50 protein-coding genes are annotated in these 57,671 nt (G+C 67.9%); 32 read left to right on the top strand and 18 right to left on the bottom strand.

Annotated features, from left to right (window positions below):
* The first annotated feature begins 65 nt into the window (after positions 1 to 65).
* Together ON062_RS01265 and ON062_RS01260 are read left to right on the top strand one after the other, a co-directional pair.
* Positions 66 to 593 carry a hypothetical protein gene (locus ON062_RS01265; protein ID WP_274645315.1) on the top strand — a complete coding sequence of 176 codons (528 nt, stop codon included), beginning with the start codon at positions 66 to 68 and terminating at the stop codon, positions 591 to 593.
* A gap of 39 nt (positions 594 to 632) precedes the next feature.
* Positions 633 to 1,121 carry a SprT-like domain-containing protein gene (locus tag ON062_RS01260; RefSeq protein WP_274645314.1) on the top strand — a complete coding sequence of 163 codons (489 nt, stop codon included), beginning with the start codon at positions 633 to 635 and terminating at the stop codon, positions 1,119 to 1,121.
* 289 nt (positions 1,122 to 1,410) lie between these two features.
* On the opposite strand, the gene ON062_RS01255 is transcribed toward ON062_RS01260, so the two are convergent.
* Positions 1,411 to 2,106: a 2-phosphosulfolactate phosphatase gene (locus ON062_RS01255; protein ID WP_274645313.1), complete on the bottom strand. Its 696-nt coding sequence runs from the start codon at positions 2,104 to 2,106 to the stop codon at positions 1,411 to 1,413.
* 73 nt (positions 2,107 to 2,179) lie between these two features.
* On the opposite strand from ON062_RS01255, the gene ON062_RS01250 reads away from it, so the two are divergent.
* On the top strand, positions 2,180 to 2,707 hold the full coding sequence (locus tag ON062_RS01250) for a hypothetical protein (protein ID WP_274645312.1): 528 nt from the start codon (positions 2,180 to 2,182) through the stop codon (positions 2,705 to 2,707).
* 457 nt (positions 2,708 to 3,164) lie between these two features.
* On the opposite strand, the gene ON062_RS01245 is transcribed toward ON062_RS01250, so the two are convergent.
* Positions 3,165 to 4,640, bottom strand: coding sequence for an ABC transporter permease (locus tag ON062_RS01245; RefSeq protein WP_274645311.1), 1,476 nt, complete (start codon positions 4,638 to 4,640; stop codon positions 3,165 to 3,167).
* Positions 4,637 to 5,461 (bottom strand): ABC transporter ATP-binding protein, encoded by an 825-nt coding sequence (locus tag ON062_RS01240; protein WP_274645310.1) that lies wholly within the window; start codon positions 5,459 to 5,461, stop codon positions 4,637 to 4,639. Before ON062_RS01240 ends, ON062_RS01245 begins: the two co-directional genes overlap by 4 nt.
* Positions 5,462 to 5,692: 231 nt before the next feature.
* Here ON062_RS01240 and ON062_RS01235 point away from each other — a divergent pair, with 231 nt between their 5' ends.
* Entirely contained in the window at positions 5,693 to 7,162 is a 1,470-nt protein-coding gene (locus ON062_RS01235; protein ID WP_274645309.1) for an HNH endonuclease signature motif containing protein, read from the top strand.
* A gap of 56 nt (positions 7,163 to 7,218) precedes the next feature.
* Here the strand turns inward: ON062_RS01235 and ON062_RS01230 are convergent, their stop codons facing one another.
* Entirely contained in the window at positions 7,219 to 7,863 is a 645-nt protein-coding gene (locus tag ON062_RS01230) for a response regulator transcription factor (RefSeq protein WP_274645308.1), read from the bottom strand.
* Complete coding sequence (locus ON062_RS01225) at positions 7,860 to 9,077, bottom strand: sensor histidine kinase (RefSeq protein WP_274645307.1); 1,218 nt, start codon at positions 9,075 to 9,077, stop codon at positions 7,860 to 7,862. The genes ON062_RS01230 and ON062_RS01225 overlap by 4 nt, the downstream gene beginning before the upstream one ends.
* Positions 9,078 to 9,294: 217 nt before the next feature.
* Here ON062_RS01225 and ON062_RS01220 point away from each other — a divergent pair, with 217 nt between their 5' ends.
* From ON062_RS01220 to ON062_RS01190, 7 genes are read left to right on the top strand one after another with little or no spacing between them, the layout of a single operon-like run.
* Positions 9,295 to 10,143, top strand: a complete 849-nt coding sequence (locus ON062_RS01220) for a nitrilase-related carbon-nitrogen hydrolase (protein WP_274645306.1) — start codon at positions 9,295 to 9,297, stop codon at positions 10,141 to 10,143.
* A 22-nt stretch (positions 10,144 to 10,165) separates the two neighbouring features.
* Positions 10,166 to 11,629, top strand: coding sequence for a dihydropyrimidinase (gene hydA, locus ON062_RS01215; RefSeq protein WP_274645305.1), 1,464 nt, complete (start codon positions 10,166 to 10,168; stop codon positions 11,627 to 11,629).
* A gap of 22 nt (positions 11,630 to 11,651) precedes the next feature.
* Positions 11,652 to 12,668, top strand: coding sequence for a TIGR03842 family LLM class F420-dependent oxidoreductase (locus ON062_RS01210; protein ID WP_274645463.1), 1,017 nt, complete (start codon positions 11,652 to 11,654; stop codon positions 12,666 to 12,668).
* Positions 12,665 to 13,567, top strand: a complete 903-nt coding sequence (locus tag ON062_RS01205; protein WP_274645304.1) for an ABC transporter permease — start codon at positions 12,665 to 12,667, stop codon at positions 13,565 to 13,567. The genes ON062_RS01210 and ON062_RS01205 overlap by 4 nt, the downstream gene beginning before the upstream one ends.
* Positions 13,564 to 14,370: an ABC transporter ATP-binding protein gene (locus ON062_RS01200; protein ID WP_274645303.1), complete on the top strand. Its 807-nt coding sequence runs from the start codon at positions 13,564 to 13,566 to the stop codon at positions 14,368 to 14,370. Before ON062_RS01205 ends, ON062_RS01200 begins: the two co-directional genes overlap by 4 nt.
* Positions 14,367 to 15,152 carry an ABC transporter permease gene (locus ON062_RS01195; protein WP_274645302.1) on the top strand — a complete coding sequence of 262 codons (786 nt, stop codon included), beginning with the start codon at positions 14,367 to 14,369 and terminating at the stop codon, positions 15,150 to 15,152. Before ON062_RS01200 ends, ON062_RS01195 begins: the two co-directional genes overlap by 4 nt.
* 58 nt (positions 15,153 to 15,210) lie before the next feature.
* Positions 15,211 to 16,392, top strand: a complete 1,182-nt coding sequence (locus tag ON062_RS01190; protein WP_274645301.1) for an ABC transporter substrate-binding protein — start codon at positions 15,211 to 15,213, stop codon at positions 16,390 to 16,392.
* A gap of 69 nt (positions 16,393 to 16,461) precedes the next feature.
* On the opposite strand, the gene ON062_RS01185 is transcribed toward ON062_RS01190, so the two are convergent.
* Positions 16,462 to 16,929 carry an Lrp/AsnC family transcriptional regulator gene (locus tag ON062_RS01185; RefSeq protein WP_274645300.1) on the bottom strand — a complete coding sequence of 156 codons (468 nt, stop codon included), beginning with the start codon at positions 16,927 to 16,929 and terminating at the stop codon, positions 16,462 to 16,464.
* A gap of 118 nt (positions 16,930 to 17,047) precedes the next feature.
* Between ON062_RS01185 and ON062_RS01180 the strand changes: the two genes are divergently transcribed.
* Positions 17,048 to 18,460 (top strand): DUF6421 family protein, encoded by a 1,413-nt coding sequence (locus tag ON062_RS01180; RefSeq protein ID WP_274645299.1) that lies wholly within the window; start codon positions 17,048 to 17,050, stop codon positions 18,458 to 18,460.
* Between the two features lie 28 nt (positions 18,461 to 18,488).
* On the opposite strand, the gene ON062_RS01175 is transcribed toward ON062_RS01180, so the two are convergent.
* Positions 18,489 to 19,871 (bottom strand): MFS transporter, encoded by a 1,383-nt coding sequence (locus ON062_RS01175; RefSeq protein WP_274645462.1) that lies wholly within the window; start codon positions 19,869 to 19,871, stop codon positions 18,489 to 18,491.
* Between the two features lie 122 nt (positions 19,872 to 19,993).
* On the opposite strand from ON062_RS01175, the gene ON062_RS01170 reads away from it, so the two are divergent.
* Positions 19,994 to 20,683, top strand: coding sequence for an SDR family oxidoreductase (locus tag ON062_RS01170; protein WP_274645298.1), 690 nt, complete (start codon positions 19,994 to 19,996; stop codon positions 20,681 to 20,683).
* 44 nt (positions 20,684 to 20,727) lie between these two features.
* Positions 20,728 to 21,795, top strand: a complete 1,068-nt coding sequence (locus tag ON062_RS01165; RefSeq protein WP_274645297.1) for a low specificity L-threonine aldolase — start codon at positions 20,728 to 20,730, stop codon at positions 21,793 to 21,795.
* A gap of 22 nt (positions 21,796 to 21,817) precedes the next feature.
* On the opposite strand, the gene ON062_RS01160 is transcribed toward ON062_RS01165, so the two are convergent.
* Together ON062_RS01160 and ON062_RS01155 are read right to left on the bottom strand one after the other, a co-directional pair.
* Positions 21,818 to 23,254: a DivIVA domain-containing protein gene (locus ON062_RS01160; RefSeq protein ID WP_274645296.1), complete on the bottom strand. Its 1,437-nt coding sequence runs from the start codon at positions 23,252 to 23,254 to the stop codon at positions 21,818 to 21,820.
* An 86-nt stretch (positions 23,255 to 23,340) separates the two neighbouring features.
* Positions 23,341 to 23,937 carry an NUDIX hydrolase family protein gene (locus ON062_RS01155; protein ID WP_274645295.1) on the bottom strand — a complete coding sequence of 199 codons (597 nt, stop codon included), beginning with the start codon at positions 23,935 to 23,937 and terminating at the stop codon, positions 23,341 to 23,343.
* A 106-nt stretch (positions 23,938 to 24,043) separates the two neighbouring features.
* On the opposite strand from ON062_RS01155, the gene ON062_RS01150 reads away from it, so the two are divergent.
* From ON062_RS01150 to ON062_RS01095, 12 genes are all read left to right on the top strand, one after another.
* Positions 24,044 to 24,670 (top strand): hypothetical protein, encoded by a 627-nt coding sequence (locus tag ON062_RS01150; protein ID WP_274645294.1) that lies wholly within the window; start codon positions 24,044 to 24,046, stop codon positions 24,668 to 24,670.
* A gap of 48 nt (positions 24,671 to 24,718) precedes the next feature.
* The gene (locus ON062_RS01145; RefSeq protein WP_274645293.1) at positions 24,719 to 25,405 is read left to right on the top strand and encodes an alpha/beta hydrolase; all 687 of its coding nucleotides are present in this window, start codon (positions 24,719 to 24,721) and stop codon (positions 25,403 to 25,405) included.
* A gap of 165 nt (positions 25,406 to 25,570) precedes the next feature.
* A complete protein-coding gene (locus ON062_RS01140; protein ID WP_274645292.1) occupies positions 25,571 to 27,193 on the top strand; it encodes an ABC-F family ATP-binding cassette domain-containing protein in 1,623 nt (540 codons plus the stop codon).
* Between the two features lie 21 nt (positions 27,194 to 27,214).
* Positions 27,215 to 31,945 (top strand): DEAD/DEAH box helicase, encoded by a 4,731-nt coding sequence (locus ON062_RS01135; protein WP_274645291.1) that lies wholly within the window; start codon positions 27,215 to 27,217, stop codon positions 31,943 to 31,945.
* Between the two features lie 29 nt (positions 31,946 to 31,974).
* Positions 31,975 to 32,778, top strand: a complete 804-nt coding sequence (locus ON062_RS01130; RefSeq protein WP_274645290.1) for a DNA-formamidopyrimidine glycosylase family protein — start codon at positions 31,975 to 31,977, stop codon at positions 32,776 to 32,778.
* Between the two features lie 665 nt (positions 32,779 to 33,443).
* Positions 33,444 to 34,616: an ABC transporter ATP-binding protein gene (locus tag ON062_RS01125; protein WP_274645289.1), complete on the top strand. Its 1,173-nt coding sequence runs from the start codon at positions 33,444 to 33,446 to the stop codon at positions 34,614 to 34,616.
* 64 nt (positions 34,617 to 34,680) lie between these two features.
* The gene (locus ON062_RS01120; protein WP_274645288.1) at positions 34,681 to 35,868 is read left to right on the top strand and encodes an extracellular solute-binding protein; all 1,188 of its coding nucleotides are present in this window, start codon (positions 34,681 to 34,683) and stop codon (positions 35,866 to 35,868) included.
* Positions 35,861 to 36,796 (top strand): ABC transporter permease, encoded by a 936-nt coding sequence (locus ON062_RS01115; protein ID WP_274645287.1) that lies wholly within the window; start codon positions 35,861 to 35,863, stop codon positions 36,794 to 36,796. The genes ON062_RS01120 and ON062_RS01115 overlap by 8 nt, the downstream gene beginning before the upstream one ends.
* On the top strand, positions 36,793 to 37,701 hold the full coding sequence (locus tag ON062_RS01110) for an ABC transporter permease (RefSeq protein ID WP_308209611.1): 909 nt from the start codon (positions 36,793 to 36,795) through the stop codon (positions 37,699 to 37,701). Before ON062_RS01115 ends, ON062_RS01110 begins: the two co-directional genes overlap by 4 nt.
* Positions 37,702 to 37,710: 9 nt before the next feature.
* Positions 37,711 to 39,366 carry an amidohydrolase gene (locus ON062_RS01105; RefSeq protein ID WP_274645286.1) on the top strand — a complete coding sequence of 552 codons (1,656 nt, stop codon included), beginning with the start codon at positions 37,711 to 37,713 and terminating at the stop codon, positions 39,364 to 39,366.
* Between the two features lie 53 nt (positions 39,367 to 39,419).
* On the top strand, positions 39,420 to 40,850 hold the full coding sequence (locus ON062_RS01100) for an FAD-binding oxidoreductase (RefSeq protein ID WP_274645285.1): 1,431 nt from the start codon (positions 39,420 to 39,422) through the stop codon (positions 40,848 to 40,850).
* The gene (locus ON062_RS01095; RefSeq protein ID WP_274645284.1) at positions 40,847 to 41,206 is read left to right on the top strand and encodes a cupin domain-containing protein; all 360 of its coding nucleotides are present in this window, start codon (positions 40,847 to 40,849) and stop codon (positions 41,204 to 41,206) included. Before ON062_RS01100 ends, ON062_RS01095 begins: the two co-directional genes overlap by 4 nt.
* A gap of 279 nt (positions 41,207 to 41,485) precedes the next feature.
* Here ON062_RS01095 and ON062_RS01090 read toward each other — a convergent pair whose 3' ends face one another.
* On the bottom strand, positions 41,486 to 43,141 hold the full coding sequence (locus ON062_RS01090) for a PucR family transcriptional regulator (protein ID WP_308209610.1): 1,656 nt from the start codon (positions 43,139 to 43,141) through the stop codon (positions 41,486 to 41,488).
* 89 nt (positions 43,142 to 43,230) lie between these two features.
* On the opposite strand from ON062_RS01090, the gene ON062_RS01085 reads away from it, so the two are divergent.
* The 4 genes from ON062_RS01085 (at position 43,231) to ON062_RS01070 (ending at position 47,568) form a co-directional block, all read left to right on the top strand.
* Complete coding sequence (locus ON062_RS01085) at positions 43,231 to 44,718, top strand: CoA-acylating methylmalonate-semialdehyde dehydrogenase (protein ID WP_274645283.1); 1,488 nt, start codon at positions 43,231 to 43,233, stop codon at positions 44,716 to 44,718.
* A gap of 28 nt (positions 44,719 to 44,746) precedes the next feature.
* Positions 44,747 to 46,105: an aspartate aminotransferase family protein gene (locus tag ON062_RS01080; protein ID WP_274645282.1), complete on the top strand. Its 1,359-nt coding sequence runs from the start codon at positions 44,747 to 44,749 to the stop codon at positions 46,103 to 46,105.
* 370 nt (positions 46,106 to 46,475) lie between these two features.
* Positions 46,476 to 46,883 (top strand): transferase, encoded by a 408-nt coding sequence (locus ON062_RS01075; protein WP_274645459.1) that lies wholly within the window; start codon positions 46,476 to 46,478, stop codon positions 46,881 to 46,883.
* 37 nt (positions 46,884 to 46,920) lie between these two features.
* A complete protein-coding gene (locus ON062_RS01070; RefSeq protein ID WP_274645281.1) occupies positions 46,921 to 47,568 on the top strand; it encodes a thermonuclease family protein in 648 nt (215 codons plus the stop codon).
* An 8-nt stretch (positions 47,569 to 47,576) separates the two neighbouring features.
* Here the strand turns inward: ON062_RS01070 and ON062_RS01065 are convergent, their stop codons facing one another.
* On the bottom strand, positions 47,577 to 47,975 hold the full coding sequence (locus tag ON062_RS01065; RefSeq protein WP_274645280.1) for a DUF1304 domain-containing protein: 399 nt from the start codon (positions 47,973 to 47,975) through the stop codon (positions 47,577 to 47,579).
* Positions 47,976 to 48,010: 35 nt separating this feature from the next.
* Between ON062_RS01065 and ON062_RS01060 the strand changes: the two genes are divergently transcribed.
* On the top strand, positions 48,011 to 48,766 hold the full coding sequence (locus ON062_RS01060) for a LysR substrate-binding domain-containing protein (RefSeq protein ID WP_274645279.1): 756 nt from the start codon (positions 48,011 to 48,013) through the stop codon (positions 48,764 to 48,766).
* Between the two features lie 218 nt (positions 48,767 to 48,984).
* Here the strand turns inward: ON062_RS01060 and ON062_RS01055 are convergent, their stop codons facing one another.
* Genes ON062_RS01055 through ON062_RS01040 form a run of 4 tightly spaced genes read right to left on the bottom strand, consistent with a single transcriptional unit; the run spans position 48,985 to position 54,305 of the window.
* On the bottom strand, positions 48,985 to 51,453 hold the full coding sequence (locus ON062_RS01055) for a CHAT domain-containing protein (RefSeq protein WP_274645278.1): 2,469 nt from the start codon (positions 51,451 to 51,453) through the stop codon (positions 48,985 to 48,987).
* A gap of 36 nt (positions 51,454 to 51,489) precedes the next feature.
* A complete protein-coding gene (locus ON062_RS01050; RefSeq protein ID WP_274645277.1) occupies positions 51,490 to 53,181 on the bottom strand; it encodes a S8 family serine peptidase in 1,692 nt (563 codons plus the stop codon).
* A 48-nt stretch (positions 53,182 to 53,229) separates the two neighbouring features.
* Positions 53,230 to 53,697: a hypothetical protein gene (locus ON062_RS01045; protein WP_274645276.1), complete on the bottom strand. Its 468-nt coding sequence runs from the start codon at positions 53,695 to 53,697 to the stop codon at positions 53,230 to 53,232.
* Positions 53,697 to 54,305 carry an RNA polymerase sigma factor gene (locus tag ON062_RS01040; RefSeq protein ID WP_274645275.1) on the bottom strand — a complete coding sequence of 203 codons (609 nt, stop codon included), beginning with the start codon at positions 54,303 to 54,305 and terminating at the stop codon, positions 53,697 to 53,699. The genes ON062_RS01045 and ON062_RS01040 overlap by 1 nt, the downstream gene beginning before the upstream one ends.
* Before the next feature lie 83 nt (positions 54,306 to 54,388).
* Here ON062_RS01040 and ON062_RS01035 point away from each other — a divergent pair, with 83 nt between their 5' ends.
* Positions 54,389 to 55,129: a GMP synthase gene (locus tag ON062_RS01035; RefSeq protein WP_274645274.1), complete on the top strand. Its 741-nt coding sequence runs from the start codon at positions 54,389 to 54,391 to the stop codon at positions 55,127 to 55,129.
* Here ON062_RS01035 and ON062_RS01030 read toward each other — a convergent pair.
* From ON062_RS01030 to ON062_RS01020, 3 genes are all read right to left on the bottom strand, one after another.
* Entirely contained in the window at positions 55,086 to 55,916 is an 831-nt protein-coding gene (locus tag ON062_RS01030; RefSeq protein ID WP_274645273.1) for a tryptophan-rich sensory protein, read from the bottom strand. The two genes, ON062_RS01035 and ON062_RS01030, sit on opposite strands and share 44 nt — an antisense overlap.
* Positions 55,917 to 55,988: 72 nt before the next feature.
* Positions 55,989 to 56,456, bottom strand: a complete 468-nt coding sequence (locus tag ON062_RS01025; RefSeq protein WP_274645272.1) for a glutaminase — start codon at positions 56,454 to 56,456, stop codon at positions 55,989 to 55,991.
* Positions 56,457 to 56,463: 7 nt separating this feature from the next.
* Entirely contained in the window at positions 56,464 to 57,666 is a 1,203-nt protein-coding gene (locus tag ON062_RS01020; RefSeq protein ID WP_274645271.1) for a cation:proton antiporter, read from the bottom strand.
* Positions 57,667 to 57,671 lie beyond the last annotated feature (5 nt).

The following is a 57,671-nucleotide window of genomic DNA, read 5'->3' as shown; positions in this document are numbered from 1 at the left end:
GCGTAGATCACTCGCCCGCGGGGCACACTGGAGGGGCGATCCACGGCGCGGCGAAGGGAGTCACGGTGAGCTTCATTCTCGGGTACGACCCCGAAACTCTGCGTGAGAAGGTCAACACGGCTCAGTGCCAAGAACGGCTCGACGAGATCGGCGAACAGCGCTCCCTGCCCGCTCTGCTCGAGCGCGTGTGGCTGCTGAAAGTACTGGGGCGCGCCGACGACGCCCTCGTCATCTCGGAGCAATCGGTGCGCGTGGCCCGCATGGCCGGCACGCGCAAGGATCTCCTGCGCGCGCGCATTCTGCACGCCACTATCCAGCAGGCCCGCGGCGCCTACGCGGCCGCCGAACAAGAACTCTCGACGTGCGCCGAAGAAGCCGAAGGGCAGGGCTGGGCTGGCATCGCCGCGTTCGCGTACCAGCACCGCGGCAAGGTGAACTTCGACGCCGGTGAACTCGAAGACGCCCGGCGCGACTTCAAGCGCGCGCTGTTTCTGCGACAGGATGCCGGAGCCTCGGACGATCAACTCGAATCGATCCTCCTCGCGATCGACACGGTCGAGCGCCGTCGCGCCGCCGAGGCCGTGGCCAGCTGACCCCGATCGAGTGTCGTAGGTTTGTTCTAACCTTCCCGCATGTCTGATCTGAACCGTGTGCGCCAGTGGGCTGAGGCGCTGATCACCACCCATCTCGACGAGTCGTGGAGCTTCGGCTTCGACAACGCCAAGCGCCGCGCCGGCCTCTGCGACTACACGCGCAAACGCATCAGCGTGTCTCGGTACTTAGCAGCGCGCTACGACGACGACACCAACCATCAGACGTTGCTGCACGAGGTGGCGCATGCCCTCGCCGGCGCCGGCGCCGGGCACGGCGTTGCCTGGAAGCGCGTCGCGCGCGACTTGGGGTACGTCGGAGGCACGACGCACCACGGAGAGACCGCCACCGAGCTCGCGCCGTGGGTGGGAGTGTGCCCCGCGGGGCACACGGCGTACCGCCACCGGCGCCCGACCCGCGCCGCATCGTGCGTGAAGTGCGCGCCGCGCTACGACGACCGGTACCTCTTCGCGTGGCACCGGCGCGAGATCACGCCCGCAACTCGCCTGGCCGCCGCGACGCCGCGCTGACGCTGCGGCGCAGCTGCGGCGCGGGGGCGCCTGAGCACAGGCGCTGGGGCGGGGGGTGCCTGAGCGCCCGCGCTGGCCCCCGCCTCACCCGCGCTACCCCACCTCACCCGCGCTACCCCACCTCTCCCGCTACCCCACCTCTCGCGCTACCCCACACCCCGTGCGCATCCTTCGCTCGCCGAGTACACGTGTAATCGCCGAGAACACCCCTTATCGGCGACGGATTTCCCGTGCACTCGACGACATCACGTGCACTCGACGCGGCGGGCGGGGTACGGGCGCTGGTGGGTCAGTGCGTGAACGTGCCGGCGCGCAAACGAGGCACCACGGCCGACTCGCCCGCAGCGAGCGCGGCGGCCAGTGCATGACCCTGCCCCGCGGCGGCGAGTTGGCGCCCGGTGCCGCTCGCACTCAACAGGTGGCGGGTCGCACCGCGCAGTGCCCGATGGGCCTCCGCTGCGGCGACGGCCTCAGGCGAGCAGTGGTCGATTCCCAGATCGCCGAGCGCCGCGATGACCGCCCCCGCGCCGAGGAAGTCTTCGACGGCGAAACGGACCGCGCCTGATTGTCCGTGCGCGAACGCTCCCGCGGCAGCCTCAAGTCCGTCGCGTTCGACCAGGGCATCGTCGAGCCCGTCGCGCTCGCCCGCGGCGATGACGGCAACGCTCGTGCGCGTTCCCCGCTCGGTCTGCACGCGCATGACCTCCCGCGCGACGGCACCGCAGTTGCGATGGGTCGCGAGCAACACAGTTCCGTCACTGCGGCCAGCGAGCGCCGCGATCGGCGCGCCATCGAACCCCGGCGCGGCGGTGGCGGCATCCGGAACCACCTCACGTCCGGACTCGAACTCGGCGATGACATGGGTCGAGAAGTTCAGCACGTCGACGACGACCACGATGTCCGCCGGCGCAAGGCGCTCGAGACCACTTAGCCCCCAGTCAAACCGCACCTGGTAGGTCGACTGGTCGAAGGCTTGATTCGGCATCCATCCAGCCTAAATCCGCCGAGACTGCGCGATGTGACCGCTTGAGCGACGATCGCGAGTGACAGACTGAAGCATGCGGATTCTCTTGAAGATGGTGATCGACTGCGATTCCGATGCCGCGTGGCGAGCGCTGCACTCCCCCCGCGCAGTGGGGGAACTCTACGGCCCGCTCGTCGACCTCACGCCGCTCGAAACCACGGGGCTGCCGACGACGTGGGCGCCCGGCGCGGACATTCCGGTGCAACTGTCGGCGCTGGGTGGCATTCCGATCGGTCGGCAGTTCATCCACATCAGCGAGCGTGAGACCGCGTCCGCGCACGGGCCGGTGCGCATCCTGCGCGACAGCGGCATACCGCTGACGGGACCGCTGGCGAGCCTCGACGTGTGGGACCACCAGATGGCGGTTTCGCCAGCGCCGGGCGACCCGACGAAGACTCTGTGGCGCGACCGCCTCGTGATCGGTGGGCCGACCGCCCTCGCACTGTGGCCCGTGCTGTGGGCCACGTGGCAATGGCGCGCGGCGCGGATTCGTGCGCTGGCGCCGACGTGGGCCCACGACCCAGCGTCCGAGCCCACCGAGGTCGACGCGGGGCACGCGTAGGCACGGGGTCGCCGAGCGGGCGCGCCGAGCAGGCGCGCTTCGCCCGCCGAGCCCGCCGGGGCCGCCGGTGCCGCCGGGGCCGCCGGGGCGCCGCGGAGAACGCTTAGGCGCCGGGCCCCGCGTCTCGGCCGCGTGCGCCGTCACAGAGCACGCCCTGCGTCGGTACCCCCGCGCCATTCATTTGCGCCATATTGTGGGCTTTCGCGCATCCCACCGGCGTGTTGCGCCATATGAACGCGGCGCCCGCACAACCCGGCCCGCTTCATTGGTCACATTGTGTGGGCTTTCGCGCATCCCACCGGCGTGTTGCGCCATATGAGCGGGACATGGAACGCGCACGACGGGTCGCGGGATGCGACGCGCGCGACGGGTCGCGGGATGCGACGCGCACGACGGGTCGCGGGGCGCGCGCGTCGCGCCCCTGCAACCCGCCCCGCTCGACGGTTCCCGCGCGCGCCTACTCCACAAGCGCCTCGACGGGAGCGACGCTCGTCGCCAAGCGCGTCGGAATGATGGTCGCCACCAGCGTGAGCACGGCCGTCGCAGCCACGATGACCACGACGGGCCACACCGGCACAGCCGGCCACACGAAGGTCGCGGGTGCGAACTCCGGCGGAATCGGCACCGAACCCAGTAGCGATTGCGCACCCGCCCAGCCGTACACGACTCCTAGTAGCAGCCCGAGCGCCGTCGCCGTGATCGTCACGTGCGCGGCTTCGAGCAGCACCATGCGCCGCACCTGCGAGCTGGCCACGCCCAACGCGCGCAGCAGGCCGAGCTCACGCCGACGCTGCACGACGCCGAGCGTGAGCAGGTTGACCAGGCCCACCCCGGCGATCACGGCAGAGATCGCGACGATGCCCATCATGATGGCCGAGAACGTGTCGATGAGTGCCTCCATCTCGGGTGGCAACTCTCCGCCTCCGGACGCTGCGAGCACCGCCTTGGATGACTCGAGCGCCACGGCGAACATGGTCACCAGCGTGACGCCCATCACCACTCCGATCGCCATGCGCGACGAACGCGCGGGGTACCGCAACGCGTTCTCGGCGGCGAGGCGAGCCGGCACGGACGCGCCGAACATCCGCCCCACCAGACGCAGCACCGGCGGCATGATCAGCGTCGCTCCCAGCGCGAGCCCGGTGAAGGAGAGGATGCCGCCGAAGAATGCGACCACGACGCCCAGCGGCGTTACCAGCCCCGCCAAGACTCCGAGAGCGATGAGCGCCCCGCCGATGATCAACAGCGCGACCGCCACGGTGTTGCGAGCCAGCTTCGCCACGAGCACCTCATGCGGCGACTCGACCGACGTGCCGAGCGCCTGGAGCGGCGTGACCGCGAGCACGGCGCGCGAGCCCACCCACGCCGACACCCACGTCGTCAGCGCGACGACTACCGCGGGGATCACCGCCTCGGGGCGCAGTGCCGAGAACTCGATGTCGCCGAGGGGGAGCATCCTCACCGCGATCGTCGCGCCGAGCGCTGAAAGGGCGACGCCCACGACAAGCCCGCACGCAGCACCGATTACGCCGACGATGAGTCCTTGACGTGCGACTTCTGTCCGTCGAGATGACGCGGATGCCCCGATCAGGCGCATCAACGCGATCCGCCGAGTACGACCCGCGATGACGGTCGAGAACGTGTTGGCGGTGACGATTGCCGCCACGTACACGGCAACGCCGATCAACAGGATGCTCAGGATCGCCAGGACCGCTGCGAGCGTCTCGCTGTCACCGACGTACGGGTTCGTCCGCAAGATCTCGGCGAGGAATGCCGTCGCCGAGAGCAACACAACGCCGAAGGTCGTCGAGATAGCGGCGACCAGCACGCTCGCACCCATGCCGCGCTCGCGCAACCATGCGGTGGATGATTCGGCCGGGGTGTGGGTCGCGCTCGCAGTGCGACGGTCTGGATGGACGGCGAGAGTGCTCATGACCGCACCACCCCGGTCGCGGTCGGCTCAGCAGCGCCCGCGTCGGCCAAGCCCACCCCGGCGGTCCCGAGCTCGGCGGCGAGCATGTAGGCCGAGATCTCCTCCGCGCTCTGCCGCGGCTTGTCGGCGACGATCCGGCCGTCTCCGAGGAACAGCACGCGGTCGGCGTGGCTGGCCGCGATCGGGTCGTGCGTCACCATCGCGATCGATTGTCCGTGCTCGCGGCTCGCCGTCGCGAGCAGCGACAGCACCTCCCGCCCCGACCGCGAGTCGAGGTTGCCGGTCGGCTCGTCGGCGAACACGAGGTCAGGTGCGGTGGCGAGAGCTCGCGCGATCGCTACGCGTTGCTGCTGACCCCCGGAGAGCTGGTGCGGTCGATGGCCCAGCCGGGCATCCAACCCCAGCGTTTCGACGAGCCCGTCGATGCGCGCTGCCTCGAGGGCGCTGGGTCGCCGCCCGTCGAGGTCGAACGGAAGCATGATGTTCCCGCGCGCGTCGAGCGTGGGGATCAGGTTGAACCCCTGAAAGACGAACCCCACGCGGCGCCGGCGCAGCACGGTGAGCTCGAGGTCGCTCAGGCCGGTGATGTCGGTGTCGCCGATCCATGCCTGACCTGAGGTGGGGGCATCGAGGCCCGCCATGATGTGCATGAGCGTGGACTTTCCCGAGCCGGAGGGCCCCATGATCGCGGTGAATTCGCCGCGCCGGATCCCGACGCTGACCCCGTCGAGTGCGCACACTTCGCTCGCGTCGCGTCCGTAAATCTTCGTCAGTCGCTGCACACGGGCGGCGAGATTCATGTCGGTTGATGTGATCTGCATGCCTCCGACGCTACGAATCGCACGCGAAGTCCCGCGTCGGCCGAGAGGCGCATCGGCATCCATCGCAAGGATGATTCGCGACGTCTCCTGGCCGGGTGAATGTCCGAGGTCCGCGAGAGGATAAGTGCAGATCGGATGCCGGTGCGGCGCAGTCACGATCGACCATCCGCATCACGGATTCTCGACAAACTTATCGAACAAATTTTCGAAACTCATGGTAGGCTTATACCCATGACCCCCACTCCCGCCGATGTCACCGCGGCGGATGCGGCCGCGGCCAAGCTCGATCCGGTGGTGGCGAAGGTCGCCGAGATTCACCGACGCATCGCTGCCCTGCAAGCAGAAGAACTGCATGCGCTTGCCGAGGCGAGTCAGATTGCACAAGAGTGGGCGGATGCTACGCCCACACAGTCCGACACCGAGCTGGCGCATCGCAGCGTCGCGGCGGAACTCTCGTCCGCGCTGCGGGTCTCCGACCGCACGGTGCAAGGGCGTCTGGGTGACGCGGAACGCCTGGTGAGCTCGTTTCGCCAGACGGTGGCGTCGCTGCATTCCGGGCGCATCTCGCTCGCGCACGCCCGAGCGATCCTCGAAGCCGGCGATCGGATCACAGGGCCCGAGATGATCGCTGAGTTCGAGAACAGCGTGCTCGACTACGCAGAGGCCGAATCCGTGTCGCGCCTGCGCGAGGTCGCGAAGATCCGTGCGCAGTGGTTTCTGGACGAGTCGATTCGCGAACGCCACGCCGCGGCCGCCAAGACCCGATCCGCACGGGCGTTCGATCTCGACGACGGCATGGCCGAGCTGCACGCGACCGGCCCGGCGGTGCTGATCCACGGGCTCGTCGCCCGCCTGACCACCATGGGAATCGCTGTCCGTGATGCGGATGCCTCAGCCCTACGCGATGCGCGCGCCGAGGTGAAGGCAGCTGAACGAGCCGCCCGCGAAGCCGACACCGAGGATGACGCCGAACGACTCGCGGCCGTGCGCGACGCGGCGCGCGACCGCGCGAAGGATCTTGCGGACGCGCGCCGCACGCTCGACGAGATCCGCTTCGATCTCCTCGCGGATCTGCTCCTCACGGCCGACCCGATGGCGCACATCGGTGACCGCGAGACCGGACTCGGTGCGATCCGAGCCACCGTCCAGGTCACGATTCCCGCGCTCACGCTGCTCGATTCACCCGTTGATGATCCGTTCGACGCGACGACACTCGCCGGGCACGGGCCGATCCACCCCGACACGGCCCGCGAACTCGCGGCACACGCGCCCGGCTGGGACCGCATCCTCACCCACCCCGTATCCGGCCGGGTTGTGGCCGTAGACAGGTATCGGCCATCAAAGAAGATGCGAAGATTCCTCACCGTTCGCGACCAGCACTGTAGGTTCCCCGGTTGCCGACAACCCGCCAGTCGAAGCGACGCCGATCACACCATCGATTGGGCCCACGGCGGCACGACGAGTGTGGGCAACCTCGCCCATTTGTGTCGGCGGCACCACACACTCAAACACCACACGCCATGGAAGGTCACGCAATCACGTGACGGCATCCTCCATTGGACGAGTCCCACCGGGCGGGTCTATCCCGACCACCCGACGAGCAGCGTGCGCTTCGCCACCGACGCCGAGTCCGATCCCGTGCCGCCGCGGCGCGTGCACGCGCACCGATTCGCTCACGCGAACGATCCCGCGCCGTTCTAATCGCTGCCCTCCTGAGGCCCAGCCGACCGGGTGCCGCCGCATCCCGACGTCGCGCGTCAGGCGAGGCCGTGATCGAACGCGAACACCACCAGTTGCACCCTGTCGCGCAGCGAGAGTTTCGTCAGGATGCGACTGATGTGCGTCTTGACGGTCGCCTCCGACAAGAACTCCCGGGCCGCGATCTCGGCGTTCGACAGTCCGCGCGCGGCCAGGCCGAAGATCTCTCGCTCACGATCGGTGAGCGCCGCCCAACTCGCCGGCACCGGGCGCGCAGTCGGCCCGGAGAAGTGCGCGAACAGATCACGAGTCGCCGACGCCGCGATCACGGCCGATCCCGCATGGACGGTGCGGATCGCCGCTAGCAAGAACTCGGGCTCGGCATCCTTCAACAGGAACCCGCTTGCTCCCTGTTGAATGGCCCGCGCAGCCGCCTCATCGAGATCGAACGTGGTGAGCATCACGATGCGCGGCGGGTCGACATCGCCCAGCAGCTCCGCCGTCGCCGCCAGCCCGTCCAGCACCGGCATCCGAATATCCATCAGCACAACGTCGGGTCGCACCTCACGCACCACCATCACGCCCTCGCGGCCGTCCGACGCTTCACCCACCACTTCGAGGTCGGGCTGCGAATCGATGAGCATGCGGATGCCCGCGCGAAAGAGCGCCTGGTCGTCGACCAACACCACCCGGATCGCATTCACGCGGCACCACCGATTGGAATTCTCGCGCGCACGGCGAAGACCTCTCCCTCAGGGCCCGCGTCGAGGCGACCGCCCGCAAGCTGCGCGCGCTCGCGCATCCCGATGATCCCGTGCCCGACCTGGTTTGCGCCGTGCGCCGAATCGGCGCGCAGCACGCCCTCGGCGGTTCGCAGCGGGTTCACCACGACCAGCGCGACGTGATCACGATGCCACGCCAGACCCACCGACACCGCGCCACCACCGTGCCGCAGCGCATTGGTGAGGGCCTCCTGCAAGACACGGTAAACCGCGAGCTGCACAGCGGCAGGCGGTTCCTGCTCGGGAGCAGGGTCGACATCCACCCGCAAATCAACACCCGCAGCGCGAACCTGCGCGTACAGCGCCTCCACGTCGGCGAGCACCGGCTGCGGCCCCGCGTCCTGCTGATGGCGTAGCTGCCCGAGCAGCACGCGCACGTCCGCAAGCGCTGCGCGCGCCGTCGAGGAAATTGTGCCGAGTGCCTCCACGGCGGCGGACCGGGCGGCGCCGGACGGCCCTGGCGACTCTGCCGCCCGCACGGCATACCGGGCACCATCGGCCTGGGCGACGATCACGGCCAACGAATGCGCGACGACGTCGTGCATGTCGCGCGCAATGCGCACGCGCTCCTGCTCGGCCATGGCATCCGCTTCGGCACGTTGTTGCGCCTCGCGCGTCGCGCGTGCACGCCTCGCGGTGCGCACCAGGGCGCCGATGGTCCAGGCCAAACCCAACGCGAAAGCCGCCGCAACGAGCACCGCGAACAGAACCGGGATGCTGCTCCAGCTCAACCCGCTCGGATTGAATCCTGGGCCGACCACCAGGTAGCCGCTGATCACCGCCGCGCCGACGAACGTGCTGGCAAACCCCAGCCAGAACACGACGCGACCTCCGTACGCCGCCGTGGCGTAGAGCACACCGAAGATCGCGACGTCAACGAAGCTCGGCGGGCGCAGCAGCGCCACTTGCACCAGAGCGCCAGCCCACACGAAACCCAGCGCCAAGCCGGGCGACACACGCCGCAATGCGAGCCCCGCGGCGAACAGCAGCGTGATCGCGACCGCACTCGCCAGCACGAGCGAAAAAGCCCACACGCCCTGCGCCACACCGATCTCGATCGGCAATGCGACGAGGGCGAAGAACACCGCCACCGACACGTCGACGACGACCTGAGAGGTCTTCAACGGGCGGAACACGCTCTCACGCTATTCCAGGGGGCCGGGGCGCGGCATCCACCCAGAGATGTATTCACTCACCCCTTGCCGCGCATCGCCGCGAGGCTTTACTGTCACGACACAGGCCGAAACCGGTGGGAAATGTCGGGCCTGAATGATCAGGGAGCAGGGAGGCTCACCCGATCCTCCCCATCGGCGGCGGCATTACAGCGCTCAGCTGAGCCAGGACGGAGACACGATGACGACGGTACGTGCGGCGATCACCCAGACGACGTGGACGGGCGACAAGGCCTCGATGCTCGACAAACACGAGCAGTTCGCGCGAGACGCGGCAGAGCAAGGCGCGCAGGTCATCTGTTTTCAGGAGCTCTTCTACGGCCCCTACTTCGGCATCACCGAAGACAAGAAGTACTACCGCTATGCGGAACCCGCCGACGGCCCCATCGTGACGCGCTTCGCCGCGCTCGCGAAGGAGCTCAACATGGTGATGATCCTCCCGATCTACGAAGAAGACATCACCGGCGTGTACTACAACACCTCAGTGATTGTGGATGCCGATGGCACCGTGCTGGGGAAGTATCGCAAGCACCACCTGCCGCATCTGGATCGCTTCTGGGAGAAGTTCTACTTCCGTCCCGGCAACCTCGGGTACCCCGTGTTCGACACCGCCGTCGGAAAGATCGGCATGTACATCTGCTACGACCGCCACTTCCCCGAAGGGTGGCGCGAGCTCGGCCTCAATGGCGCACACATGGTGTTCAACCCGAACGCCACGAAGCCCGGGCTGTCGAACCGCCTGTGGGAGGTCGAAGGCCCGTGCGCCGCCGTCGCGAACGGCTACTTCGTGCTCCAGCCGAACCGCGTGGGCCGCGAGGACAACGAGTACGGCGAACTGGCCGTCGACTTCTACGGCACCAGCCAGGTGATCGACCCGCGCGGAAACTTCGTGGGCGACCGCGGCTCGAGCACAGACGAAGAGGTCCTGATCCGCGACCTCGACATGGACATGGTGCAGCAGATGCGCGACGACTGGCAGTTCTACCGCGACCGCCGACCCGACTCGTACACCAAGATCGCGCAGCCGTGAGCCGAACCGTAGGGAACTGAACATGAGCACCACACTGATCAAGGGCGGCACCGTCGTCTCGGCCACCGGACGCGGGCCCGCGGACGTCCTCATCGACGGCGAGACCATCTCGGCGGTTCTGCAGCCGGACTCACACCTCTTCGGCACGGATGTCGCGGCATCCGTCGACACTGTCGTCGACGCCACGGGGAAGTACGTGATTCCGGGCGGCATCGATGCCCACACCCACATGCAGTTGCCGTTCGGCGGCACCAACGCGTCGGACACGTTCGAAACCGGCACCCGCGCGGCGGCCTGGGGCGGCACGACGACCATCGTCGACTTCGCCGTGCAACGCTACGGCGAGCGCGTACAGGACGGGCTCGCGCGCTGGCACGAGCTGGCCGCCGGCAACTGCGCCGTCGACTACGGCTTCCACCAGATCGTCGGCGGCGTCGACGATGACTCGCTCGCGGCGATGCGCGGGCTCGTCGACGAAGGAATCTCGAGCTTCAAGCTGTTCATGGCCTACCCGGGCGTTTTCTACTCCGACGACGCGCAGGTGCTGAAGGCCATGCAGGTCTCGCGCGACACCGGCCTCATGACGATGATGCACGCCGAGAACGGCCCCGCGATCGACGTGCTCGCGGCGCAGTTGGCCGAGCAGGGCAAGACCGCGCCGTACTACCACGGCATCGCGCGCGCGTGGCAGATGGAAGAAGAAGCCACCCACCGCGCGATCATGCTGGCGAACCTCACCGGCGCGCCGCTGTATGTCGTGCACGTGAGCGCGAAGCAGGCGGTGCAGCAGCTCGCGTGGGCGCGCGATAACGGGCAAAACGTGTTCGGCGAGACCTGCCCGCAGTACCTGTACCTGTCGCTCGAAGAGCAGCTCGGCGCACGCAGCGACGAGTGGGGCGAGTTCGAAGGGGCGAAGTGGGTGTGTTCGACGCCCCTCCGCTCGCGCGAAGAGGGGCACCAAGACCACATGTGGCAGGCGCTGCGCACCAACGACATCCAGATGGTCTCGACCGACCACTGCCCGTTCTGCATGAAGGATCAGAAAGAGCTCGGACTCACCGACTTCCGCGCGATCCCGAACGGCATCGGGTCGATCGAACACCGCATGGACCTCATGTACCAGGGGGTCGTGACCGGCAAGATCACGCTCGAGCGCTGGGTCGAGCTGACGTCGACCACACCGGCGCGCATGTTCGGCATGTACGGCAAGAAGGGCGTGATCGCTCCCGGAGCGGACGGCGACATCGTGGTGTACGACCCGAACGGGCACACCTCGATCGGCATGCCGGTCGATGACCAGGGCAACCCCACGGGCAAGACGCACCACATGAACATGGACCACTCCGCGTGGGAGGGCTTCGAGATCGACGGGCACGTCGACACGGTCATCTCGCGCGGCAAGGTCATCGTGGACGACGGCCAGTACCTTGGCGCCAAGGGCGATGGGCGCTTCATCAAGCGCGGCCTGTCGCAGTACCTGGTGTGAGGCGGCCGGTATGAACAAGCCCATGGACTTCGGTGTCGTCCTGCAGACCAATCCGCCCGCCGCGCGCACCGTGCAGCTGGCCCAGCTGGCAGAAGCACACGGCTTCAGTCACGTGTGGACGTTCGACTCGCACCTGCTGTGGCAAGAGCCGTACGTCATTCACTCGGCCATCCTGAACGCAACCAAGCGCATCGTCGTCGGGCCCTTCGTGACGAATCCCGCGACCCGCGATTGGACGGTCACTGCGTCGGTGTTCGCGACGCTCAACGAGATGTACGGCAATCGCACGATCTGCGGCATCGGCCGCGGCGACTCGGCCGTGCGCGTCACCAACGGCAAGCCGGTGACGATGGCCGAGCTGCGGGAGTCGATCCACGTTATCCGCGAGCTCGGCAACTCTCGCCCTGTCGAATACAAGGGAGCGACGCTGCAGTTCCCGTGGAGTCGCGGCTCCGAGCTCGACGTGTGGGTCGCCGCGTACGGTCCGATGGCGCTGAAGCTCACCGGCGAAGTCGGTGACGGCTTCATCCTCCAGCTCGCCGACGTCGACATCGCCGCGTGGATGATCAAGACGGTTCGGGATGCCGCAGCGGCGGCCGGCCGTGACCCGGACGAGATCGCGTTTTGCGTCGCAGCGCCCATGTACATCGGCGATGACATCGAGCACATGCGCGAGCAGTGCCGGTGGTTCGGCGGAATGGTGGGCAACCACGTCGCCGACATCGTCGCCAAGTACGGCACCCACGGTGACGTGCCGCAAGCTCTGACCGACTACATCTCTGGGCGCACCGGGTACGACTACAACAGTCACGGTCGGGCCGAGAACGACCACGTCGACTTCGTTCCCGACGAGATCGTCGACCGCTTCTGCATCCTCGGGACGGCGGAAGAGCACATCGCCAAACTCGAGCAGCTGCGCGAGCTCGGCGTGACGCAGTTCGCCGGTTACCTCCAGCACGACAACAAAGAGGAAACCATGCGGGTGTACGGCGAGAAGGTCATCCCCGCACTCTCGCAGCATGTCACGGCCAAGGCATGACAGCCCGCTCACGAAGGGCTTCGGCATGGGCGTGGGGCGCGCTGGGCGTCGTCACGGTCATCGTGCTGTGGGAGCTATACAAGTTCCTGGGGCCCGACGACGGGGTCGTGATCGGCGGCTCGGCCGACGATCCGCAGTCGGGTCTGCGCATCCTCCCCCGCACTCACGACCGCGCCATGCCGCACGTATGGACGATGTGGGGGCGGCTGTTCGAGCCCACCGGCGGTACCGACACCCCGCCGCTGTGGCTCGCGGTCTCCGAAGCCGCACTCCTCACCCTGGGGATCGCAGCGGTGGGGTGGCTCATCGGCGTGGCCGTGGGTTTCGCGCTCGCCCTCGTGATGCAGCGCTTCCGCCTCGCGGAGTGGGGACTGCTCCCCTGGATCGTCGTCTCGCAGACGGTGCCACTCATCGCCTTCGCCCCCGTCGTCGCCAGCATCGGCACCCAGATCGATCGGGGTGGCTTCCCGTGGCCGCAATGGCTGTCGGTTGCCGTCATCGCCTCGTATCTGGCGTTCTTCCCCGTCGCGATCGGGGCCCTGCGCGGACTGTCTTCGCCCGAAGCGATCCACGTCGATCTGATGCGCAGCTACGACGCGGGATATCGAGCGACGCTTAGATCGCTGCGGCTCCCGGCATCCGTCCCCTACCTCTTGCCGGCGCTGCGGTTGGCCGCAGCGAACGCGGTGGTGGGCGTGGTCGTCGCAGAAGTCTCGATCGGCATGCGCGGAGGCCTCGGGCGCATGCTGATTCAGTTCGCCGGTCAAGCATCGTCTGACCCCGCGATTCCGTGGGCCCCCATCTTCGGCGCGGTCCTTCTCGGGCTGATCGCCGCTGGCTCCGTCGCGTTGCTCGGCGCGAGCCTCACCCCGTACCGCAGAGGAGAAGCGACCGCATGAACGACTCCCCCCTGACCGCGCTGGCCGTGCGCGCCGTCGGCGTCGAAAAGCAGTTCGCCACCAAGGGCGGGACGGTGAACGCGCTCGCAGGTGTCGACCTCGAGGTGGTCGCGGGCGAGTTCGTCTCGCTCATCGGGCCGTCGGGATGCGGCAAGTCCACGCTCATGCGGTTGATTGCCGATCTCGATCAGCCGACCGGCGGCGAGATCGAAGTGTTCGGCAAGACGGCCGCGCGCGCCCGACAAGACCAGGACTACGGCATCGCGTTCCAGCAGGCGGGGCTCTTGCCCTGGCGCACGGTTGAGGCGAACATCGCGCTTCCTCTCGAATTGCACGGCATCGCGAAGAAAGAGCGCGCCGCGCGCGTGGCCGAGCTCGCGGCGATGGTCGGCCTGTCGGATTTCACGTCGCACTACCCGGATCAGCTCTCGGGCGGAATGCAGCAGCGCGTCGCCATTGCGCGCGCGCTTGCCGAAGACGCCAAGCTCCTGCTGATGGACGAGCCGTTCGGCGCGCTCGACGAGATGACACGCGAGCGCATGCAGACCGAGCTTGCGCGCATCGCGTCGGAGACCGGCGCGGCCGTGGTGTTCGTCACGCACTCCATTCCCGAAGCGGTATTCCTCTCGGAGCGCGTCGTGGTGATGTCGGCACGGCCCGGGCGCATCTCTCAGATCGTCGATGTGCCCCTCGGCGATGCCCGCACCGAGCAGCTGCGCGAAGCCCCCGAGTTCTTCGACCGCGTCACCGCGGTGCGCGAGGCGCTTCACGGCGCACCCGTCGAACGGGCGAACGAACGATGAGCAGCGCGACGGTGCCGTTGCGCACACGCGACCAGGCGATGCGGATCATCGCTCCCATCGCCGTAGGCGTGATCGTCCTTGTGACATGGCAGCTGCTCGTCGACGTCGCCCACGTGACACCTCGCATGTTGCCCAGCCCGACGGCGATCGTCGAGGCGCTCACCACACACACCGCGATCATCGTCGAAGACGCCTGGATCACCGGTGGCAACGCGTTCGTCGGACTGGTGTGCGGCAGCATCCTCGCCATCATCGCCGCGGGAATCGCGGCATGGGCTCGACCGATCGACCTCATGGCGGCCCCGGTCGTCGCGGCGATCGCCGTCGTCCCGATCGTCGCCCTCACACCCTTGTTCAACACGATGTTCGGCGCGTCGAGCCAGTTCGGTCGTCAGGCGATCGCCGGAATCGCGGCCTTCGTGCCGGTCTACCTCAACATGCTGCGCGGGCTGCGACAGGCCCGCCCGGTGCAGCGGGACCTGTTCCGCGCGTACGCCGCCGGTGGCGGGCAAACTTTTCGCAAGCTGACGCTGCCGACGGCGCTGCCGTATCTAGCCGTCGGCGTGCGCATCGCCAGTTCGCTCGCCGTGATCTCGGCGCTCGTCGCCGAGTACTTCGGCGGCCCCGCCGACGGCATCGGGACGGCGATCGCCACCATGGCCAAGAGCGGCAACGCCGCACTCGCGTGGGCCTATGTCTTCGCCGGCATCGTGATCGGCCTCATCTTCTTCCTCGCCAGCTCGCTGTTCGAGCGCCTGACGGCCAGGAGGATGCCGGGCTAGCCCGGAAGCAGGAGAGCAGTACCCCTTGCACCACCACACCATCTGGAAGGGAAACACTATGCGACACAGCACTCGACGCGGCCTTCTGCTTGCGTCCGCGGCCACCGCCGCCGTCCTCACCCTCGCAGGCTGCAGCGGGTCGTCCTCTGAACCCGCACCCGACACCGACTCGGACGACTTCGAGCCACTGACCGAGATCTCGCTGCAACTGCAGTGGCTGCCGCAGGCCCAGTTCGCCGGCTACTACGCGGCGCAGGAGCTCGGCTACTTCGAGGAAGAGGGGTTCGACTCAGTCGAGATCCTCCCCTCCGGCGGCGACATCGTGCCCCAGGACGCCCTCATCTCAGGCGACGTCGACTTCGCCGTCGCGTGGGTACCGAAAGTGCTCGGCACGATCGAAGCAACCGGGGTCGAGCTCACCAACATCGCCCAGATCTTCGAGCGTTCGGGCACGTTGCAGGTCGCGTGGGCCGACTCGGGCATCACCTCGGTCGCCGATTTCGAGGGCAAGCGCATCGGTTCGTGGGGCTTCGGCAACGAGTGGGAGATCTTCGCGGCGATGGCCGACGAAGGGCTCGACTCGACGAGCGTCTCGATCACGACGCAGGACTTCTCCATGAACGCGTTGCTGGACGGGGATGTGGATGCCGCGCAGGCCATGACCTACAACGAGCTTGCCCAGGTACTCGAAACGGTGAACCCCGACACCGGCGAGCTGTACACGATGGACGACCTGTCGATCGTGTCCTACCAGGACACCGTCGGCGCGATGCTGCAGGACGCGATCTGGGCCGACACCGAACGGCTGGCGAGCGACCCGGCGTACGCGGACGCGGCCGAACGCTTCCTCAAGGCTGTCGTGAAGGGCTGGGTGTACGCCCGCGACAACGCCGAAGATGCGGCAGCCCTGGTGTGGGATGTCGCCTCGAACGCCGAAGCCGCGTTCCCGGTCGGGCCCACGCACCAGCTGTGGCAGACCAATGAGACGAACAAACTCATCTGGCCGTCCACCGCTGGGATCGGCATCATCGACGCCGCAGCCTGGGACCAGACCGTCGCCGGTGCTCTCGCTGCGACCAACCAGGACGGGCTCAACCTGATCACGGCAGAGCCTCCGGCATCCGCCTACGACAACACGTACATCGAGGCGGCGCTCGAGGCGCTCGAGGCCGAAGGGATCGACGTCACCGGCGCCGACTTCACCCCGCTCGAGGTCACCCTCACCGAGGGCGGTCAGTAGCCGCACCCCTTCACGTGGGCCGGGTCGCCTTCGGGCCGCCCGGCCCACGTGCGTGTGCGGCGCGGGAAGTCAGGTCAGTAGCGGCCGTCCTTCATAGAACGTCTGCAGCACCACCGTCGTGCGGGTGTTGACCGATGCCGCAAGGCGGATGTCTCGAATCAGCGTCTCGAGGTCGCGCGGCGTCGCGACCCGCACGAACAGCATGTAGCTTGCTTGCCCCGCGATCGAGTGGCAGGCCTCGATCTCGCTGAGGTGCGCCAACAACTCCGGCGCATTGTCGGGTTGGGCGGGATCGAGGGGAGTGATCTCGACGAACGCGGCCAGGGGTTTGCCGACCGCCTCGGGATCGACCACGGCACGGTACCCGGCGATGACGCCGCGGGCTTCGAGTTTGCGCAGCCGCGCCTGCACGGCCGATACCGACAGGCCCACCGCGACAGAGAGTTCCGCGAGGGTCGCACGGGCATTCCCCGACACTTCCCGCACGATGTGGGCGTCGGTGGCGTCATCGAGGCGGGCGGAATCTTTCGTGGGCATGACCCCACTCTAAGCCTCGCGACCCATCTCAGACAGGAAGCTTTCCTGTGCAAGACACACCTAAGCGGAAGATCTCTAGCATGAGCAGGAATCATCCCTATGCGCACCGGAGGTCTGCATGTCCCTGCTCATGCCGCAGAAGCCTGACACCGCACCGGCCATCGACGTCTCCACGATCGAGCACAGTGCGCCCTGGCACGCATTGAAGGCAGCTGCCACCGCGCTCCAGGAGCTTCAGACCAAGGACGGTTCCGTCCCTGACGCTGCCCACCACGGCGCCGCGCGCGCACACGTGAAGACCATCACGGCCGCCATCGCCGACCTCGCGCCGGCGTTCCCCCACGATGCCGCATACCTCGCGGCATCCATCACCGATTTCGACCGCTGGGCTCGCGAGGGGTTCGGCGTCCCCGACTTCCTCGACTCCCTGGTGTTGTTCCAGCCGCAGCAGCACCGCACAGACGGCATCCGCCATTTGGTGGTCTTCCCGATGTACACGCAGAACGGGTCGCAGAACCGATTCGTCGAGGCGCTGCTGGTCGAGGTGATCTGGCCCGAGTTCATCGCCCACCTCGAGTCCGAGTACACCAACCGCCTCTTTGTGTCGTTGCGTCTGCTCGACTTCACGCCCGGGTACGACACGAATTCGGCCGTACTCTTCCCCGAGACGGTCGCGATGCGCGAAATCCCGACGTTCACGTGGGGTGCGATTTTCCAGGACCGCGAAGCGGCACGGTACCGGCGTGTGGTGCGTGCGGCTTCGGAGATCACCAAGCTCGACCTGCCCGATGCCGCAGCGCGCCTGCTCGAAGACCAGTCGCTCGCTGAGAAAACGTTCGTGATGTGGGATCTCATCCACGATCGCACGCACATGCGCGGCGACCTGCCGTTCGACCCGTTCATGATCAAGCAGCGCATGCCGTTCTTCCTCTACTCCCTCGAAGAGCTGCGGTGCGACCTCACGGCATTCCGCGAGTGCGTGGCCATTCACAAGCGCCTGCAGGAGCGAGCGGATGCCGCAGGCGACCTCACCGCGGCCGAAGCCGAAATGCTCGAGCACGCGGCGTTGGTGCAGTACGCCGTGATCTTCGACCGCATCTTCCGCTTCGCGATCACCGGCACCCGCGTCCGCAACTACGACGCGGTCGGCGGGCAGCTGCTTTTCGCGTGGCTGCACCAGCGCGGCGTGCTGCATTGGACCGACACCGCTCTCGCGTTCGATTGGGCGGAGGTTCCCGCCGCCGTGGTCGCCCTCAGCGATGCGATCGACGAGCTGTACTGGCGCTCGATCGACCGCCCCAAGATGGCGCACTGGCTGGCCGCCTACGCCTTGGTCAGCGGTGTGCTGACGCCGCACCCGGCGTCAGTGTGGGCGCGGGGCCTCAGCGATGACGTGCTCGCGGGTCCTCCGAAGGGCTACACGGATCAGGTGCTCGATGACGAGTTCCCTCTGTCGATGTTCTTCGAAGCGCTGGAGAAGAAGATGCGCCCGGTGATCGAGTCGACCACCGGCATCCGCGGCACCGACTGACACCTGCGTGTCCGCAAGAAAAACGTCGTCACCCAGCGGAGCGCTCGGGCGCCACGGGAGCGTCCGATACCCCGGGCTTCATGGGGGCGTCGGGCGCTTCAGCGACCGGCACCGACTCGGTTTGACCGGCAAACTCGGCCGACAGGGTTCGGTACGCCTTCGTGGTGAATGCCAACAGCGACAGGGCGATCATGATCAGCCCGGCGAACAGGAACACCAGCGCGATCCCTCGCGCGTTGCCCTCGCCCAGCAACCAGGCCCAGTTCTGGGAGCCCTCATCGCTGTCCATGTAGGGGATGATCCAGAATTGCGCGATCGGCGCGATGAGAAACGCGGTCACCGGCGCAGCCGACGCTTCGAACGCCTGCGCGAAACCGAACACGCGCCCCTGGGTGCGGAACGGGACGACCTTCTGGATCACCGTCTGCTCAGAGGCTTCGATCACGGGGATCAGGCACATGTACAGCCAGATGCCCAGGGCGTACAGCCACCACCACTCGCGGATCGTAAACAGGGCGCCCAGGGCACCCATCGCCACCGCGAACAGCAGCATGGTGCGGATGGGGTTGCGCCCGAGACCGAACTTGGCGATCAATCCCCCGCCGATGATGAAGCCCGTCGCTGTGACGCCGAGCACGATGCCCCACACCTCGACCGGGAAGAGTTCGAGCCCGTACGGGTCCATGAGCGCCATGTAGACGCCGCCGATGAGGTTGTTGAGCGTCGAGAAGAGGATCAGCGCGAACAGGCCCGATACGGCCGCCACAGCACGCACGCTGCCGCGCAGGTCGACCAGCGGCCGCTTCTCGCCGGTGCTCTCGGGCACCTCTTCGGGGATGCGCAAGAACAGCAGGTGGATCAGCGCCGCCGCCGTGAGCACGAGGGCGATCACGAGGGTCCAGCCCATGCCGAGCAGGCCGATCGCCAGCCCGCTGAAGACACTCGTCACCATGAATGCGACACCCTGGACCGTGCCGACGAGTCCATTCGCGTTGGCGTGGCGCTCGGTGGGGACGAGCAATGTCACCGTGGTCGACAGCGCGATGTTGCGCAGGTTCTCGACCACGGCACCGGCGAGGATGATGCCCGAGAAGACCCAGAACCACACGCCGCCGAGGTCAGCGACGGTGCTCTCGCCGAGCGCGACCCACAGTGCACCGCTGATAAGGAAGGCCACCAGCGTCACGAAGGCCGACAGCACCATGACGCGGTGCTTTCGGTGGCGATCGACGACCGTTCCGAACAGCATCCCGAATGCGGCGATCAGCAGCATGTAGACGCCGCCGATGATGCCGGTCGCCAGAACGGAGCGAGTCTCGAGGTAGGCCCAGAACGTCAGCGCAAACCACAAGAAGCTCGTCGTGATGTTGGCCACCGCCGTGTTCACCAGCACCTGCATGAAGATGCGCATGCCGCCGGGCGGCGGCGCGGGATCCGCCGGCCCGGATTCGGGCGACGGAGCAGCGTCGTCGGTCATGTGTCGACGGTAGACCCGACCACCGACATACGGAAGTCAAGTGGGAGGATGATCCGGTGAACGAATCGATCGATGGACCGTCGGGAGTGCTGAGCGGACGCACGATTCTTCTCGCCGGTGGCACGAGCGCGGCCGGCCTCGCCGTCACCGAGGCCGCGCGTAGGGCCGGCGCCACCGTCGTCGTGGTGGGCCGTGATGCCGAGAAACTCACCGACGTCGTCGCACGTACCGGGGCCGAGACGGCGCGCTGCGATCTCACGGACGAGAGCGCCGTCGCCGAACTCGCAGACGACGTGCACCGACGGTTCGGCCCCATCGACGGCATCCTGTACCTCGTCGGCGGATGGCGCGGGGGCGGCGGACTGGCCGGTCAGAGCGATGAGGACTACCGCTTCCTCGAGCAGTCCGTCACAGCCCTCCGGCATGTCACGCGGGCATTCGACCAGGATCTTCGATCATCGGATGCCGCGCGCCTGGCCATCGTCTCGTCCACCGCTGTCGCACGCCCCCTTGCCGGCGGCGCCAACTATGCGGCGGTGAAAGCGGCAAGCGAGGCGTGGACGCGCGCTGTCGCCCAGGGCTTCGCGAAGGACGCGCGCGAACGCGAAGCGCCGCTGCGCGCGGCATCCGTCATCTTCCGAGTGAAGGCTCTCGCAGGCCTCGAGAACACGCTGGCCGCTGCCTTCGTCGACCTGTGGGCCACGGACGCGGCCGACCTGAACGACAGCGTGATCGACGTGGCCTGACCCCGCTCCCCTGTACCTGACAATTCCCGTGAGATTGGACCCTCGTGACCACCATTCATGACGCCGCCGTGCGCGGCTTCGCCAGCGACAACTACTCCGGCGTGCACCCCGAGGTGCTCGACGCGATCGCGAGCGCCAACGGCGGCCACCAGATCGCCTACGGCGAGGACGCGTACACCGCCCGCCTTCAAGAGGTGTTCACGCAGCACTTCGGCGAGGGCGTCGAGGCGTTTCCGGTCTTCAACGGCACCGGGGCGAACGTCACCGGGCTTCAGTCGATGCTGCCGCGCTGGGGCGCCGTGGTCGCGGCATCCACTGCTCACATCAATGTCGACGAGGGCGGTGCACCCGAGCGCGTGGCGGGCATCAAGATCCTGAATGTGCCGACCCCCGACGGCAAGCTCACTCCCGAGCTCATCGACCGCGAGGCATGGGGCTGGGGTGACGAACACCGCGCGCAGCCGCTGGTGGTCTCGATCACCCAGTCGACTGAACTCGGCACGCTGTACACACCCGAAGAGATTCGCGCGATCGCCGACCACATCCATCCGTTGGGCATGCGCCTGCACATGGACGGCGCTCGCATCTCGAACGCGGCCGCGTCGCTCGGCCTGCCGTTGCGCGCCTTCACGCGTGACGCCGGTGTCGACGTGCTGAGCTTCGGCGGCACCAAGAACGGCGCGATGCTCGGCGAAGCCGTCGTCGTGCTCGATCCCGCCGCGTCTGAGGGGCTGCTGTTCCTGCGCAAGCTGAACATGCAGCTCAGCTCGAAGATGCGCTTCGTGTCGGCACAGCTCATCGCGCTTCTCGAGGGAGATCTGTGGCTGCGGAACGCGACCCACTCCAACGCCATGGCGCAGCGCCTGCGCGCAGGTGTCGAGGCAGGGCTCGCCGACGGCCGCATCACGGGCGTCGCCTTCACCCAGCCCACGCAGGCCAACGGGGTCTTCGCGACGCTCCCCGATGGGGTCGCTGACGCACTGCGCGAAAAGTTCCGCTTTTACGACTGGGATGCCGCGCAGAACGAAGTCCGCTGGATGTGCTCGTTCGACACCACCGAAGAGGACATCGATGCGTTCGTCGCCGAGATCGGGCGCCTCACCAGCGCCTGATCCCGGCCCGGCCGATCGGGTCTCAGGACCGGTCGGCCGATTCGAGCTCGCTGTCTGATTCGAGCTCGCTGTCTGATTCAAGTTGCTCGGGTGCTTCGAGTTCCTCGGCAGCCTCGGGCGTTTCGGCGGACGCGAACTCCTCGGCGTACTCGGCGTCGAGGTCAGCGGCCGCACCGCTCTCCGCACGAGCCGCGCTGAGCGACTGCTCGGGGCGGATGAGCTCCTTGACCTCCGACATGAAGCTGGTCAACTGGTGCTGCTGCCAACGCAGCTGCCGCGTCCGGTCTTCGGCATCCCGAAGCACCGACTGCGAGTGCCCGGTGACCGTGTCGATGATCTTCTCGGCCTTGGCGCGGGCACGCTCGAGGATCTCACCGGCGCGCACATGTGCGTCGGCTTCGATCTGCTGAGCCTGGGCACGCATGAGCCGGTCGAAGTCCTCGGCTTTCGCCGACACGCGCTGTGCGTGCTCGAGCGATGCAGCAACCTGCTGGTTCGCGTCCTGCGTGATGCGCTCGGCGTGGGCGACGGCCTGGTTGTGCAGGGTGAGGAACTCCTGCTGCGCGTCGTCCTGCCGGCGCGTCAGCGACTCTTCGAATTCGAGAGCGCGCACGCGCAGCTCGCGCACGGTGTCCTCTGCCTCCGCGCGTGCTTGCTCGGTCTCGCGCGCAACGAGTGACCGCAGTGCCGCGGCACCCTTCTCGGATTCGGTGCGGATGGCCGAGGCCTCGCGGTCGGCCTGCGCAACCTTCTCGGCGGCGTGAGCCGCTTCGCGCTCGAGCTGGGCGGTGTGCGCGGTCAGCTCGGTGTCGATGCGCAGACGTACCTGCTGGGCGTCGTGCTCGGCGCGGGAAGTGATCGCGTCGGCTTCGGCGAGCGCCTCCGCGCGCTGATGCGCGATCTCTTCGCGCGCGGCCTCGAGGAGGCGGTCAGCCTGAACGGTGGCGTTGCGGATGATCGTGCCCGCCTGGTCTTCGGCCACGCGCAAGATGTCTTCGAACTGCGCCTTGCCGGCCGATTCCTCGGACGACTCGACAAGTTCATCCGAGAGCGCCTGGATCTTCTGCTCGGCGTCGGCCATCTTCGCCGCGTTCGCCGTCAGCTCATCCTCGAGCTCGCGCGCGCGTCGCTCGGCCTCGGCGATCTTCTGGTCTGCATCGGCGGCGCTTTGGCGGACGGTGGCGAGCTCGTCCTCGTACCAGGCGATCGCGTCGTTCTGACGCGTCTGCGCGTCGCGCTCTTCGCGCACGGCCTGGTCGCGCAGGGACGCGACCTTGTCGCCTTCGGCGCGCACCTGTGCGGTCAGCCGGGCGATTGCGGCATCCACTTCTTCCTTGTCGTATCCACGGAAGGCGGTGGTGAACTCAGTACTGGTTTCGGCTTCGGTCGAACGGTCGAGAAGCTGGTCGAACGGCGATGTGCCGTCCGCGTCGGGGCGCTGTTGCCACGAGTCAGTCATGGGGGGATCTCCGTCGGGTCGGGTACTGGCACTCTACCTTCGGAAACCTCCCGGATTGCCGGGAGAACGCCGCACGCGAAACGTGCTCAGCGCAAGGCGCCGACGCTCGCAAGCGCCGTGCGGATGAGCGTGCCGCGCCCACCTTCCATTTCGGCGGCGAGGGCGTCGGTCGCCGCTTCGGCCGGCGTCATCCAGGTCACCTCCAACGCGTCCTGGCGCGGTTCGCACGTCCCGCTGACGGGCACGACGAATGCGAGCGAGACAGCGTGCTGGCGGTCGTCGTGGAAGGCACTCACTCCGGGGAGCGGGAAGTACTCGGCAACCGTGAAGGGTACTGGCTGCGCGGGCAGGAGCGGGAACGCCATCGGGCCGAGGTCGTTCTCGAGGTGGCGGAAGAGCGCGTCGCGCACCGTCTCCCCGTAGCGCACCCGCCCCGACACAATCGTGCGCTTGATCTCGCCGACGGGCGTCGCGCGCAACAGAATGCCGACTTCGGTCACCTGCCCCATGCCGTCCACACGGACCGGCACGCCCTCGACGTAGAGCATCGGTAGCCGGCGACGAGCTTCGGCGAGTTCAACATCGCTCAGCCACCCGGGGTTCGCTCCTCCGGCGGGCGCGGACTGCGCGTCGCCGAAAGGCTCGTCACCGGACGGATCGGGGTCGGGAGTGCGCACAGACATGCCTCCTGTATACCCCCTCTCCTGACCGGTCGCCGTGTCTGCGCGGGAGTGGGCGAAAACGGTCCCGCGTATGAGTACTCTCATCTCAGTAGAGAGAGGCCCCGCCATGACCGAGTCCGAACCGGCGCAGAGTCGCATCAGTTTCATTCAAGACGTTGTCGCCGTGTTCGTCCTGTCGATCACCGCCGTCCTCACCGCGTGGTGCGGATTCGAAGCCTCGAAGTGGGGCGGTGAGATGTCGATCGCGTTCAGCCAGGCATCCTCCGCACGCATCCAGTCGGCCAATGCCGCCGGCGAGGCGCGCGCCGCTGAGCAATTCGACCTCACGATCTACGGGCAGTGGGTGGTCGCCGTCGCCGACGAGCGCGAGCAGTTGGCGCAGTACATCGAAGACCGCTTCACCCCGCACTTCGCCATCGCGTTCGATGAGTGGCGCGCAGACGGCATGGCCGAGAACGGCCCCTTCGCGCTGGAGTCGTACGTTCCCCCCGGGCAGGTCGAGTCTGAAGAGCTCGCAGCCAAGGCCGACGCCAAGTTCGAAGAGGCGCTCGAGAACAACCAGCGCGGCGACAACTATTCACTCCTGACGGTGCTGTTCGCCCTGGTGTTGTTCCTCACCGCCATGTCGCAGCGCGATGTGCGCACGTGGATCGGTCGCACGTTGCTCGGCCTCGCCGTTGTCGTCGACATCGTGGGTATCGCGATCCTGCTGACGTTCCCCATCAAGATCTGACGCCGCTCGGGCCTGGGCTGTGTCCCCGGCCGATGGCAGGATGAGGGGATGCCGGAACCCCTCATCCTCGATGCCGATGCCGTGCTGTGGTCCGACGGGGCTCTTCCCCTCGCCGATCGTGATCTGCTGGTGCTGTTGCACGGGTATGGCTCAGACGAACACGACCTCTTCGGGTTGCGCGCGTATCTTTCCCCCGACCTTGTGGTGGCCTCGCTGGCAGCGCCGCTGACCCCACCGTGGCCCGCTCCGGGGCGATCGTGGTACCCGATCGAAGGACTCAATTCTCGGGATGCCGCGGCCACCACGGCGGCGGGGGAAGCCGTCCTCGCCTGGCTCGACGAGCACGCCGCCGGTGCGGCGTCCGTGGGTCTTCTCGGCTTTTCTCAAGGGGGCGCCGTGTCGCTGCAGACGCTGCGTCTCGCGCCCGAGCGCATCGACTACGTGGTGAACCTCAGCGGGTACGCCACACCTGGCGCGCTGCCGAGGGACGCGGAACTAGCCGAACGGCGACCCCCGGTGTTCTGGGGGCGCGGAACCCACGACGACGTCATCCCCGAACCGCTCGTGCTTCACACGACGCAGTGGCTGCCCGATGTTGTCGAACTGAGCGGGCGTGTGTACCCGGGGCTCAGCCACAGCGTGTCGGAGCAAGAACTCTCGGACGTGCGCACCTTCATCGACAAGCAGGTGGCGGCGTTGCGATCCTCGGATGACACGCCCAGCGATAAGGGATAGCCTGTCAACGCATTTGTCCCCTCTGTGAGGAACTCCCGTGAAGCTGATCGTCGCGACCGCGCTGTAATCGCGCTGTTCCGTCGATCTGCTCTGCGCCCCCTCCCCCACGGTTGAGGGTGGGTGCACAGCCTTCGGTGTCAGCGCCTGTCTGACCTGGAGGCACTCATGCCCGCACACACGCACTCTTCACTCGGGGCGCATACCCCCGCTCTCACTCTCGATCGCGTCAGCTTCTCGTGGCCCGACGGCTCACCCGCCATCAGCGGCATTACTGGCGCCTTTTCCCGTGGCCGCACCGGCCTGATCGGTCGCAACGGCTCGGGCAAGTCCACGTTGCTGCGACTCATGGCCGGCGAGCTCGCTCCCGACTCGGGACACATCACTCGCACTGCGGATGCCGCGTACCTGCCACAACGCCTGACGCTCGACGTCGCGCGACCGGTCGCAGACCTACTCGGCATCGGCGACACGCTACGTGCGCTGCGCGCTATCGAAGGCGGCGACGCTGACCCGCGGAACTTCGATGCCGTCGGCGAAGACTGGGACGTCGAGGCTCGCGCGCATGCCGCGCTCGCCGAAGCGGGCCTTCAGCCCGCGATGCTCGACCGCACGGTGGGCGAGATCTCGGGCGGCGAAGCCGTGTTAACGGCCATTGCCGGTCTCCGTCTGCGCCGAGCACCTCTCACCCTGTTGGACGAACCCACCAACAACCTCGACCGTGATGCACGCCGACGCTTGGCCGATATGGTGCAGACCTGGCGCGGCGCGCTCGTCGTCGTGAGCCACGACACCGCCCTGCTCGAGCTGATGGACGAGACCGCTGAGCTGTACGGCGGAACACTGTCGGTCTATGGCGGGCCATACTCGCAGTGGCGCGCCCACCTGGACGCCGAGCAAGACGCCGCCCGCCGCGCAGAACGCGCGGCGGCGCAGGCGGTCAAGCGCGAAAAGCGCGACCGCATCGAGGCCGAGACGACCATCGCCCGCCGCGCCGCGATGGGGCGCAAGGCGCAACTCGAGAAGCGCGTCCCGCCCATCGTGGCGGGCGGCCTGAAGCGCGCAGCGCAGGTGTCGGCGGGAAGGCTCCGCACCGAGAAAGCCGACCGTGAGGCCTCGGCTCGCCAGGTGTTGGATGCCGCCGAGCGGCGGGTCCGCGACGACGACCACATCCGCATCGATCTTCCCGATCCGCTCGTCGCGCCCGGGCGCCGGATCGCGACGATCGGCGACGGGGAGAGGTCGTGGATCGTGCAAGGCCCTGAGCGGGTGGCGCTGACCGGGAGCAATGGTGTCGGCAAGACGACGCTACTCGAGCGGCTGGTGAGTGCCGGCAGGAGCGCCGACGGACTTACCGCGGAGGCTCACACCGATCGCATCGGCTACTTGCCACAGCGCGTCGATGGGCTCGATGAGAACGCCTCGGTGCTCGAGAACGTGCAGCGCGCGGCGCCTCATGTCACAACGGCCGAAGTGCGTAACAGGCTGGCGAGGTTCCTGATCCGCGGGGCGATGGTGGACCTGCCGGTCGCAGCGCTGTCGGGGGGCGAACGCTTTCGTGTCGCACTGGCCCGCTTGCTGCTCACCGATCCACCCCCGCAGCTGCTGGTCCTCGACGAGCCGACGAACAACCTCGACCTCGATACGACGGACCAACTCGTCGACGCACTCACCGCCTACCGCGGCGCCGTGCTGATCGTGAGCCACGATGACAGCTTTCTCGAGCGCCTCGGCATCGACCTCACCCTCGAACTCAGCTCAACGCCTGAGGGCGCGAGGCTCAATGTCTGAGGGGGCGAGCAAGATAGGGGGGTGGGCGATGTGCTGACGAAGTTCTCCCCTGCCACGCAGGACTGGTTCCGTGGCGCCTTCAGCGAGCCCACCAACGCCCAGATCGGCGCATGGGACGCGATCTCAGCGGGCAAGAACGCCCTCGTGGTCGCCCCGACCGGATCAGGCAAGACCCTGTCGGCGTTCCTGTGGGCGATCGACCGCGTTTTCCGTGAGAAGAAGCCGGTGCCCGAATCGGCCGCACCCTCGGGGCGACGAAAGAAGAAGAGTCCGGATGCCGCACCCGGCACGCGTGTGCTCTACATCTCTCCACTCAAAGCCCTGGGCGTTGACGTCGAACGGAACCTGCGCTCTCCCTTGGTCGGCATCTCGCAGTCCGCCCGCCGGCTCGGGCTCCCCGCACCCGAGGTGACCGTCGGGGTGCGTTCGGGCGACACGCCCTCGAACGAGCGGCGTGCCCTGGCGGCATCCCCTCCCGACATCCTCATCACCACGCCCGAATCGCTCTACCTGATGCTCACCAGCCAGGCGGGCGCGACGCTGCGCGACGTGCACACCGTGATCATCGACGAAGTGCACGCCGTCGCCGCCACCAAGCGCGGCGCCCACCTGGCCGTCAGCCTCGAGCGTCTCGAGACGCTCCGGCGGTCGTTCGCACCCGATGCCGCGCCCGCGCAGCGCATCGGACTCTCGGCGACCGTACGACCGATCGACGAAGTCGCGCGCTTCCTCGGCGGGTCCATGCCCGTCGACATTGTCGCCCCGCGCGCCACCAAGGCGTTCGACATGCGCGTCGTCGTGCCGATCGACGACATGCTCAACCCGCCCCCGGCGCCGAGCGCGTACACGAGCGCGCCGACTCCTCCCCGAGATGCAGAATCGGATGCCACGGCCGAGCCCATCGACGAAGACTGGTTCGCCGACGGCCAGAAGGCTACCGGCATCGGCGAGGGCGAGATGACCGGCTCCGTCTGGCCACACGTTGAAGAAGCCATCGTCGACCGGATCCTGCAGCACCGCTCCACCATCGTCTTCTGCAACTCGCGACGCCTCGCCGAGCGACTCACCGGGCGGCTCAACGAGATCTACTCCGAGCGACTGGGACTGGATCTGCCCGAGCCGAACACACCCGCAGCCATGATGGCGCAGGCCGGCGCGACCGCGGGTGCTGACCCGGTGCTCGCCAAGGCCCACCACGGCTCGGTGTCGAAGGAACAGCGCGCGCTGGTCGAAGAAGAACTGAAGACCGGTTCACTACGATGCGTTGTCGCCACCAGCAGCCTCGAACTCGGCATCGATATGGGAGCGGTCGACCTGGTGATCCAGGTCGAAGCGCCGCCGAGCGCGGCATCCGGCCTGCAACGCATCGGACGCGCCGGGCACCAGGTCGGCGAAGTGAGCCGCGCCGCACTCTTCCCCAAGCACCGCGCCGACATTCTGCATACCGCGATCGTCACCGAACGCATGCTGGCCGGGCAGATCGAGGCGATCGCCGTGCCGCAGAACCCGCTCGACATCCTCGCCCAGCAGACCGTGGCAGCCTGCGCCCTGTCCCCGCTCGACGTTGAGGAATGGTTCGAGACCCTCAAGCGCAGCGCGCCGTTCCGATCCCTGCCGCGCTCGGCATACGAAGCGACGCTCGACTTGCTCGCCGGCCGCTTCCCGTCGGACGAATTCGCCGAGCTGCGGCCGCGCCTGGTGTGGGACCGCGATCACGGGACGCTCACCGGTCGGCCCGGCTCGCAGCGCATCGCGGTCACGAGCGGCGGCACGATTCCCGACCGCGGGCTGTTCGGTGTCTTCATCGCCGGCGAATCGCAGAACGCACGCGTCGGCGAGCTCGACGAAGAAATGGTCTACGAGTCGCGCGTCAACGACGTGTTCACCCTCGGCACGACGAGTTGGCGCATTGTCGAGATCACCCACGATCGCGTGAACGTCACCCCCGCTTTCGGGCAACCCGGCAAAGTGCCGTTCTGGCACGGCGACGGCCTGGGCCGTCCGGCAGAGCTCGGCGAAGCCCTCGGAAAGTTCGCCCGCGAAGTGTCGACAGCTTCACCCGAGAAGGCTGACGAGCGACTGCGCGAGGCCGGCCTCGACGACTACGCCCGGGGCAACCTGCTGACCTATCTCGCCGAACAGCGCGAGGCCACCGGCACCGTCCCGACCGACCGCCAACTCACCGTCGAACGCGGTCGCGACGAGGTCGGCGACTGGCGCATCATCCTTCATTCCCCGTACGGCATGAAAGTCCACGCCCCGTGGGCACTGGCCGTGAACGCGCGCATCCGGGAGCGCCTCGGGGTCGAAGGATCCGCCGTCGCCAGCGACGACGGCATCATCGCGAGGATTCCGGATGCCACGGCAGAACCGCCCGGCGCAGACCTGTTCATCTTCGACGCCGACGAACTCGACCAGATCGTCACCGAAGAAGTGGGCGGCTCGGCACTCTTCGCCTCACGGTTCCGCGAGTGCGCAGCGCGTGCGCTCCTCATGCCGCGCCTGAACCCGGGCAAGCGCAGTCCGCTGTGGCAACAGCGACAGCGTGCCGCACAACTGCTCGAGGTTGCGCGGCGGCATCCGACCTTCCCGATCATCCTCGAGACGCTGCGCGAAGTGCTGCAAGACGTCTACGACGTGCCCGCGCTGCTGCGCATCACGCGGTCGATCGCCGACCGGCGCATCCGGCTGGCCGAGACTTCGCCGTCGCAACCGTCCCCCTACGCGAGGGATCTGCTTTTCGGATATGTCGGCGCGTTCATGTACGAGGGCGACTCGCCGCTGGCCGAACGCCGTGCGGCCGCCCTCGCCGTCGACCCGGCGTTGCTGAGCGAACTGCTCGGCAAAGTCGAAATGCGCGAACTGCTCGATCCCGACGTGATCGCGCAGTTCGAACGCGAAGCGCAGCGGCTCGACCCCGAGCGCCGCGTCAAGGGCGTCGAAGGTGTGGCCGACCTGTTGCGCGTGCTGGGGCCGCTCGACGCGGCCGAAGTAACGGCCCGGCTGATGCCCGTCGACGATCTGATGATCGACCCCGATCCGACGGTCGCGGCATCCCATCTGGACGCCCTGATCGACGCTCGGCGCGCGATCGCCGTGACGGTCGGCGGGGTTGCGCGCGTGGCGGCCATCGAAGACGCCGGACGCTTGCGCGATGCGATCGGAGTAGCGCTGCCCGTCGGCATCCCGAACGCCTTCCTCGAGCCCTTCCCCGACCCCCTCGGCGACCTGATCGCGCGCCACGCGCGAACGCATGGCCCCTTCACGGCGGACGCTGTCGCGGGGCGGTTCGGCATCGGCATCGCCGTCGCACGCCTGACATTGCAGCGGCTGGAATCGCAGGGGCGCGTCGCGAGCGGCTACTTTCTCCCCGCCGGGAGCACCGCCCGCTCGGACGAGCTCGAATGGTGCGATACCGAAGTGCTGCGGCGGCTGCGGATGCGCTCGCTCGCGGCGATCCGCGGCAGCGTCGAGCCCGTTCCGCAAGACGCCTTTGCCCGCTTTCTGCCGGTCTGGCAGCACGTCGGCGGCAGACTCGAGGGCATCGACGGGGTCGTCGCCGTTGTCGATCAACTCGCCGGCGTCCCCATTCCCGCAAGCGCATGGGAATCACTGATTCTGCCCTCGCGGGTGCGCGACTACGCGCCGGGCATGCTCGACGAACTCACCTCGACCGGCGAGGTGGTGTGGTCGGGGCACGGCAGCCTCGCGGGGCGCGACGGGTGGATCGCCCTGCATCCGGCCGACACCGTCGGGTCGTCGCTGGCGCCGCCCGAAGACGACATCGCTCCCGGAAGTCTCGACTCCCAACTACTGGCGGCACTCGAGGGCGGCGGCGCCTTCTTCGCGGCGCAGTTGCGCGGGATGACCGGCGCCGAGAATGAGCAGTCCGTCATCGAGGCGCTCTGGCGCCTCACGTGGGCTGGCCGCGTGAACAACGACACGTTCGCGCCCGTCCGCGCGCTCACCAGCGGCGGCTCGCAGGCCCACCGCGTGGCGCGCAAGACGCCGCGTGCCAGAACGTACCGAGGCGCCGCAGCGCGTACGGTCGCGGCATCCGTCCCCCCACGCCCTCCCTCGATCGGGGGGCGCTGGGCGCTGTTGCCCCCGCCCGAGACCGACCCGACGGTGCGCGCGACCGCGAGCGCTGGCCTGTTGCTGGATCGATACGGCGTCGTCACGCGCGGCTCCGTGCAGTCCGAGGGCGTGCCGGGCGGCTTCGCGCAGACCTACCGGGTGCTCGCCGGGTTCGAAGAAGCTGGCCACTGCCGGCGCGGGTACGTCGTCGAGAAACTCGGCGCAGCCCAGTTCGCCGCGTCGGCGACGGTCGACCGACTGCGCGAGTACGCGACCCTGCCCGACACACCACCGCTACGCGCGGTGACCCTCGCGGCGACCGATCCGGCGAACCCCTACGGCGCGGCGCTTGCTTGGCCCGGCCTGGATGGCGTCGGGCATCGACCGGGGCGGAAAGCCGGCGCCCTGGTGGTGCTCGTCGACGGAGCACTCGTGTTGTACCTCGAACGCGGCGGAAAGTCAGCCCTCGCATTCACCGACAACGACGATGTGCTCGGTGCGGCGGCCGCCGACCTCTCTCGCGCCGCTCGTGAGTACCGACTCGACACCCTCACGATCGAGCAGGTGAACGGTGTGTTCGTGTACACGACGAACGTGGGGCGCGCGCTGCGCGCGGCAGGCTTCGCCGAGTCGCCCAAGGGGCTCACCCTGCGGAAGGCCACGGCGCGTGCCTGAGGGTGACACCGTGCGAGAGGTCACCCCGCGTGCCTGAGGGCGACACCGTCTATCGCACGACGAGACGGCTGAACGCCGTGCTCGCCGGCGCCGTCGTCACCGGCTTCGATTTGCGGGTGCCGCAGGCTGCCACGGTCGATCTCAGCGGGCTCACCGTGACCGAAGTCGTGCCGCGGGGAAAACATATCTTGCACCGCATCGGGGATTACACCCTGCACTCCCACCTCAAGATGGAAGGCAGGTGGGACGTCTACCGTCCCGGAGATCGGTGGCGGCGCCCGGCGTACACCGCACGCGCCGTGATCGCGGCGACAGCCCCGGACGGCACTAGCTGGCAAACCGTGGGATTCGACCTGGCCGACATCGCCGTGGTTCCCACGCCCGACGAGGATTCCCTCGTCGGGCACCTCGGCCCCGATCCGTTATCGGTGACGTGGGACGCGGCCCAGGCGGCGCGGAACCTCGCGGGCGATGAGCGCGCGATCCACGTCGCTCTGCAAGACCAGCGGTCGGTCGCGGGATTCGGCAACGAGTACGCCAACGAGATCCTGTTCGTGCGCGGCATCCACCCCGAGACTCCCGCGAACGCCACCGACACCGCAGCGGTTGTCGACCTAGGTGCCCGCATGATCCGCGCGAACCGTGACCGCCGGGATCGCACCTTCACGGGCGACGCACGCCCGGGGCGCACGACCTGGGTGTACCGGCGCGAAGGCAAGGCCTGTCGCCGGTGCGGAACGCTCATCCGCCGCGGCGACCTCGGGGCCGACCCCACGCGCGAGCGCATCGTGTTTTGGTGCCCGTCGTGCCAGCCCGCGCCGACCGGCCCGTAGCCCTCACCCGCCCCGCCCCGCCCCCCGCGCCCGCGTGACCCCGCGCTCGCCACCACCCCCGCGCCCGCCCCGCCCCGCCCCGTAGCCCGCGCCGCCGCCCACCCACGCGCCGCCCACCCGCTCATATGTCACGACACGCCGGGCCACTCGCGCAACCACCACAAAGTGCGCCACACGAAGCCGGACCGCCCGCGGCGCGAGCCCCCGCGCCCGCGACCGCCGGTCCGCGCACGCCCGCGCCCGCGCGCGACGCCCGCCCCCCGCGCCCGCCCCCGCTCATATGTCACGACACGCCGGGCCCCACGCCCCACCACCGCAAATCGCGTCATACGAAGCCCGCGCCGCCGGCACCACGCCGCCGGCACCACCCCGCCGGCACCGCCGCGGCAGCACCGCCCCCGGCGCGCAGGCGCCCACTGACAGACAGTCTGTCGCCCCGGGCCGCCGAGCGCGCACCCGCAACCGGCAGCCCTTCGGCGAAACCCGCGTTTTCCAGATCGTTACATAACCCCGGACGAAATGTCGGGCAAGGTTATCGAGAGGGCGCTAATCGTCCGGTTCGGTGTTTGACACATTGCACACCCACGCCGAGCGATATGTAATTCTCGAAACGATCTCACCGGTGGCGCGACGGCGCGCTGCCCCGACCAGGAGGACTCCACCAGGTGACCACGGTGACGGATGCGGACCCGACCGCAACGACGAATCCCGCCTCAGGCGATGGCCGCGGCGGCGTCCACATCGACGGGGTGACCAAGCGCTACGGCGACCAGACCGCTGTCGACAACCTGTCGCTGCAGATCGAGCCCGGCGAGTTCATCTCCTTCCTCGGCCCCTCCGGCTGTGGCAAGACGACGACGTTGCGCATGATCGCCGGCTTCGAGAGCCCCGATTCGGGAGATATCCGCATCTCGGGCACGTCGGTGCTGAACGTCCCGCCTTACCGACGCGACGTCAACACGGTGTTCCAGGCGTACGCCCTGTTCCCCCACCTGTCGGTCGCCGAGAACGTTGCCTATGGCCTTCAGCAGCGCCGCACCCCCAAGGCGGAAGTGCGTGAGCGCGTCAGCCAGGCCCTCGACATGGTGCAGATGCGCCGCTTCGGCGACCGCAAGCCCACGCAGCTTTCGGGCGGCCAGCAGCAGCGCGTGGCGCTTGCCCGCGCGCTCGTCAACCGCCCTGCCGTCCTGCTTCTCGACGAGCCGCTCGGCGCTCTCGACCGCCAACTGCGTGAAGAGATGCAGATGGAGCTGAAGCTCCTCCAGTCGCGCCTGGGCATCACCTTCGTCTTCGTCACCCACGACCAGGGCGAAGCGCTGTCGATGAGCGACCGGATCGCCATCATGCGCGCCGGCCGCATCGAGCAGCTCGCCGACGCCGACACGGTGTACGCGCGTCCCGCGTCGGCGTACGTCGCGGCGTTCGTCGGCCAGCAGAACTTCTTCCGCGGCGACGTCGCCGAGAACGGCGCTGCCGTCACGTCCGCGCATGCGTTGGTTCGCGGAACGAGCACGGCGCTCGCTGGCGCATCCGCGGGTGAAGCCGCCGTGCGTCCGGAGTTCATCACGATTGCTCAGGATGCCGGTACCGGCACCACGGACGACGCGAACATCGCGCGCGGAACCCTGATCGGATTGTCGCACCTCGGCGACACGATGCAGTACCTCGTGAAGCTCGGCGACGATCAGAGCCTCGTCGTGCGCCGCCCCACGCCCGATGCGCCCGCCCTCCGCGTGGGCGACGCCGTGACGTGCACATGGTCGGCCGACCGCGTGCTGCTCTTCCCCGCCGACGACGCGGCCGCCGAGGGCGGATACGTCGCCCCACCCACAGCCTGACCTCCACCTCGATCACCCACCCGCACCACTGCCGCCGGCGCCTCACCCGAACCAGGAGCATCCGATGACCGAATCCCGCAACCCGCTGCGCATCATCGCCCCGCAGGAAGCTGTTCCCACCATCGCCCGCGAGCTGTCGCGTCGCCGCTTCCTGAGCGTTGCGGCGATCACCGGGGGCGCGGCGGTGCTCGCCGCATGCGCGCCGGGCGGCTCGAGCAGCAGCCCCGAGACCCAGGCGACCGGTGGTGCACTCGAGTCGAGCCTGTCGATCTACACGTGGGGTGACTACGACTCGCCCGACGTCGTTTCGGCGTTCACTGCGGACCTCGGGCCGAAGGTCACGCTCGACTCGTACTCGTCGAACGAAGAGCTCATCGCAAAGCTCATCGCCGCCAAGGGCACGTCGGGCTACGACATCGTGGTGCCCACCGGAGTCTTCATCCCGCAGATGATCGAGAACGGTCTGCTGATGAAGTTCAACAAGGACCTGCTCCCCAACATGGCGAACATGGCGCCGGCCTACCTTGGCCGCGCATGGGATCCCACCAACGATTACTCCGTGTGCAAGGCGTGGGGCACCACCGGCTTCGTATACGACAAGACCGTCATCACGCGCGAACTCACCACGTGGGGCGACTTCTTCGACGCTGCGCAGAACGAGGCGAGCGGCAGGACCGCCATGTCGGATGACCCGGCGGGCATCGTCGGCTCGTACTTCTGGGCCAACGATCTGGACTGGAACACCGAAGACCCCGAGCAGCTCGAAGCCTGCCGCGACTACATGGTGAACACCATCGCGCCCCACATCTCGGCGTTCGACTCGTACCCCGGTACCAACGCCATCCCGCAGGGCACGCAGGTGCTGATGCAGGCGTGGAACGGCGACGCGCGCCTGGGACTCATGGAGTCCAGCGACCCCGACCGCTGGCAGTGGGTCCTCCCCGGCCCCGTCACCGAACTGTGGATGGACAACTGGGCCATCGCCGCCGGCGCACCCAACCCCGAGGCCGCCCATGCGTTCATCAACTTCTCGATGAGCCCTGAGAGCCTCTTCCTCAACCTCGACTACATCGGCTACAACGTCGGCGGCAAGGACATGGAGCAGGAGGCCATCGACGCCGGCCTCGCCCTGCCCGAGCTGATCTTCTTCACCGACGAGCAGCTCGAGAACATGCACGAGCAGGTCCTCAACGACTCGCAGACCGTGCGCGTGGAGATCTGGAACGAGATGAAGGCCGCCGCGGGTGCGTAAGACCCCCGGGTCACTCCTCGCGATACCCGCGTGGATCTGGCTCGCCATTTTCTTCGTGGCCCCGGTCGCGATGGTCGTGTGGTTCAGCTTCGGCTACAAACCGGGCATCTTCGGCACCCACGCGAACGACATCCTGTCGTTCGACCGGTACGTCGAGGCGCTGTCACCGACGTTCTTCACCACCTTCCTCAATACCCTGTGGGTGGGGCTGCTGGGCACCGCGCTGTGCTTCCTGATCGGCGCACCGGTGGCGTACTGGATGGCCTTCAAGGTCAAGCCGTCTCGCCGCGGCATCCTGATCGCCCTCGTGCTCGTGCCTTTCTGGACGAACTTCCTGGTGCGCACGATCGGGTGGCAGGTCATCCTCGCTCCCGAGGGCTGGATGTCGACGCTGCTGCAGTCGATTGGGGTGCTGAACGGGCCGCTCGATATCTTGTACACCCGCACCGCGGTGGTCATCGGTGTCGTGTACAACTACCTGCCGCTGATGATCCTGCCGTTGTTCGTCGCATTCGATCGCGTGGGGCCCGCGCTGCGGGAGGCGTCGAAGGATCTCGGCGCCGGCAAGATCAGCACCTTCGCCCGCGTCACTTTGCCGCTGGCACAGCCCGGCATCATCGCCGGCGTTCTGCTGGTGTTCATCCCTCTCATGGGTGACTACATCACCGCTACCGTTCTCGGTGGCGCGCGCGGCAACATGGTTGGCCAGTTGGTCGCCAGCCAGTTCCAGACCGCCCAGAACTGGGCGCTGGGTTCGGCGATGGCCGTGCTCCTCATGCTCGTGATCACACTCACAATCGCCGCGGTGGCCGGTCTGATCTGGCTGGTGACGCTTCCGAGCCGCTCACACAACTCGCTGGTTCTCGGGCCCGAGAAGTCCGATGAAGCGGATGCCACGCCCGCCGACCGCACGGAGGTCCTGACGTGAGCCAGCAAACGATGACAGAAACGATGCTGCGCGCCCAGGCTGCGCCCGGCGTGCGCGGACCACGACCGAAGAAGTCCTGGTCGGACATCGCTTTCAACGTGTGGGGCGTGCTGGTCATGCTCTTCCTCTTCGCGCCGATCATCGTGATCGTCATCTACTCGTTCAACAGCGGGCGCCTTCTGGTGTCGTGGGACGGGTTCGGCTTCGACGCCTTTATGACGATCCTGGTGAAGCCCGCGATCCAGAGGGCGGTCATCGTGTCGCTGCAGACGGCGCTCTTCGCGGCGATCATCGCGACGGCACTCGGCACCCTCGCCGGTATCGCGATGGCACGACACCCCGGCAAGTGGACCTGGTGGTTCCTGGGCCTGCTCCTGCTGGTCTCGGTGACGCCTGAGATCGTGGATGCCGTTGCCCTCCTCCCCTGGTTCGTGTGGCTCGGTCAAGACATGGGCATCTTGATGTTCAACGACGGCATCGTGCGTCTGTCGGTCGGCTCGTCGCTGTTCGCCACCGCCGTGGTGTCGTACATCGTGCGCGCGCGCTTGATCGGTCAGGACGCGAACCTCGAAGAAGCGTCGAGCGACCTGTATGCCAGCCCGTTCACCACCTTCCGTCGCGTGACGTTGGCACTGGCGATGCCGGCGGTGCTCGCAGGCTTCCTGTTGGCATTCACGCTGAGCCTCGACAACACGATCGTGGCAGCCTTCGTGCAGGTCTCCGGTTCCACACCGTGGCCGGTGTACGTGCTGAGCGCCGTGCGCTCGGGCTTGCGCCCCGAAATCGCCGCGGTGTCGACGATCATGTTGCTCCTGACCCTGGTGGCTCTGGCACTGGTCGCGCTCGTCCTGAAGCGCGCGGGTGACTCCGCCACCGAGATCGCCCGCACGATGACGGGCGGCTGAGAGAAGTCCATGCCTCACGCAGATCTCGTCTTCACGGGCGGGCCGGTGTTCACCGCGAACACGGTCCGCTCGCGAGCCCGCTCGGTGGCTGTGTCGGGTGGCCGCATCGTCGCCGTGGGCGGCGACGACATCCGCGAATGGATCGGCCCGCGCACCGAGGTGGTGGACCTTTCCGGACGGATGCTGGTGCCCGGCTTCCAGGATGCCCACGTGCATCCGGTGTGGGGCGGGCTCGACATGTTGCGCTGCGATCTGGCAGAGCTCAGCACAGCGGCCGAGTACCTCGACGCGATCGGTGCGTATGCGGCCGCACACCCCGAGGACGAATGGGTGCTCGGCGGGGGTTGGCAGATGTCGGCGTTCCCCGGCGGCACCCCGACCGCGGCGGCCCTGGACACGGTGGTCGCTGATCGGCCCGCGTTCCTCCCGAACCGTGACGGTCACGGCGCGTGGGTGAACTCCGCAGCGCTACGACTGGCCGGGATAGACCGCAACACCCCTGACCCCGCGGACGGGCGCATCGAACGGGACGCCGACGGCAACCCGACCGGGACACTCCACGAGGGTGCGATGGGGCTGGTCAACCGTCTGCTTCCTGAAGAACCGCTCGAGCGGCTCACCGAGGCGCTGCTCGTCGGTCAGCGCTACCTGCACTCGTTCGGCATCACCGCCTGGCAGGACGCCATCGTCGGGTCGTATGGCGATGCCGGCGACCCTGGCCCCGCCTACCTATCTGCGGCTGCGGCGGGCACGCTGACCGCCCGCGTCGTCGGCGCCATCTGGTGGGATCGTGCGGCCGGAATCGAGCAGATCCCCGATCTCGTAGCCAAGCGCGAGCGCTATCGCGGCGGCCGTTTCGCGACCACGACGATCAAGATCATGCAAGACGGTGTGCCCGAGAACTTCACGGCGTCGATGCTCGAGCCGTACTGCGACGGTCACGGTCATTTCACCGACAACTCCGGGATCTCGTTCGTGGCACCCGAGATCCTGAACGAAGCCGTCCCGCTGCTCGATGCGGCCGGCTTCCAAGTGCACTTCCACGCGATCGGCGACCGTGCGGTTCGGGAATGCCTGGATGCCGTCGAACATGCGATCGCGCGCAATGGGCGCGGCGACAATCGGCACCACATCGCACACATTCAGGTGGTGCATCCCGATGACATCCCGCGCTTCCGTCAGCTCGACGTCGCGGCGAACATGCAGTCGCTGTGGGCCGCCCTCGAACCCCAAATGGTGGATCTCACGCTGCCGTTCCTCGGCGAACCGCGTAGCGCATGGCAGTACCCGTTCGGCGACCTGCTTCGCACGGGCGCAGTTCTCGCCGCCGGCAGCGACTGGTCGGTGACTTCGCCCGACCCGATGGCGGCGATCCACGTCGCCGTGAACCGACTCGCAGCCCCCGGATTCGAAGAGGGCGAGTATGACGCGTTCCTCCCCGAGCAGGCCATCGACCTGGCAACGTCGCTCACCGCCTACACGGCCGGCTCGGCATGGGTGAACCACCTCGACCACGTCACCGGAACCGTCGAGGTCGGCAAGTATGCCGACCTGGCGGTGCTCGACCGCGATCCCTTCGAGGGCCCGGTCGATCAGATCGGCGCGACGCGCGTCCTCCAGACGTTCGTCGAAGGTGAGCGCGTCTACGCGTCGGACGACGCGTAGACATCTCGGCCCCGGCACGCAACACAACCCAACCCCCGGAAAGGGTGATAGCAGTGGGAACCACTGTTTTCGAACGAAATCGGCCGAGCGAATCGGTCATCCAGAACTCTCTGATCCACACCAGAAACTCGGTCTTCTGGCGCGACGACCTCCCGGCGGACCTCTTGCCGGACCGCGACTCGCTCCACGGTCACCACCGCGCGGACCTCGTGATCGTCGGCGCAGGGTACACCGGGCTGTGGACGGCTCTTCTGGCATCAGAGCGCGATCCGAGCGCCCGCATCGTGGTCATCGAAGCGCAGCGTGTGGGCTGGGCAGCATCCGGCCGCAACGGAGGCTTCTGCGAGTCGAGCCTCACGCACGGGCATGAGAACGGGCAGTCCCGCTGGCCCGATGAGATGCCCACGCTCGATCGCCTGGGGCTGGCGAACCTCGACGCGATCGAGGCCAGCGAAGCCCAGTACGGGATGGACTTCGAGTTCGAGCGCACCGGGCAACTCGCCCCCGCGACCGAGCCTCACCAGGTCGAGTGGCTGAAGGAGTGGGCCGCCGAGGGCGAGGAAGGCGTCGTCTATCTCGACCACGAGGCCACGCAGCAGGCTGTGGCTTCACCGACGTACCTGGCCTCGGTGTGGGAGAAGAACACGTGCGGTCTCGTGCATCCCGCGCGCATGGCCGCGGAGCTTGCGCGCGTGTGCGAAGAGCGCGGCGTGCGCATCTTCGAACGCTCACACGTGACACGCATCGACAGCACCCGCACCGACGTGACGGTGACCACGGCGAACGGGCAGGTCACGGCATCCCGAGCCGCCCTCGGCACCAACGTCTTCCCGTCCCTGCTCACGCGCAACCGGCTGATGACGGTGCCGGTGTACGACTACGTCCTGATGACCGAGCCGCTCACGAGTGACCAGCTCGCGTCGATCGGCTGGGGTGATCGGCAGGGCATCGGCGACATGGCCAATCAGTTCCACTACTACCGGCTCACGCGCGACAACCGCATCCTGTTCGGTGGATACGACGCGATCTACCACTACGGTCGCAAGGTCAAGCCCGAGTACGAATACCGGCCGCAGACGTGGCGCACGCTCGCCAGCCATTTCTTCACCACGTTCCCCCAGCTCGAGGGACTGCGCTTCAGCCATCAGTGGGCTGGGGCGATCGACACCTCGACGCAGTTCACGGCCTTCTTCGGAACGGCGCGCCGCGGGCGCGTCGCATACGCCGCGGGATTCACGGGGCTGGGCGTCGGCTCGACGCGTTTCGCCGGCGAGGTCATGCTCGACCTGCTCGACGGCATCCAGAACGAGCGCACTCAGCTCGAGATGGTGCGCAAGCGCCCGCTCCCCTTCCCGCCCGAGCCGGCCGCCGCGATCGGCATCAACGCCACCCGCTGGTCGCTGGATCGTGCAGACCACAACGAGGGCAAGCGCAACGTGCTCCTGAAGACGCTCGACGCGCTGGGCTTGGGATTCGACTCATGAGCCCGGCGCAGATTCCCGCCGGCGCGATCGCGGATGCCGCGACCCTCGCACTGGAGCACGAAGCCGTCGCCGCCGATCAGGTGGTCACGGGTGCACCGTCGACCGGCTACGCTGCCCTCTTCGACGAAGACAGCCCGGGCGAGATCGGTGTGTGGGAGATGACTCCGGGCGCGATGCGCGACTCCGAGGTGGACGAGGTGTTCGTCGTGCTCGCCGGCGATGCGACCGTCGAGTTCACTTCTCCCGCGCTGCCGTCTATCGAGTTGCGCCCGGGTGTCGTCGTGCGACTGGATGCCGGAATGCAGACCGTCTGGACGGTGCGCGAAACGCTTCGAAAAGTCTTCATCGCGCGCTAGTGCGATCCCGGCCCACGCCCGCGCTCCTCGCCTCCACGTCCGCGCTCCTCGCCTCCACGTCCGCGCTCCTCGCCGAATCCACGTGTTGTCGCCGAAACCACACCTTCCCCGCGGTGTTTAAGTCGTGCACTCGGCGATAACACGTGTTCTCAATGCGCGCGGGGGTGTGGGGTGGTGCGGCCAACGCGCGCGGGGGTGTGGGGTGTGATGCAGCGAACGCGCGCAGAGGGCTGGAGTCGCGGACGCACGCGGGGGTGTGGGGCTGCGGCGAGAGCGCGTTCAGCGCCCGGCGCTGCGCCGCACAAGGAGCGCCAAGTGCAGCGCCGTCTGCGTCTCGCCGTCATCGAGATCGAGCGCGAGCAGTTCTTCGATGAGCGCGATGCGCTGGTAGAACACCGAACGCGACAGATGTGATGCGGATGCCGCAGCCGTGCGATTGCCGGGGTGGGCGAGCATCGCCTCGAGCACGTCGAGCAGGTCGCCGCCGCGCGTGAGGTCGTAGTCGATGAGCGGGGCCAACATGCGCTCGCCGTGCTCGTGCACGCGGTGGTCGTCACGCAGCGCGGTGACCAGATGCACCAGGGGGCGGTCCTCGGCGCGCCGCACCACGAGTCCCTTGCTCGTGCGCCGCCGGCGGCCGCGCGCAAGGTCGACAGCGTCGTGCAGCGACGCGAGCGCGCCGTCGACATCGGCGGCTGCGCGCCCGATCGACACCACGAGGCGATCGGCGTCCGGCGCGTGCTCGACGCACTCACGCGCGAACGCCTCGGCTGCCGCCTCGTCGAACCGGGTGGTCTGCGGCACCGACAACAGAACGGCCGCTGATGCGCCAGCCACGCCGTCCGGGGCAGACCCCACCAAGGCACGACCGTGCAGAGTGCGGGCCGCGGCATCCACCCGATCTGCAGGAACGGATGCCCCGGCGAACACGACTCCGAACACGGTCGCCCCGTGCAGGGGAAGTCCGGCCGCCTCGAGACGCGCCGCAGCACCCCCGACCCCCGCGAACCGGCCCGCGAGGAGCCCGTCGATCAACCGGCGCCGACCGATGCGCCCCCACTCGTCGCTCTCGCCATCGGCGAGGCGCTCCACGGCGAGCGCAATCGCGGCCTGCTCCATCACGGCAGTCCGCCCGGCCGGGTGATCAGGACCCGGCAGGGCGATCACGTTGCCCCACCGAATGCCGCGCGCTTCGACCGGCACGATGATCCAGTCATCGGCGTCGGGAAGGATGCCGCGCTCGCGGCGCTGTTCGGCACGGCGTTGCTCGGACCGCGAGCGCAGCTCCCAATCGGCGAAGAGGTCTTGCTCCCACGCGAGCGGGACTTCGGCGACGACAACCTCGTGCGCGAGATTCTCGAGCACGATCGGGGCGGCGAGGGTCTGCGCGAGCTGGTTGACGATGAAGTCCGCCGGCGATCCGCGCAGAGCCAACGCGGTGAAGCGTTCGCGTACCTCATCTCGCGCGCGTAGCGCGGTCGTCTGCCCGGCGATGATCACGCTGTGCACCGCCTCGGTGACACTGACGAACTTCACCTCGCGGTGGAGGACGACCAGCGCCAAGCCTCGCTTGCGGGCGGCCTCGACGAGGACGGCAGGGGTGTACCGATAGTGCGCCCCGAGCTCGAGGACAACACCGGCGATTCCGGTCTCGGCGAGGGCGTCGATGAAACGGCGCATGTCGGCAGGGTCATTCGGCCACGAAGAGCCGGTCGACAATAGGAGTTCGCCGCCGTTGAGCAGGCGCGCCACGTCCGCACTGTCAGACACGTGAACCCACCGCACGCGCGCGTCGAGGGCGCGGTCTCCCACGAGAACCTCGGGGACCCCCTGGGCGAGCACGTCGAGGGCGAGCACGTCGCGCACGGTCGGCAGGGTCTCGCTCGCAACCGGACGATCCGTACGAATGCGTCGATCTTCACGACGTTCGTGCACCTCTGCCGCCTCTACTGCTCTGACACACTGGGACGAATCCACCCTAGATGATGCCCGGTCGATCTGTCCGGCAGACCCCAGGAGTCACCATGAGCCTCATCCCGCACTACATCAATGGCGCCGAGTCCGGCAGCGCAGAGCGCACCGGCAACGTGTTCAACCCTGCGACCGGCGAGGTGCAGCACCAGGTGGCGTTCGCGACCACCGCCGAGGTCGAGACCGCGATTGCGGCAGCCAAGGCCGCCCTGCCCGCATGGAGCGCCACCGGCCTCGTCAAGCGCGCCGATGTCTTCTTCAAGCTGCGCCACCTGCTGCTCGAGCGTCAGGACGAACTCGCCGCCATCCTCACCAGTGAGCACGGCAAGGTGCTCTCCGACGCCAAGGGCGAGATCAGCCGAGGTCTGGAAAACGTCGAGTTCGCCGCGGGTCTGGTGCACCTCCTCAAGGGCGAGCGCAGCGAGCAGGTCTCGCGCGGCGTCGACGTGCACTCCGTCAAGCAGCCGGTCGGCGTCGTCGGCGCGATCACGCCCTTCAACTTCCCCGTCATGGTCCCGCTGTGGATGACCGCCACGGCGATCGCGTGCGGCAACACCGTCGTCCTCAAGCCCAGCGAGAAGGACCCGAGCGCGTCGGTGTTCCTCGCGAAGCTCTTCGAAGAAGCCGGGCTTCCCGCCGGTGTGCTGAACGTCGTCCACGGCGACAAGGTGGCCGTGGACGCGATCCTCGACTCGCCCGATGTCAAGGCCGTCAGCTTCGTCGGGTCGACGCCGATCGCCCGCTCGATCTACCAGCGCGCGACCGAGCAGGGCAAGCGTGTGCAGGCCCTCGGCGGAGCGAAGAACCACATGGTCGTCATGCCCGATGCCGACCTGGATTCTGCAGCGGATGCCGCTGTCTCGGCCGCCTACGGATCGGCCGGCGAGCGCTGCATGGCCGTCTCGGTGCTCGTCGCGGTTGGCGACGAGGTCGCCGACGCCCTCGTCGAGAAGGTTGCTTCTCGTGTCGGCTCGCTGACCATCGGCGACGGCACGGACGCGGCATCCGAAATGGGTCCGCTGATCACCCGCGAGCACCGCGACAAGGTCGCGTCCTACGTGACCGGCGCTGCCGCTGAAGGCGCGACGGTCGTCGTCGATGGCACGACCCAGACGTTCGAGGGCGACGGCTTCTTCATCGGCGTCAGCCTGGTCGACCACGTCACGCCCGGCATGAAGGTGTACGACGACGAGATCTTCGGACCGGTGCTGTCGGTCGTGCGCGTCCAGACGTACGCCGAGGCGGTCGAGCTGATCAACGCCAACAACTTCGCCAATGGCACCGCGATCTTCACGCGCGACGGTGGCACGGCGCGCCAGTTCGAGGTCGACATCGAAGTCGGGATGGTCGGCGTCAACGTACCGATCCCCGTGCCGATCGGCGCCTACTCGTTCGGCGGGTGGAAGAACTCGCTCTTCGGCGACTCGCACATCTACGGCCCCGAATCGGTGCACTTCTACACGCGCTCCAAGGTGGTCACCACGCGCTGGCCCGACCACACCCCCTCGCAGATCAACCTCGGGTTCCCGAGCAACCACTGAACCGCGCCCCACGCCGAAAGGACGCCCCATGACTGACGTCGCCATCGACACCGACACCGAAGCGCGCGTGCGCGCCGACGACCGCGGCCACGTGTTCCACTCGTGGAGCGCACAGGCCCTGATCGACCCCCTTCCCGTCGCCGGTGGCGAAGGGGCGACCTTTTGGGACTACGCGGGGAACAGCTACCTCGACTTCAGCTCGCAGTTGGTCAACCTGAACCTCGGGCACCAGCATCCCGACCTCGTCGCTGCCATCCAGCAGCAGGCCGGCCGACTCGCGACGATTGCCCCCGCGATGGCGAACGACGTGCGCGGCGAGCTTGCCCGCCGCATCTCAGAGGTCGCGCCCGAGGGCTTTGAGAAGGTGTTCTTCACCAACGGCGGGGCCGACGCCAACGAGAACGCCGTACGCATGGCGCGCTTGGTCACGGGCAAGCGCAAGGTGCTGTCGATGTACCGCAGCTACCACGGCAACACGTCGACGGCGATCGCGCTCACCGGCGACCCGCGCCGCTGGGCGAACGAGCCCGCCGACGGGTCGGTGGCGAAGTTCTTCGGTCCGTACCCGTACCGGTCGGCTTTCCACTCGTCCTCACCCGAGGAAGAGACCCAGCGGGCGCTCGAACACCTCGAGCAGACCATCATCCTCGAGGGTGCTTCGACCATCGCGGCCATCGTGATCGAGACGATCGTCGGCACCAACGGCGTGCTGATCCCCCCGCCCGGGTATCTGGCTGGCGTGCGCGAACTGTGCGACCGGTACGGCGTCATCTACATCGCCGACGAGGTGATGGTCGGCTTCGGCCGCATCGGTGAGTGGTTTGCGTTCCAGGCGTTCGACGTCGTGCCCGACCTCATCACGTTCGCGAAGGGCATCAACTCGGGTTACGTACCGCTGGGCGGCGTCGTCATCTCGGACCGCATCGCCTCGCACTTCGACACCGTAATGTTCCCCGGTGGGCTCACGTACTCCGGTCACCCGCTCGCGTGTGCGGCGGGGCTCGCTACGTTCGACGTGTTCGAACGCGACGGGATCCTCGAACGCGTACGCGACCTCGGCACCCGCGTGGTCGAGCCTCGGCTGCAGCAGATCGCGTCGCGGCATCCCTCCGTCGGAGACGTACGCGGCATCGGGCTCTTCTGGGCGATCGAACTGGTGCGCGACCGCGAGACCCGCGAGCCACTTGTTCCCTTCAATGCCAGTGGGCCGGATGCCGCACCCGTCACCGCGGTCGCGGCGGCCTGCAAGCGCGATGGCCTGTGGCCCTTCACGCACTTCAACCGCGTGCACGTCGCCCCGCCGCTCGTGATCGAAGAGGACGAGCTGGTGCGCGGCCTCGACATCATCGACCGCGCGCTGTCGCAAGCCGACGAACACGTGCGCTGACGCGCGGTCCGCACACCTCACCGCAGCACACACAGCGCGGGCCAGCCACGCTTGGCCCGCGCGCGGAGCGCACGCAGCGCCACTCGCGGCAGTAACAGAGGAAAATTCACCCCCTGAGGACGGATGACGCCCCGGCATCCTCATGAGGTGAATCTTCCTCTGCTAGCGCAGCGCAGCGTGGCGTGGCGTGGCCACGCGTGCGTTGCGCGCGGCGCGCAGAGCGTGGTGGCGCGCTGAGCGTGGCGCGGGCAATCCGATGCGGTGCGCGCGCCGAATAACCTCTCGAGACCCGAATCGATGTGCGGGAATGAATCCCCCGTCCATGTCGTTGGGGTCAGAGTCCGGCATACGAGTGCCGCAGGAGGGGTTCGTGGGTAAGAACTACATCGACATCGAGAACGATCTTGGCGAGACACTGCGCTACCGCAAACACGTCAATGGTCGGGGCCTGATCGCGCACGGGGCCAAGGTGCACCCGAGCGCGGTGGTAGAAGCTGGTGCGTATGTAGAACCCGGAGTCCAGATCGCCGCGGGCGCTCACGTCGGCCGCGGCGTGTGGGTCGAGATCGACGCCGTCATCGGGCCCGAGGCACGCATCGAGCCTCACGCTCACATCGGCCAGGGTGCCGCCATCGGTGCAGGCGCGAAGATCGGAGTCCGAACTCAAGTGGGAACCGGTGCGCGCGTCGCCACGGGGTCTCTCATCGGTGACGACGAGACGATCGGCGACGGCGAGCGTGTGGCGACCGACCAGCGCGGTCTACGCCTCGCCGCGTAGCCAGGCGCCTGTCGGTCTCTCGCGCTAGCCTGACGCGGTGACCACATCGCCGCGCCGCCGTCGACGATGGACGCAACTTGTCTGCATCGCAGGCGGCGCGATCGCCGTCGCGCTGGCTTTTCTCGCGCTGACAGGTGACCCTCAACAAAGTGGCTTCCCGGTCTCGAGCGACGCGCAGACGGCCGAGTCTCCGCAGACGGCCGAGTCTCAGCGGCCCGGTGCGTCCGATGCGCCCGCGCGCCCGACCGACGCGTTCCCCATGACCGTCGAGTACGTGATCGACGGCGACACCATCAAGGCCACGATCGACGAACCAAACGAGATCATCGAGACCTCGGAGCGCATCTCGGTGCGAATCATTGGAATCGACACCCCCGAGATGCGCCCGACGCCGGAGTGCGGAGCACAGGAGGCCACCGACACCCTGAGCGCCCTGTTGCCGGAAGGCTCGACGGTATGGGCATCGCCCGACCGCGAATGGTACGACCGCTACGATCGCGCGCTCATGTACTTATGGTCGGATGCCGGCACCTTCATCAATCTCGAGATGATCGCCCGGGGCGATGCCGTGACGCTCGAAGTGACCCCCAACACGATGTATGCCGATCTTTTCGCCGAGGCTGAGGCGGATGCTCGGGAAGACTCACGAGGGCTCTGGAGCGCCTGCGCCGATCAACGAGGCTGAGTGCGTGCCTACGCGAAAAGGAACAGGACGAACCCGATCAGTGGCAGTGTGCCCTGGGTGAGCGCTGCACGTAGGTACTTCGATCCGGAGGTCATGAGCACGAGAGCCGCGGCAGTCATGGATCCGAGACTGAACAGGACCAGCGTGCGACCCGCCACATCGGCGGTTGTCGCTTCGGCGCCCACGAGAAAGAGTGCGAGACCGATCACGGTGCCGATCGCGAGGAACAGGTTGTAGAACCCTTGGTTGTACGCCATCGGGCGCGTGATGTCGGCGGCCTCTTGCGAGGGCACCCCGAACCGCTTCCACGTCTTCGGCTGCGACCACTGCACCGACTCGAGCACGAAGATGTACACGTGGAGCAGCGCGGCCAGCGCGGCGAAGACCGTGGCGAGGATCGTGATCATGATCGAACACTAACGCCACGACTACGCTGAAGCCCATGGGTGCAGGCGGCGGTTCGCGGGGAAAGCCCGGCAAGGGCAAGAAGGCGGCCGCCGGCGGGCGGGCCCGCACCGCGCAAGCAAAAGGTTCGCGCACACGACAGGCGCCACATAAGGAGTCACCGACGACCGCACACTCCGAGCCATCCACGCCCGCGATGCCCGAGCTTCTGCGCGTGGGCGCGGTGCCCGGCTCCACTCCCGGCAAATGGATCGACACCTTCACCGAGCGCTTCCCACAGACGGCGCTCGAGTTCGTCGCGCTGTCCGCGGCCGATCAGCATCGCGCGCTCCACGATGGCGATGTCGACCTCGCTATCGTGCGCATGCCGGTCACCTCTGACGAGATCCACGTGATCCCGCTCTACGAAGAAGTGCCGGTGGTGGTGGCATCCATCGATTCTCACCTGATGGCTGCGGACGACCTCCGACTCGAAGACCTTGCAGGGGAAGTCGTCATCGTCCCCGGCGACGACGTGCTGAGCCTCTCGGTCGTCGGCGCTGCCCCGCCACGCTTCGAGCCGCCGGCCGATACCGCGGGAGCCATCGCCACGGTGGCCGCGGGCGTTGGATGCGTGGTCGTACCGATGTCGATTGCTCGCGCGCATCAGCGCAAGGACGCCGATTGGCGTGTCCTGGTCGACGGGCCGGTCTCACCCGTCGGCGTCGCGTGGCGCAAAGACGCCGAGAATCCGGCGGTCGATGCGTTCATCGGCATCGTTCGCGGTCGTACGGCGAACTCATCACGGAACTGATGCGAACGAAGTGCGGGGGATGTCGCCGACCTGGGTCCCTGCGACATCCCCCGTGGTTCGAGCACGAAGACCGTGTCCCCCCAGACACGCCCCATGTGTGTCTTCGCGATATCGCCGACCCCCAGCCCGTCAGACGACTCTCGTTCCGATGATCCAGAGCCCGCTTCCTGGAGCCTGATACATCCCGGCCAAAACTTTTTTTGACAGCGACCCCAGGCTCAGAATCCAGCCCCGTGTGCTTGGAAGGGCGCGACGATTCCGGTGTGATCGGATGCCGCCGCCAGCGCCTCTGCCGGGCTCATCCCGCGGGCAAGCCCGTCGTGCATCGCGCTGAGCAACTCGCACGCGTCGTCGTCGGCGACGATGACGGGCGCGGCGATGACACAGCGCGAGCCGGCATGCAGCCAGACACGTGTCATGCCCACGGCCTCTTCCCCCCACCGCACCGACGAGCGACCCACCTCGCAGGCAGAGAGCACCACGGTGCCTGGCACGCGCGGAATGAGGTCCACGTCGTAGCCGAACAGTGCGCCGTCAGCGAGCTCGAGACCCGAGAAGAGCGGGTTGTCGGCGGAGTGACGTCCGTGCGCAGCGATGTGCAGGACGTCGACCGATCCGGCCAGCGCGGTCGCGGCTGACACAGTGGCCGCGTCCTCGGCCAGCACCTCGGCGCCGCCCCACCCCGAGGCACCGGCGCGGACCTCCTCCTCACCTCGGGCGACGCGCGGACCCACCACGAATCCTGCGCTCTGGTGACGCACCGGCTGCGTCTGCGCGCGTGCCCATCGGCTCGCCGAAACCGCCAGAGTGAAGACGCGACCGCGCATCGCGGGGAGGATCGACCATGGAATCGCACTCAGCGCCCCAGGGACAGTGAGCACGAGCCTTCGCCGGTCGGCAATCTGCAACAGCGGCGCGAGTAGGAGGCGTGAGATTTCCGCAACGCGCTGATCTAGCGAGCGGCGCACCACCGCGGCCATCGGACCGGTCTGGATAGAGGCCGCCATGTCGAGGTCGGCGCGCAGGCCGCGCAGCAGACCCGCCACCTCGCCCCACGGGGCCACATCGACCACTCGCGCGTCGTCACCCGTGATCGCCACAGCGGCGATCACCTCACCTGAAAAGACATACGACAACACGGCGGTGTCGGCATCGAGGCCGGATCGCACCGAATCGAGGTCGAGCACGCCATCGGTATCGGTCGAGCGCGTACGGCTCCACTGCCGCTCGCGCGCACGGTTGCGCAGGTGAGCCGCACGTGCGCCGTCCAGCCAATCCGCTCCCGGGTTCTCGGCGCGGAGCATGCGCAGTTCGGCAAGTTCGGCGGCGAACTCCTCGTCGGGCGGAGGGCGCAACGGCACCGCCTGCTGAGCCAGGTTTCGCGCGCGCTCGGACCACTCGAACACCACGTCGGCGCGGCGCGAGGAAATCGCCGACGCGAGGCCTGCGAACACCAGGTTCGCCCCGTGCATCGCCACCGAGGTCTGCAGGTCGAGGCTTCCGAACGAGCTCTGCCACCGGGTGAGGGCTTCCAAGCCGGATGCCGCGTGCTGGCGCGCCTGTGCGCCTCGCCCCGCCGCCGCAGCACGCGCCGAACGCAGTTCGGCGGCCAGCATCTGTTCTTCCATCGTTGCGTGATCCGAGATGCGCGCCACTCGAGCCGCGCGCTCGCCCCGACGCGCACGAGCCAGGGCGGCAGCCAGCCGCAGTGATGTCGCTTCGCTGCGGAACCCGTGCGCGGTCAACCGGGTTGCGACCTGGGCAACTGTCTCTTCGCTCGGCATTCGTGCCGCCCGGCCACTCCCCGACAGAGTCACGCGGGCTGCTCCGAACGCTGCGCGTAGCCGGATCGCATCTGCACGGGCCGCCCACGCGTCGTTCCCGAGAGCGTGAAATCGTCGCGCGGCAGCGGCGGCGCTGGTGCGCGCGGCACGCGCATCGTGGGCGAGTTGCGAGCGCGCCAAGTGGAACTCGGCCTCGGCGCGCGACTGCGGCATCCGGTGGGCAGCGAAGGTAGCGGCAGCGTTGGCCAGGATGCGCTCGGCTTCGGTGACGAGCCCCGCGTCACGCAACACCTCGGCGCGGTCGACGTCGCACACCGCGGCAGCGACGGGCGAGGCGGCGGCATCGTCGCGCGCGGCAAGCATCTGGTGAAGGGCGTCGACGAGATCGCCGGCGAGCAGCGCGGTGTAGCCGAGGTTATGTCGCGCTTGGGCTTCATCGGTCGACAGTCCGTGCTCCGAGAAGATCGCGGCAGAGCGCTCGAGGTCATCGGCCGCGTCTGCGAGCCGGCGCTGCTGCATGCGCACCAGGCTCCGGTTCATCCGGGCCCGCGCGGCGGGCACGGGGTCGTCTTGCAGACCGTTGATCGCCTCACTCAACCAGCGCTCTGCGTCGTCGAGTCGCCCACCGTAGTTGGCGAGCGCACCCAGCTGGCCACGCAACACGGCCCGAGTGTGGTCCTGCAACTGCGGAGTGGCGAGGGCATCACGCAAGATCTGCTCGGCGCGAGACGGGTCCCCCGTCCGCTGCACCGCCAAGGATCTCGTTCCGGCGATCCGCGCGCGCAGGTCGGGATCGTCGGTGCGAGCCTCTGCGCGATCGAGCTCACGCTGGGCAGCGGCGTACTTGCCGTCGATGCACAGAGCGACGGCACGTCGGTGCAGATCGGATGCCGGCAGTGCCACTGTCACATCTTGGCGCAGATGTCAGCGGCGCGCCGTTCACGCGGGTGCGCGCCGACGCCCCGCCCACTCCTTGCGCACGCGGGCACCAGCCTTCGCCAACGCCTTCACGCGAGATTCCACGGACGAGTGCTTGCCGTCGATCAGACCATCTTCGACGAGCGTCGCCACGAGTCCCGCGATGAACGGGGCGGCGAACGATGTGCCGCTCCACACCGAAAACCCTCCGGTGAAGTCATCGGGGTCGATCGTCTCTCGGCGCAAGCCGTACCGATCGTTGCGCGTGCCGGCCTGCGTGCCTCCGTTGAGGGGAGGAAAGGCGCTCACGACCGACGCACCCGGCGCATACACCTGCACCCAGTGACCGACGTTGCTGAAGAGCGCCACCGACACGCCGTTCGGGTTGAGTGCGCCCACCGAAAGGTGCGGCGCGGCATCGGCGGGGTCGTCCACAGTGAACTCGGCGTCCGGCCACCGCCACAGGGCAGCGGGGAATGCCGGGCGATCGGTGGCGTCGTTCCCCGCCGAACACACGACCGCGCACCCGTGTCGGCGCGCCGCGATCAAGTACTGCACGAGCGTCTGATCGAACTGCCCGTCCGCGGGGGTCTCGTGGTAGTAGCTCAGCGACAGGTTGAGAACGTCGATCGGGCGTCCACCCGGCATCCCCTTGGCTTCTCGGATGACCAACTCTGCGACGGCGCGCACGGCGTGGAGAAACTCTCCCTCAAGAAGCGTTCCCTGGCTGTCGGCAACCCTGATCGAGATGAGATCGGCATCGGGGCACTCCTGCCGCAGGATCCCGGCGACGAAGGTGCCGTGCCCGGAAGCGGCATCCAGAAACCCATCGAACGGGCCATACAGGTCGCCGATCGACTCAGGGTCGGTCGCCGGCGAGGAGATTCCGATCGGTTCACCGTGAAGGGTGGGATGCCGGTCGACGATCGAGTCGGGGAGCCACGGGTGCTCGCCGCACCCGGTGTCCATATAGGCGATGACGGGGCGACGACCGCGGATGCTCTCATCGTCGCGGCGCGGCGGGTCACCGATATATGTGACGACTTCGCGACCACCGGAACCCGGGTAGGCGTAGGTACCCGGGCCGGGCGCGTTGGTCGAGCCGAACGGGTTGGTCGAGCCGAACGGGTTGGTCGAGCCGAACGGGTTGGTCGACCCGAACGGGTTGGTCGAACCGAAGGGGTTGGTCGAGCCAAACGGGTTGGTCGAGCCAAACGGGTTCGTGGAGCCAAACGGGTTCGTCGAACCGAACGGGTCGACGCTGATGACGTGGTCGAGCCCCGCGCCCTCGACGGGTGATCCCGTGAGAGCGCGCGCCCGCTGCAGCAGTCGCCACGCGTCGACGGGCGGGACAGGCTTGTCGTCGCGCCCCTCCCGCGGATCGGGGAAGATGACGGCGATCAGCACGAGCGGAAGCCCGAGCTCTTCGCGGGCCTCCTTCGCACGAGAGAACGCGTCGTCGTCTTCGAGGCGGTCGCCCTTGATCGTGGCCAGCCGGACGCCCCAGCCGAATTCGCCGGCCGCACGCCGCAGCTCGCGAAGGGTGTGAGCAAGATCGCCGGAATCGGTGATCAGCAGGTGATCGGGGGCGTATGCGGTCGGATACGCGTCGAAGCCCTCGACGCTCTCCCCCGCGTCACTCAGGGGCACGCCCCTCGGCTTCGCCGCCTCGACCCGCGCGCGCCATCCATAGTCTCCGTCGCCGACAGCCATCAGGCTCTGCTCCCCCCGCCGCCGCGGCGGCCGTCAAGGCAGTTCGAATCAAATCTCGAACTGCGGTGTCTGAAACTCGCGTACGTCGTCACCGCCGGTGCGCACCACCAGTCGTACGTGCGCCAGGCCCGGTGCCACCTCATCGAAGGCGAACCTGTTGTTCTCCACCGACTCGCTCGCCATCTCACTCTCGCCCTGAACGAGCACGATCGCCAAGGGCACAGCATCCACCCATCCGTCCACGCGACGTCGCCCATCGGCCGTCGCGCTGACATGGAGCAGAACATTGACCGTCCCGTCGCTGAACTGCAGCGTCGTGGTCTCGCTCTCGCTACGGACGGCGGCGGCAGCCGTGTCGACCAGAGTCAGCATTTCGTACTCGCGCGACAGATCGGCCACGGCAACGGCGGCGACCATGCGGTCGACCAGGTCTGCCGGAACAGGGTCGATCTGCGACCACGTGTCACGCAGTCGCGCGAACAGCGCGGCGTCACCGGCGAACTCTTCGGCATCCATCATTCGTGTCCTTCCCATCCGTCGCTTTCAAGTGCAGCGCGGAGTTTGCCCAGGCACCGCTGCCGTGTCGGTCCGATCGACCCGATCGGCATCGCGAGGTCCTCGGCGATGCGCGCGTAGTCGGGCCGCTCTTCGAACGCGACGATTCGCAGCAGGCGCTGGCATCGTTCGTTGAGCGTGGTCACCGCGGTCCACAGTCGTCGGGATTCTTCTGTGGTTTCGGCGGTGTGCTCGGCGGATTCGTGGACAGGAAGGTGCGGTTCGAGAGCATCGCTCTCGGTGGCATCCGCTCGACGGTGTGCTTTCCCCACGCGCCACGCCTCGCGGCGCGCACACATGGTGAGCCACCCCGAGATCGCTTGCGGCTCATGGATCGATTCGTGCCTGCGCACGAGTGTCAGCCACGTCGTCTGGACGACATCTTGAGCCAGCGCGTGGTCCAGGCCGTATGCGCGAGCGACGTGCCACAGAGTCGGCGTCATGAGCCGCACCAGGTCGTCCATCGCGCGCGAATCACCGCCGCGCCAGCGCACGAAAAGCGCCGCCGCCCGTTCCCACCGAGGAAGCTCCTCGTCGGTGGGAAGTGCGTCGGCACCTTGTTGCGTCATAGCGCCCATTGTGTCCACAACGACACAGAGCGCGAAAGGCACGGGCTGATACGTGACGGCGACGACAGATTTAGACTGCTGGAATGACCGGTTCGGTGCTCTATGTGTGCGTGCGCCCGCAACAGGACGCGGCGGCGGCGGAGTATGAGTCGTTCCGCACGGCGATGCAGCTGGAGCGGGATGCCATCGATCACCACGACTTGGTGCGAAACCCCCTCCCCCACGACGTTTTCGACCGGTACCAGGCCTTCGTCGTCGGAGGAAGCCCTTTCAATGTGGCAGACCCTGAGCCGACGAAGACCGAGCCGCAGGTGCGGCTCGAGCGTGATCTCGAGCACCTGGCGGCTCACGCCGGCGCGGGTGACGGGCCTGCGGCGCTGTTCACGTGTTACGGAATCGGCGTTGTCACGCGCATGCTCGGCGGTGACGTGACCCGCGCCTTCCCCGAAGACACCGGCCCGACGATGATCGAACTCACCGACGCGGCGCAGACCGACCCGCTGTTCGGCGGACTCGCGAACCGCTTCTCCGCTCTCACCGCTCACAAGGAGGGCACGGCGAGCGCTCCGGCCGGCTCGGTGCTTCTGGCGAGCAACGACGCGTGCCCGGTGCAGGCCTACCGCGTCGGCGAACGGCTGTACACCACGCAGTTCCACCCCGAGCCCACGCCCGTGGCGTTCACCGAACGCATGGTGGTCTACCGCAACGACGGCTATTTCGACGCCACCGCGTTCGACGAGACCGCCGCGCGCGTGCTGAGCGCGAAGGTGACCGAGCCCGTCAGGCTGTTGCGGGCGTTTGCGCGGCGCTTCGGTTCTGCGTGACTCCCGCGCGCAGGCCGCGCACGGTGAACACGATTCCCGCGACCAGGATCACCGCGGCGACCGCGGCCGCCGCGTAGCCGATCACATCACTGCGCGGCTGGTCGGTCAGGCGCGCCACAGCGAGCCACGACAGACCCCACGTCAGTGCGAGCGCCGGGGCCAGTCGTGCGGTCGCCCACGACAGTGTGACGCCGATGGCCGCGACCGCGACAAGCACGGTGACACCGAGCACTTCTGCGGCATTCTCCCACTCGGCCGGGCCGATCTGCGTGAGCCACGCGGTCAGGTTCGCAACCGAAGCCAGGGTGACCCACCCCAAGTGCAGGCCGGTGACACCGTCGATCAGAATGCGGTCGATCCAGCCCTGCGACGGGGAGACGACGACCGCTTTGCGCAGCGTCAGCGCAAGTGCGATCAACAGGACGAAGATGCCGATCACCGTCAGGATCAGCGTCGTCAACTGGGCGAGCACCAGCCAGATCCCGTTGAGCACCATCGTGATCGCGATGAGGCCGCCGAGCGCGCGCTGCCGCTCATTCGCCCGCTGCGAGGGCAGAGCCTGCCACACGGTGTACACGAGCAGGCCCACGTACACCGCCGACCAGATCGAGAACGCCGAGGTTGCGGGGGCGAGGTAGGTCGCATCGGCCGCCAGCGCGCCGTCCTGCAGGTCTTGCACAGGAGTTCCGCCGAGCGCGCCGGTGCCCACCAGTGCGGCGATGATCATGAAACAGGCCGCGCTGATCACGAGGATCTGGCGGGTGAGGTCCTTCGCTGAGCTGTCCATGTCTTCGACGCTACAAATCTGCACAATCGGTCGCGACGTGCTTGACACGGATGCCGCGGGCATGGCAAAGCGTCAGGTCGAGCCGGTCGGCGGGTGGGCCAGCAGCTCGATTCGCTCGCGCAGATAGTCCTGCAGCGGCATCCAGCCCCCTCGCACACTCCAGCGCACGACGGGGACGCCGTCCTCTACGCGGAGAAGCGCTTCGCCGGGCGCTTCCCACCCGATGTGGACGACGACGCCGTCGGCGAACCCGCCGCGCGACGCGGCCGCGGCCAGTTCGGAGCGCTGACGCTGAGCTTCGGCGGTGTAGCCCCGGATCGCTTCGTGCCGCGCGCGCACGACCTCGCCGGTGGCGAAGACCGCATCCTCGGTGAGGAGGAACACCCCCAGATGCCAGGCCGTGCCTGCGGGAATGATGCGCGGCGCCCGCGGGATGCCCAGAATGCGGCGCGGCACCATGTGCGTGCCCAGCGCCTCTCGAGGGGCGTCGGCGAGCTGCTCGCGCGCCCGCGCGAAGATCTCTGCCGACGCCGCATCCATCGCTGCGCTACGCCTCGTTCTCGATGAGGGCGTCCTTGCTGCGTGAGATCTTCTCGCCGTGCAGCGCGCTGGCAATCAGCGGGAAGAGCAGCACCGACAGCATCCCGGCCCCCACCAGCACCGAGGCGATTCCGCTGCTGATGATCTCGGCATTCACGCCGATGGCGGTCACGGCCACGATGATCGGCAGCCCTGTGGCGCCCATCAAACCGATCGCCAGCCGCTCACCGAACAGGCTGCCCGGTGGCGCAACGAGCATCGACGGAAGGCCGCGGATCGCGAACAGCAAGACCAACGTGACCGGCACCAGGGCCGCCAGCAGCGGGTCTTCGATGAGCGCGCGCAGGTCGAACGTGACGCCGGTGTAGATGAAGAAGATCGGCACCAAGAAACCGAACGCGAGCCCCTCGATCTTGCTCTCGACGGCATGACGGTCGTGTTCGCTGGCCTCGCGCATGATGAGGCGCCACAGGACGCCGGCGGTGAACGCACCGAGCAGCATGTCGATGTCGAGCGCGAGGCTGAGGGTGACCATGGCTGCCACGATCAGCAGCACGGTGCGCACGGCGAACTGGCCCGAGGTGTGCAACGACGAACTGACGAACTCGTGCAGGCTGCCCTGAGGGACGCGCATCGCCCACCAGACCGCAAATCCGGCGATGACCGCGAAAATCGCGAGCACGACCGTTGCGGGCCCGGGTTCGCGCCCACCGAGGAAGATCGAAATGGCAATCAGCGGACCGAACTCGCCCACGGTACCGAGTGCGCTCACCGCCTGGCCGTACGGGGTGCGTAGTTCACCCGCGTCGCGCAAGATCGGCAGCAGCGTGCCGAGCGCGGTCGAGGCGAACGCCACCGCGACAATGATCGCCCCTTCGCCGGGAACAAGTACCCAGCCGAGCCCGAACCCGGCCGCTACCGACATGAACCAGCCCACCCATGCGTTGCGCCCGAGGCGCCCGCGCATCGTGCTGGCCTGAATTTCGGTACCGGCGACGAAGAACAGCATCGCCAAGCCGAACTCGCTCAGCAGGTCGATGATCTCGCTCTCGCCGACCCAGCCGAGCAGGCTCGGCCCCATGAGGATGCCCAGGAGCAACTCGAACACCACGAGCGGGACGCGCACCCACCTGCCGAGACCTCGCGCCAACAGCGGAGCTAACACCGCAAGAAAAGTGATGGCGAGGAACGACGTGTCGACGAAGTGCACGCCGT

This window comes from Microbacterium sp. C7(2022), from assembly GCF_028823665.1.
In the GTDB taxonomy this organism is placed as follows: Bacteria; Actinomycetota; Actinomycetes; order Actinomycetales; family Microbacteriaceae; genus Microbacterium.
This window is presented reverse-complemented; position numbering and strand designations above follow the sequence as displayed.

What these genes read in the sequence shown, in the direction of transcription:
- ON062_RS01260 (WP_274645314.1), top strand. Translation starts at nt 633, where the DNA reads ATGTCTGATCTGAACCGTGTGCGCCAGTGGGCTGAGGCGCTGATCACC.
- ON062_RS01255 (WP_274645313.1), bottom strand. Translation starts at nt 2,106, where the DNA reads ATGCCGAATCAAGCCTTCGACCAGTCGACCTACCAGGTGCGGTTTGAC.
- ON062_RS01250 (WP_274645312.1), top strand. Translation starts at nt 2,180, where the DNA reads ATGCGGATTCTCTTGAAGATGGTGATCGACTGCGATTCCGATGCCGCG.
- ON062_RS01245 (WP_274645311.1), bottom strand. Translation starts at nt 4,640, where the DNA reads ATGAGCACTCTCGCCGTCCATCCAGACCGTCGCACTGCGAGCGCGACC.
- ON062_RS01240 (WP_274645310.1), bottom strand. Translation starts at nt 5,461, where the DNA reads ATGCAGATCACATCAACCGACATGAATCTCGCCGCCCGTGTGCAGCGA.
- ON062_RS01235 (WP_274645309.1), top strand. Translation starts at nt 5,693, where the DNA reads ATGACCCCCACTCCCGCCGATGTCACCGCGGCGGATGCGGCCGCGGCC.
- ON062_RS01220 (WP_274645306.1), top strand. Translation starts at nt 9,295, where the DNA reads ATGACGACGGTACGTGCGGCGATCACCCAGACGACGTGGACGGGCGAC.
- hydA (WP_274645305.1), top strand. Translation starts at nt 10,166, where the DNA reads ATGAGCACCACACTGATCAAGGGCGGCACCGTCGTCTCGGCCACCGGA.
- ON062_RS01210 (WP_274645463.1), top strand. Translation starts at nt 11,652, where the DNA reads ATGGACTTCGGTGTCGTCCTGCAGACCAATCCGCCCGCCGCGCGCACC.
- ON062_RS01205 (WP_274645304.1), top strand. Translation starts at nt 12,665, where the DNA reads ATGACAGCCCGCTCACGAAGGGCTTCGGCATGGGCGTGGGGCGCGCTG.
- ON062_RS01200 (WP_274645303.1), top strand. Translation starts at nt 13,564, where the DNA reads ATGAACGACTCCCCCCTGACCGCGCTGGCCGTGCGCGCCGTCGGCGTC.
- ON062_RS01195 (WP_274645302.1), top strand. Translation starts at nt 14,367, where the DNA reads ATGAGCAGCGCGACGGTGCCGTTGCGCACACGCGACCAGGCGATGCGG.
- ON062_RS01190 (WP_274645301.1), top strand. Translation starts at nt 15,211, where the DNA reads ATGCGACACAGCACTCGACGCGGCCTTCTGCTTGCGTCCGCGGCCACC.
- ON062_RS01185 (WP_274645300.1), bottom strand. Translation starts at nt 16,929, where the DNA reads ATGCCCACGAAAGATTCCGCCCGCCTCGATGACGCCACCGACGCCCAC.
- ON062_RS01180 (WP_274645299.1), top strand. Translation starts at nt 17,048, where the DNA reads ATGTCCCTGCTCATGCCGCAGAAGCCTGACACCGCACCGGCCATCGAC.
- ON062_RS01175 (WP_274645462.1), bottom strand. Translation starts at nt 19,871, where the DNA reads ATGCGCATCTTCATGCAGGTGCTGGTGAACACGGCGGTGGCCAACATC.
- ON062_RS01160 (WP_274645296.1), bottom strand. Translation starts at nt 23,254, where the DNA reads ATGACTGACTCGTGGCAACAGCGCCCCGACGCGGACGGCACATCGCCG.
- ON062_RS01155 (WP_274645295.1), bottom strand. Translation starts at nt 23,937, where the DNA reads ATGTCTGTGCGCACTCCCGACCCCGATCCGTCCGGTGACGAGCCTTTC.
- ON062_RS01150 (WP_274645294.1), top strand. Translation starts at nt 24,044, where the DNA reads ATGACCGAGTCCGAACCGGCGCAGAGTCGCATCAGTTTCATTCAAGAC.
- ON062_RS01145 (WP_274645293.1), top strand. Translation starts at nt 24,719, where the DNA reads ATGCCGGAACCCCTCATCCTCGATGCCGATGCCGTGCTGTGGTCCGAC.
- ON062_RS01140 (WP_274645292.1), top strand. Translation starts at nt 25,571, where the DNA reads ATGCCCGCACACACGCACTCTTCACTCGGGGCGCATACCCCCGCTCTC.
- ON062_RS01120 (WP_274645288.1), top strand. Translation starts at nt 34,681, where the DNA reads ATGACCGAATCCCGCAACCCGCTGCGCATCATCGCCCCGCAGGAAGCT.
- ON062_RS01105 (WP_274645286.1), top strand. Translation starts at nt 37,711, where the DNA reads ATGCCTCACGCAGATCTCGTCTTCACGGGCGGGCCGGTGTTCACCGCG.
- ON062_RS01095 (WP_274645284.1), top strand. Translation starts at nt 40,847, where the DNA reads ATGAGCCCGGCGCAGATTCCCGCCGGCGCGATCGCGGATGCCGCGACC.
- ON062_RS01085 (WP_274645283.1), top strand. Translation starts at nt 43,231, where the DNA reads ATGAGCCTCATCCCGCACTACATCAATGGCGCCGAGTCCGGCAGCGCA.
- ON062_RS01080 (WP_274645282.1), top strand. Translation starts at nt 44,747, where the DNA reads ATGACTGACGTCGCCATCGACACCGACACCGAAGCGCGCGTGCGCGCC.
- ON062_RS01065 (WP_274645280.1), bottom strand. Translation starts at nt 47,975, where the DNA reads ATGATCACGATCCTCGCCACGGTCTTCGCCGCGCTGGCCGCGCTGCTC.
- ON062_RS01060 (WP_274645279.1), top strand. Translation starts at nt 48,011, where the DNA reads ATGGGTGCAGGCGGCGGTTCGCGGGGAAAGCCCGGCAAGGGCAAGAAG.
- ON062_RS01050 (WP_274645277.1), bottom strand. Translation starts at nt 53,181, where the DNA reads ATGGCTGTCGGCGACGGAGACTATGGATGGCGCGCGCGGGTCGAGGCG.
- ON062_RS01045 (WP_274645276.1), bottom strand. Translation starts at nt 53,697, where the DNA reads ATGGATGCCGAAGAGTTCGCCGGTGACGCCGCGCTGTTCGCGCGACTG.
- ON062_RS01040 (WP_274645275.1), bottom strand. Translation starts at nt 54,305, where the DNA reads ATGACGCAACAAGGTGCCGACGCACTTCCCACCGACGAGGAGCTTCCT.
- ON062_RS01035 (WP_274645274.1), top strand. Translation starts at nt 54,389, where the DNA reads ATGACCGGTTCGGTGCTCTATGTGTGCGTGCGCCCGCAACAGGACGCG.
- ON062_RS01030 (WP_274645273.1), bottom strand. Translation starts at nt 55,916, where the DNA reads ATGGACAGCTCAGCGAAGGACCTCACCCGCCAGATCCTCGTGATCAGC.
- ON062_RS01025 (WP_274645272.1), bottom strand. Translation starts at nt 56,456, where the DNA reads ATGGATGCGGCGTCGGCAGAGATCTTCGCGCGGGCGCGCGAGCAGCTC.